This window comes from Actinophytocola sp. (assembly GCF_035762905.1).
In the GTDB taxonomy this organism is placed as follows: Bacteria; Actinomycetota; Actinomycetes; order Mycobacteriales; family Pseudonocardiaceae; genus DASYTH01.
The window spans coordinates 113,978-157,834 of record NZ_DASUCC010000146.1; the positions used below are offsets into that span (position 1 = coordinate 113,978).

The window sequence follows — 43,857 nt, forward strand, 5'->3', positions numbered from 1 at the left end:
CGGTCGTCCTGCTCACCCTGGGCACGGCGTTCTTCGTCGCCGCCGAGTTCTCCCTCACCACGCTGGAACGCAGCCAGGTCGACCGGCACGCCGAACAGGCCGGTGACCGGCCCGCCCGCAACATCCAGCGCGCGCACCGATCGCTGTCCTTCCAGCTGTCCGGCGCCCAGCTCGGCATCACGATCACCACGCTGATCACCGGCTACATCGCCGAGCCGGCGATCGCGAACCTGATCGAGCCCTTGCTGACCGCGATCGGCCTGCCGGCGGGCGCGGCCACCCCGGTGGCGCTGACCCTGGCCCTGCTGCTGGCCACCGCGCTGTCCATGGTGTTCGGCGAGCTGGTGCCGAAGAACCTGGCGATCGCCCGCCCGCTGCAGACCGCCCGCGCGGTGGCCACCGCACAGGTCTGGTTCTCGTCGATCCTCCGCTGGCTGATCAACGCTTTGAACGGGTCGGCGAACTGGATCGTGCGCCGGTTCGGGGTCGAGCCGGCCGAGGAGCTGCGCTCGGCCCGGTCCCCCGAGGAGCTCGGCTCGCTGGTGCGGTCCAGCGCCGAGCACGGCACGCTCGACGCCGGCACCGCGACCCTGCTCGGCCGTTCGCTGCGGTTCGGCGACCGCACCGCCGACGAGCTGATGACCCCGCGCGTGCAGGTCGAGGCGCTGCGTGCGGACGCCACCGTGCTCGACCTGGTCGAGCTGGCCGGCCGCACCGGGTTCTCCAGGTTCCCGGTGCACGGCGGCGATCTGGACGACGTGCGCGGCGTGGTGCACGTCAAGCAGGTGTTCGGCGTGCCGTTGGACCAGCGCGGGACGACCCGGGTGGCCGCGGTCGCCCGGCCGGTGCTCACCGTGCCGGAGAGCCTCAACGGCGACGCCCTGCTGGACCGGCTGCGCGGGTCCAGCCTGCAGATCGCGCTCGTGGTGGACGAGTACGGCGGCACCGCCGGCCTGGTCACGCTGGAGGACCTGGTCGAGGAGATCGTCGGCGACGTCCGGGACGAGCATGACCGGCGGGAGACCAGCCCGGTACGCGCGGTCGGCACGGACAGCTGGATCGTCTCCGGCCTGCTGCGCGACGACGAGGTGGCCGAGGCCACCGGCTTCCGGATGCCCGAGGGCGACTACGAGACGCTGGCCGGCCTGGTGCTGGCCCGGCTCGGCCGGATCCCGGAGGTCGACGACGAGGTCCAGGTGGACGGTTGGCGGATCACCGTGCTGCGCATGGACAAGCACCGCATCGCCGAGCTTCGGGTGGTCCGCACGGCCGAGGCGGGGGAGTTACATGAGTGACTTTCTCGCCTTGCTGGCCACGGTGTTTCTGTTGCTGGGCAACGGCTTCTTCGTCGGCGCCGAGTTCGCGATCATCACCGCGCGGCGGGACCGGCTCGAGGCGCTCGCCGACGAGGGGCACCGGCGGGCGCGGACCGCGATCGAGGCCGGCCGGCAGCTGCCGCTGCTGATCGCCGGCGCACAGCTGGGCATCACCGCGTGTTCGCTGGGCCTCGGCGCGCTGGCCGAGCCGGTGATCGCCGGGCTGCTGGAGCGGCCGTTCCACTCGCTCGGCATTCCCCCCGCGGTGCTGCACGCGGTGGCCTTCGCGCTGGCGCTGGCGATCGTGGTCGCCCTGCACACGGTGATTGGCGAGATGGTGCCGAAGAACCTGGCGATCGCGATGCCGGAGCGGGCGGCGATGCTGCTGGTTCCGGTGCACTACGCGTTCTGCCGGTTGGTCCGCCCGGTGCTCGGCCTGTTCAACGCGGTCGCGCGGGGCGTGCTGCGGCTGATCCATGTGGAGCCCAAGGACGAGCTGGAAAGCGCCTACACCCCGGACGAACTGGCCACGCTGATCGCCGAGTCCGGGCGGGAGGGTCTGCTGGACGTCGCCGAGCACCGCCGGCTGACCAAGACGCTGTCCACCGCGGACCGCACGGTGGCCGAGGTTCTGGTGCCGCTGGCCGAGGTGCGCAGCCTGCCGTGCAACCCGACGGTCGGCGACGTCGAGGTGGCGGTCGCGGAGACCGGGTTCTCCCGGTTCCCGGTGCGGATGACCGACGACCGGCTCGGCGGCTACCTACACGTGAAGGACGTGCTCGACCTGGCCGCCGCGCCGCCGGCCACACCGGTTCCGTGGGCCCGGGTCCGCGGGCTGCCGGAGCTGCCCGCGGCCGGCCGGCTGGACGATGCGCTGGCCGCGCTCCGCCGGGCGCAGAGCCACCTGGCCAAGGCGGTCGACCCGGACGGCGCCGTGCTCGGCGTTGTGGCGCTTGAGGATCTGGTCGAGGAGTACGTCGGAACGGTGCGGGACGGCACCCACACCGGCAACGGCGTCGGCTGAGGTGTCCACACCGGACTCAGCTGAATGAGTCCGGGTCCAGCCCGGTGCGCCGCCCGTTGTCCAGCTCGCCGATCGTCGCCATGTCGTCGTCGGCCAGCTCGAAGTCGAAAACCGCGATGTTCTCCCGGATCCGGACCGGTGTCTCGGATTTCGGGATCGCCACGATGTCCTGCTGAACGTGCCAGCGCAGCACGATCTGCGCCGGGGTCCGGCCGTACTTCTGCGCCAGGCCGAGGATCGTCCGGTCGCGCAGCAGCTTGCCTCTGGCCAGCGGGCTCCACGCCTCGGTCACGATGCCGTGCTCGGCGTGGAACGCGCGCAACTCCCGCTGCGGCAGGTTGGGATGCAGCTCGACCTGGTTGACCGCCGGCACCACGTCGGCATCGTCGAGCAGCCGGCGCAGGTGTGCGATGTGGAAGTTGGACACCCCGATGGAACGCACCCGGCCGTCCGCCCTGAGCTTCTCGAACGCCTTCCAGGTCTCGACGTACCGCGGCCGCGCCGGGGTCGGCCAGTGGATCAGGTACAGGTCCACGTAGTCCAACCGCAGCCGGCGCATGCTCTCGTCGAACGCGCGCAGGGCGCCGTCGTAGCCCTGGTCGTCGTTCCACAGCTTGGTGGTGACGAACAGCTCCGCACGCGGCACGGCGGCCTCGGCGACGGCGTCCCCGACCCCGGACTCGTTGCGGTACAGGGACGCCGTGTCGATGCCGCGGTATCCGGCGTCGATCGCGGTGTGCACCGCGGCCGCGACCGTCTCGTTCGGAATCTGCCACACGCCCAGCCCCAGCAGCGGCATCCGCGCGCCGTCGTTGAGGGTCACAGCCGCAGCGGTGCTCATCGGCCACCTCCGGTGCCCAACCTACCGTGATCTTGACCTACGGGAGGAGGAGAAACACCGCACCGCCGACCACCGGGCCGATCGCGGCGCCGACCAGCACCTGCGCCACCGTGTGGTCGGTCAGCCGGACCCGGGACCAGCACACCAGCGCCAGCGGCACGGCCAGCAGCACCAGCGCGAGCGGCCCGTACAGCAGCGTCACCAGGACGACGGCCCCGGCGGCGACGGTGGCGTGCAGGGATACCTTCCACCAGTTGGTGATCACCGTGCAGACCAGCAGGGTGGCGATCATCGAGGCGGCCACCGCGACCACGTCCCGAGGGGCCCCGCCGACCAGCAGGATGCCCAGCCCGGCCACGGCCGACGTCAGACCCAGGGTCAGCGGCAGCAGGCGGTGCTCGCGGTCGCGCACGTGGTGTCCGTCCCACCGGCCGCGCCGGGCACCGCGGATGATGAACGCCATCGGCAGCACGCTGAAGAACACCGCGGTGACCACGCCCCACAGCAGGGTCGGGCCGGTCGCGTAGCCGGTGGCCTGCCAGGCGACCGCGAGCGGCAGCAGGATCACCACGACGGCCGGGGACAGCACCTCGGTCACGATCCGGGCAACACGCAAACTCACGCGACAAAGCCTAATCGCGCAGCCCGATGAACTCGGCCATCGCCCGGACCTGGTAGGCGAACCAGTCATCGCGGGCATCGATGGTGTTGTCGATGCGCCCGAACAGCTCGAAGTTGATCGCGCCGAAGATCTGGGTCCAGGCGACCAGGCCCCGGGCCATGGTCGGCACGTCGACGCCGGCGCCGATCAGGTCGGCGATCCCGGCGATCTCGGCGCGCAGCGCGTCCGGAACCGGAGTGTCCGGGTCGGCTTCGACCAGCCGCCCGGCGGCCTTGGCGTCGGCCAGGATGGCGCCCAGCACCAGCACCGGACGGGTGGCCGGGGGCACGGTGTCCTCCGGTGCCGCGTAGCCGGGCACCGGGCTGCCGTAGATCAGCGCGTACTCGTGCGGCCGGTCCAGCGACCAGGCGCGCAGCGCGGTGGTGACGGCCCGCCAGCGGCCGAGCAGGTCGGAGCGGTCGGCCACGGCGGCGTCGGCCGATTCGGCCGCCTCGCCCAACGCGTTGTACGCGTCGATGATCAGCGCGGTGAGCAGGTCGTCGCGGTTGTCGAAGTACCGGTACAGCGCGGAGGAGACCATGCCCAGTTCCCGGCTCACCGCCCGCAGCGACAGTGCCGCGCCCTCGGTGGCGATCTGCCGGCGGGCAACGGCCTTGATCTCCTCGATCATCTCCGCCCGCACCCGGGCCCGGATCGAGCCGGCGGTCTTCTTCACGGCCATGGGGCAGATTGTCGCACACTTTTGAGAGCAGTGCTCTTGACAGAGACCGGTCATCCCCGAAAGACTGTGTAGGCGAAACGAGATCAGTGCTCTCAACCGAGATAAGGGGTCACCATGGCACTCCACACCATCGTCGGCGCCGGCGCGGTCGGCCGGACCACCGCGAACCTGCTGGCCGAGCGGGGCGAGCGCGTCCGCATCGTCACCCGCAGCGGCAGCGGCCCCCAGCACCCGGCCATCGAGCGGGTCGCGGCCGACGCCACCGACGCCGAACGCCTCACCCAGCTGACCACCGGCGCGGTGGCCCTGTACAACTGCGCCAGCCCGCAGTACCACCGCTGGCTCACCGACTGGCCGCCGCTCGCCACCGCCCTGCTCACCGCCGCCGAGCGCACCGGGGCGACCCTGTCCGTGGTGTCCAACCTGTACCTGTACGGCCCGGTCGACGGCCCGATCACCGAGTCGACCCCGCTGGCCGCCGCCCATCCCAAGCTCAAGCTGCGCGGCGACATGTGGCGCGAGGCCCTGGCGCTGCACGAGGCCGGCCGGATCCGGATGACCGAGGTGCGCGGCAGCGACTACCTGGAGGCCAACTCGATCTTCAGCTTCGCGCTGGCCAAGCCGCTGCTGGCCGGGAAGCGGGCCTACCTGCCGCTGCCGCTGGACGTGCCGCACAGCTGGACCGCCATCGCCGACGTGGCCCGGCTGCTGACCACCGTGTCCACCGACGAGCGCGCGTTCGGCAAGGCCTGGCACGTCCCGACCCAGCCGCCACTCACCGTCCGCGAGCTGGCCCAGCGTTTCACCAGCGCCCAGGGCCTGCCGGCGGCCACCCTGTCCGAGGTGCCCTACTCCGTGCTGTGGACGATGGGCCTGTTCAGCCCGATGATGCGCGAACTGCGCACCACCCGCTACCAGTTCACCGCGCCCTACGTGCTCGACTCCAGCGCCGCCCAGCGCACCTTCGACATCGCGCCGAGCGACCTGGACGTGATCCTCAAGGGCATCCGGAGCGTCTAGCTCTGGTAGGCGTCCAGGGGCGGACAGGAACACACCAGGTTCCGGTCGCCCTTGGCGCCGTCGATGCGGCGCACCGGCGGCCAGACCTTCTGGCCCGAGGAGCCGGCCGGGAACGCCGCCTCCTCCCGGGTGTACGGGTGGTCCCACTTGCCGGCGATCGCCGCGGCCGTGTGCGGGGCGTTGCGCAACGGGTTGTCCTCCGCCGGCCACTCCCCCGCCGCCACCCGGTCGATCTCCGCCCGGATGGCGATCATCGCGGCACAGAAGCGGTCCAACTCGGCCAGGTCCTCGCTCTCGGTCGGCTCGACCATCAGCGTTCCGGCCACCGGGAACGACATCGTCGGCGCGTGCAGGCCGTAGTCGGCCAGCCGCTTGGCCACATCGTCGACGGTGATCCCGGTGGCCCGGGTGATCGGCCGCAGATCGAGGATGCACTCGTGCGCAACGAACCCGCCGGCACCCGCGTAGAGCACCGGGAAGTGCTCGTCCAGCCGGCGCGCGACATAGTTCGCCGCGGCCACCGCGGTCAGCGTCGCCCGACGCAGCCCGTCCGCGCCCATCATCCGCACGTACGCCCAGGAGATCGGCAGGATGGACGCGCTGCCCCACGGCGCCGCGCTGATCGGGCCGACGCCGGTGGCCGGACCGGCCGCCGGCTGCAGCGGGTGGTTGGGCAGGAACGGGGCCAGGTGCGCGCGCACCCCGATCGGCCCGACGCCCGGCCCGCCGCCGCCGTGCGGGATGCAGAAAGTCTTGTGCAGGTTCAGGTGTGACACGTCCGCACCGAACTTCCCGAACCGGGCCAGGCCGATCAGCGCGTTGAGGTTGGCACCGTCCACATAGACCTGACCACCCGCGTCGTGCACCAGCGCGCACACCTCCCGCACGGTGTCCTCGTACACGCCGTGCGTCGACGGGTAGGTGATCATGATCGCGGCCAGGTCGGCCCGGTGCTCGTCCACAGTGGATCGCAGGTGGCTCATGTCGATGTTGCCCGCGTCGTCGCATTTGACCACGACCACGCGCATCCCGGCCATCACCGCACTGGCCGCGTTGGTGCCGTGCGCGCTGGCCGGGATCAGGCAGACGTCGCGCTCCCCGTGGCCCTGGCCGCGGTGGTACGCGCGAATGGCCAGCAGCCCGGCGAACTCGCCCTGGCTGCCGGCGTTGGGCTGCAGGCTCACCGCGTCGTACCCGGTCAGCCGGGCCAGCCAGTCCTCGAGATCGGCGACCACCCGCAGCAGCCCGGCGGCGTCCTCGGCCGGGGCGAACGGGTGCAGCTCACCGAACTCCGGCCAGGTGACCGGTTCCATCTCGGCCGTGGCGTTGAGCTTCATCGTGCACGAGCCGAGCGGGATCATGCTGCGATCCAGGGCGACGTCCTTGTCGGACAGCGCCCGCAGGTACCGCAGCAGCGCGGTCTCCGACCGGTGCGCCGAGAACACCGGATGGGTCAGGTAGTCCGAGGTGCGCACCAGGGCGGCCGGCAGGGCGTCCGGCGTGCCGGCGTCCAGTTCGTCCACATTCGACCCGGACACGCCGAACGCACGCCACACCAGGTCGAGATGCGCCCGGGTGGTGGTCTCGGCGCAGGACACGCCCACCTGGTCCGGGCCGGCCAGGCGCAGGTTCACGCCGAGCTCGCGGGCCGCGGCCACCACCTCGGCGGCCCGGCCGGGCACCGTGACCAGCACGGTGTCGAAGAAGTGCTCGTGCTCGACCGGCACGCCGCCGGCCCGCAACCCGGCGGCCAGCACCGCGGCCATCCGGTGCGCCCGGGTGGCGATCGCGGCCAGCCCCTCCGGGCCGTGGTACACCGCGTACATCGAGGCCATCACGGCCAGCAGCACCTGCGCGGTGCAGATGTTGCTGGTCGCCTTCTCCCGCCGGATGTGCTGCTCGCGGGTCTGCAGCGCCAGCCGGTAGGCCAGGTTGCCGTCGGCGTCGCTGCTCACCCCGACCAGCCGGCCGGGCAGCTGCCGCTCCAGCCCGGACCGCACCGCCAGGTAGCCGGCGTGCGGGCCGCCGAAGCCGATCGGCACGCCGAACCGCTGGGTGGAGCCGACCACCGCGTCCGCGCCGATCTCACCGGGCGGCCGGAGCAGGGTCAGCGCCAGGATGTCGGCGGCCACCACGACCTGCGCACCCCGCTCGTGCGCGGCCTCGACCAGGGCCGCGTGGTCCCGCACCGCGCCGCCCGCACCCGGGTAGGACAGCAGCACGCCGAAGAAGTCACCGTCCGGCAGGCCCGCCGTCAGGTCGGCGACCACGATCTCGATGCCGAGCGGCTCAGCCCGGGTCTCGATCACCGCGATGGTCTGCGGAAAGGTGTCCGCGTCGATCAGGAACCGGCGGGACTTCGACCGGCCGGCCCGGCGCAGCAGGGTCATGGCCTCGGCCGCCGCGGTCGACTCGTCCAGCATCGACGCGTTGGACACCGGCAGCCCGGTCAGGTCGGCGACCATGGTCTGGAAGTTCAGCAGCGCCTCCAGCCGGCCCTGGGAGATCTCCGGCTGGTAGGGCGTGTAGGCCGTGTACCAGGCCGGGCTCTCCAGCACGTTGCGCAGGATCACCGGCGGGGTCAGCGTGCCGTGGTAGCCGAGCCCGATCATCTGGACCATCGTCCGGTTCCCGGCGGCCAGCGCGCGCAGCTCGGCGAGCGCCTGCGCCTCGGTCGCCGGCGGGGGCAGCTCGATGCCCGCGTCGCGGTCCCGGATGGACTCCGGCACGGCCCGTTCGGCCAGCTCCTCGAGCGAGCCGACGCCGACCACGTCGAGCATCCGGGCGAGTTCGGCCGGTCGCGGCCCGACATGCCGGTCGGCGAACGGGATGCCCTGCTCGAGGGCGGCGAGGGGGATGCGGTCCCGCGTCGTCATCTGGTGCGCCTCCGGTGTCCGAGGTGGGGCCGCGGACGGCTGCCCGCGTGCCTCCCCCTCTGTCCGTGCCCACTCGGGGCGCCTGAGAGCTTCGCACAGTGACCTGGAAGAAGAGTCCGGGCCAACTGAACTTGCACCTTCGGCGGGGCCAACCTTCGACCCGCTTTCCAGAGGCGTCTCACCCGCACGGTCCAGGGTGCCTGAGAGGTTCCGGGGAGGGGTTGCTCCTTCGGCGCCGGACGGTGCCCGGTCTCTCCCGCGCGGGATTCACGACTACACCGTCAGGTTACCGCGCGATCGGCCGTCAGCCGACGTGACGCGCCTTGCGTCGGGCGGTCAGCTCGTCCTCGGCCACCGGCTCCACCACGCCGCCGTCGGCCCGCTCGGCCGGGAACTCGTGGATCGTGCCGTTGATCTCCCGCATGGCGCCGCTGACCGCGATCCCGAACACACCCTGACCGCCCTGCAGCAGGTCGACGACCTCCTCCGGCGAGGTGCACTCGTAGACGGTCGTCCCGTCACTGAACAGGGTGATGTTGGCCAGGTCCTTCACGCCGCGGCGGCGCAGGTGCTGCACGGCGACCCGGATGTTCTGCAGCGAGACCCCGGCGTCCAGCAGCCGCTTGACCACCTTGAGGACCAGCACGTCCTTGAACGAGTAGAGCCGCTGTGAGCCCGACCCCTGGGCGCTGCGGATGCTCGGCGCGACCAGCCCGGTACGGGCCCAATAGTCCAGCTGGCGATAGGTGATGCCGGTGATCTGGCAGGCCGCCGGGCCGCGGTAGCCGACCAGCTCGTCCGGAGCGGAGTCATCCGGGAACAGTTCGCCCTGCTCACCGCCGGCCGCCCCGACCGGACCTTCCTCCATCACGCGTGCCTCCCCACGGGTGGGCCCCCGGAAACGCGAATCACATGCTGGCGATTCGCACACCCATGACGGTAAGTCTGCCGGGCGGACCGGTCAACGCGACGCGCGGGGGCCTCGACCCTCAACCTCAGGTTCAGGTCGACGGTTGCGCCGGATGGCTGATCAGGTGTCCGCGCCGCGGAAGTCCTCGGGCGAGACCGAGTCGAGAAACTCGCGGAACTTCTCGACCTCGTCCTCCTGCTCGTCCGGAATGATCAGTCCGGCCTCCTGCAGCACGGAGTCCTCGGCGTGGATCGGGACCCCGATGCGCAGCGCGAGCGCCACCGAGTCGCTCGGTCGCGCCGACACCCGGACGTCGCCGTCGAACACCAGTTCGGCGAAGAACGTGCCCTCACGCAGGTCGGTGATGCGCACCTGCTCCAGCTCGCGGCCGAGCGCGCCGATGACGTCCTTGAGCAGATCGTGGGTCAACGGCCGGGCCGGACGGACGCCCTGCTGCTCCAATGCGATCGCCGTGGCCTCCACCGAGCCGATCCAGATCGGGAGGTACCGCTCGCCCTCGGTCTCGCGGAGTAACAAGATCGGCTGGTTGGCAGGCAGCTCCACCCGCACACCCACGACCCGCATCTCGCTCATCGGGCTCGCCTCCCTCCTCCGGCAGATCGAACGATAACCTCGTGGTATCGAGGATCGCTCATCGCTGGCTCCGACGCTACCCGCCATCCGGGCACGACGCTTGCACAATCTCTGTTGGAGTCCGATTACGATTGGGGCTACGGACCGAGTTGTGCCTTTCTGGCGTTCACCTTCCGCTGACGCCGCGCAGCCCTGCCTTTACCAGCAACGTATGCAGTGACACGCACAGCGCCGCGAGCTCGAGCGTGACCTCCTCGGCGCGCTCCCGCGCGGTCCGGTCGGTATGCCGGTACAGCGGCCGGACGATCTGCTCCAGCAGGCCCACCTCCCGGTCCGCGGAGGCCCGGAACGCCCGCAGGTGCCGCGGCTCGATGCCGTACTCGCCCAGCGCCAGCACGGTCCGCGCCACGGTCGCCGCCAGCGAGTCGTAGAAGCCCGCCGGGCCGGGCCGAATCAGGCCGTAGCGCTCCAGCTCGGCCAGCGTTGCGGCGTCCATACCGGCCTCGGCCAGCAGCTCTTCCTGGGTCATCCGGACCTCCGGCCGCTCGGCGAATGCCGCCGCGGTGGGCAGACCGGGCTGCGCCGGCACCGGCACCAGCGCGCGCGGCGGCCGGGCCGGGGCGGGCGCGTCCGGCTGGCCGCGGTCCACCGCGTCCAGCTGCTCCTTGATCACCTTGAGCGGAAGGTAATGGTCCCGTTGCGCGGACAGCACGAACCGCAGCCGCTGCACGTCGGCCGCGGTGAACTGACGGTAACCGGACGGGGTCCTTGCCGGCGTGACCAGACCCTCGGACTCCAGAAACCTGATCTTCGAGATGGTGACGTCGGGAAACTGGGGCCGGAGCCGTTCCAGCACGGCTCCGATGCTCAACCCGTCACGTTCCGGCTTCCCCGCCGCCGTCACGTCCGCTGCCCTAGGAGCCCGAGCTCGGACCGGTGAGGAACACCAGGCGGAACTTGCCGATCTGCACCTCGTCGCCGCCGGCCAGCACGGCCTGGTCGACCGGCTCGCGGTTGACGTAGGTGCCGTTCAGGCTGCCCACGTCGATCACCACGAACTCGCCGCCCTCCCGGCGGAACTCCGCGTGCCGGCGGGACACCGTGACGTCGTCGAGGAAGATGTCGCTGTCCGGGTGCCGGCCCGCGCTGGTCGTGTCGCGGTCGAGCAGGAATCGCGATCCGGCGTTGGGACCGCGCTTGACCACGAGCAGGGCGGAACCGGCCGGCAGTGCGTCGACTCCGGCGACCGAGGGCTCGGGAGCGGGAGCCTCGGTTCCCTCCGCTTCTGCCAGAAAGTCGGCCCGGAAGACGGATGTCCGCTCGGGCGACTGCTCCGGCGGGACCCCGGGCCCGTCGTTCGTGCTCACCTGGGTCTCCTCCTGCTGATGCTGTCCCGACAACTGTGCAACGTACCGTGCGCGATCGTCTGCCCGGATGGTGCCTCCCCCTAGTGAGGATCACGTTCGCCGGTCATTACTCCTTGTTGATTGCCTCGTAGGCCGCCGCGTCGAGCAGAGCGTCCACCGCGGCCGGATCCTCGACGGACAGTTCGAAGATCCAGCCCTCGCCGTAGGGGTCGCTGTTGATCAGCTCCGGCTGCTCGTCCAGCGCGTCGTTCACGGCGGTCACCTCGCCGGACACCGGCGCGTAGATCTCCGAGACGCTCTTGGTCGACTCCACCTCGCCGGCCGGCGAACCCGCGTCGACCTGCTGCCCCACCTCGGGAAGCTGGACGTAGACCACGTCACCGAGCTGCTCCTGGGCGTAGTCGGTGATGCCCACCCGCACCGTGTCCCCCTTGCGCGACACCCATTCGTGCTCTTCGGTGTACTTGAGATCCTCAGGTGTCACCTGCACATCCCTTCCCCGCTGGGCGATATCCGTGGCGAGAGCTTAGAGGGCCGGTCGGCGCAGCGCCGACCGCGTCTGCACTACGTAGAGCAGCCCGGACCAGAGGAACAGCGCCGCCCCCCAGATCGCGAACGCGTAGGCGAACGGCCGGGCGATCGTGGCCGCCGTCGAGCCGCCCTGGGCGAGCAGCAGCAGCGGGAAGGCGTACATCAGGACGAAGGTCGCGGCCTTGCCGATGTAGGTCACCTCGGGCGGGCCGTAGCCGGACCGGCGCAGCAGCCAGATGCACACCATCACCATCAGGTCCCGGCCGATCAGCACCGCGGCCACCCACCACGGGACGATGTCCCGGATCACGAACGCCAGGATCGTGGCCAGCGTGTAGAGCCGGTCGGCGGCCGGGTCGAGCAGCGAGCCCAGCCGGCTGGTCTGGTTGAGCCAACGGGCCAGCTTGCCGTCCAGCCAGTCGGTGATCCCGCTGGCCACGAGTACGACCAGGGCCCAGCCGTCGGCCTGCGGGCCGAGCAGCAGCCACAGGAACAGCGGGATGCCGGCCAGCCGGAGAACGCTGAGCAGGTTGGGCACGGTCAGCAGCCGGTCGGGCGCCTCCGCGCCGTCCCCGCGTACCTTCGCCGCCCGCACCATGCGGGTGAGCGTATTCGCCCGGCTCAGCAGGCCCTGCGGGTGTGGCTCCACCCGCGTCGCTGCAGGTCGGCGGAGGTCAGCGCCTGCGGCCGGCCGCGCTCGTCCATCCCCATCCAGCGGGCCCGGCCGGCGAAGCCCTCCAGCACGAAGGCGTGGTCCCCGCTCCAGACCACGCTGCACGGGATCGTGGGCAGCGACGGCTCGGTCCGGCCGGTGGAATCGTCCTCGGTGATCATGTTCTCCCCTACCCTCCATCAGGGGTGTCGGGTGTCGGTCGCTTTCTGTTATCCGGTGCGGGACGTCCGATGGGCGGGTCGAACTCCCGATCGGCGTCATCGGCAGGCAGACCGGCGACCTGACCGGTGCGGTGCGCCCAACCGGCAACTCGGGTGCCCCGAGATGGGGACTCGCAGGGCGACTGCGGCATCTACCGGTTTTCGAACGCCGGCCGGTACGGTCCTAACGAGAACTTCCGCGAGGCGCGAATGCCTGTGCGGCAACGGAAAAACCCGAATGGGGCCGCCGAGGCCCTGCTTTGTCGTGCCCGCCGACGATGGGAGGTGCCATGCCCGGGCCCGCGTTCCTGGTCCTGCTCGGACCCGACTATGCCGGCAAGTCCACGGTGATGCGCGAGTTGGCCGCCGGGGAGCCGACCTGGCGGCTGCTGTCGGTGGACGACGAGTTCCTCGCCCCGGAGCACGGCGTGCTGTCCCGGCTCAAGTCCGACCTGATGGCCGACACGCTGCCCGCGATGGGCAAGCACCACTCGCCCGACTTCGTGGCCAGCCTGCTGCAGACCGCCGTGGTGCACCTGCGGGACCAGGTCATGGACTGCGGGTCGCACCAGCCGGTCGTCGTCGACTCCTACTACTACAAGATCCTCGCCAAGTGCCGGCTGGTCGGCGCCACCGCGCACCCGGTGTTCGACTGGTGGCGCGGGTTCCCGCAGCCGCGCCGGGTGCTGTTCCTCGACGTCGGCCCGGCGGCGGCGTGGCGGCGGTGCGGCCGGGGCGCCCGGGCGAATCCCCTCGAGCACCACGGCGACCGGCTCGACCGGGAGTCGTTCACCGAGTTCCAGGACGACCTGCGCGCGACCATGCTGGCCGAGGTCGCGCACCTGCCGGTGGACGTGCTGCCGCCGGCCGATCCGCCGGCCACCGTCCGCCGGGTGCGGGAGGCGGTGGCCCGTGAGTTCGCCTGACCTCGGCGCCGAACACGTCCGCCGGTACCGCGACCGGGTCTTCGGCGAGCGCGCCCGGCTCCAGCACGCGCTCGGCGAAACCGCCGAATGGCAACGGAAAACACTGACCGACCTGCTGGAGTTCAACGCCGGCACCGAGTTCGGCCGCAAGTTCGGCTTCGCGGCGATCCGCACGCTCGACGACTACCGCCGCGCGGTACCGGTGCACGACTACGCCGGCCTGGAACCATGGATCGAGCGGATGGCCGCGGGCGAACGCAATGTGCTCACCGCGGACGATCCGGTCGTCTACTTCACCACCAGCGGCAGCACCGGCGCGCACAAGAAGGTCCCGGTGACCCCGCGGTTCATGCACACCACCTTCTTCCCCTTCTTCTACGCCGCTTGGGCGCCGATGGTCGAGCACCACCCGGACGTGCTGGCCCACCCGGACGCCGTGCTCAACCTCAAGCACGACCCGCTGCCGGTCCCGGCCCGGACCGCGGACGGCCGTCCACACCTCGGCGCCAGCCAGGTCGACTTCGGCGCCGCGTTCGGCGAGCCGCTGTCGGCCGAGCCCGGCAGCGCCGCCGGTTGGGCGACGCTGCCGGTGGACGTGGCCGCCGACGACCACCTGGAGAAGGCCTACCTGCGGCTGCGCCTGGCGGTCGAGGCGGACATCCGGTGCGTCATCGGGATCAACCCGGCCGCCGTCGCCGCGCTGCCCCACCAGCTCACCCTGTGGTGGCCGCGGATCCTGCGCGAGGTGCACGACGGCACGGTGGGCGGGCAGCCGGTGCTCCCGCCGAACCCGGAGCGCGCCGCCGAGCTGGCAGCGTTGGCCCGCACGTTCGACCCGATCCGGCCGGCGCACGTGTGGCCGCGCCTGCGGGTGCTGTTCTGCTGGACCGGGGGTGTTGCCGCGCTGTACCTGCCGCGGCTGCGGGAGGAGTTCGGCGTCGGGGTCGAGGTGCTCCCCGCACCGGTCGCGGCGTCCGAGGGGCCGGTCGGGGTGACCCTCGACCGGCACCCGGCCGCCGCCAGCCTGGTGGCCACCGCCGCGCTCTACGAGTTCGCCCCCGCCGACGAGCCCATCGAACCGGACGTGCCGACGCTGCGCCCGGATGAGCTGGAACCCGACGGCGAGTACCAGGTGATCTTCAGCCACGTCGGCGGGCTCTACCGCTACACGACCGGCGACGTGGTGCACGTGATCGACACGCTTGGCGGCGCGCCGCGCATCGCCTATGCCGGGCGGGCCACGGCCAGCGACGCGGCCGGGGAACGGCTGCGCGAGTCGCACGTGGTGCGTGCGCTGGGCACCGCCCTGGACCAGACCGGCCTGGCGGTGCGCAACGTGTCCTGCCGGGTGGCCGGAACCACCCCCGGCTACGAGTTCGCCGTCGCGCCGACCGCCCGGTGGAGCCCAGCCGAGGTGGACCGGGTCACGCAACGGCTCGACACCGCCTTACGCACCGACGCACCCGGATATCACCGGGCCCGAGCCCGTGGCGCGCTCGCCACCCCGCGGCTGCGGCTGGTACCGGCCACGGCCTTCCAGCGCGACTGGCACGCCCGCGTGGCCGCCGGCACCCGCCCCGCCCAGGTGAAGGACCGCCTGTTCCGTCAGAACGACACGGACTGGAACCGCCTCGTCGATCCGTCCACACCCAAAGAGGGAACGCCATGACCCCCCAACCGCACCCAAGGGGACCGGAACGCCACCCAGCCACCGACACGCACCCAACTCGCCGGTACCCACCCCACGCAACCACAGCAGTTAATTCCGGAGAGGCGGAACCGCCGCTCGACTCGGTTGAGCGCACCGCGTTGCTCACCGCGGCGCTGCGGGCCGCCGAGTCCCGCCGGCCCGACCGGCTCTACAGCGATCCCTGGGCCGAGGCGTTCGCCGGGGACATCGGGCCCGACCTGCTGGCCCAGATCCGGACGGTCACCTTCCCCAGCGATGCCCCGCGGACGCTGCCGAGCACGCCCGACTACAACGCGATCCGCACCCGGTTCTTCGACGATCTCCTGATGCACACCCCGCACCGGCAGGTCGTGCTCGCCCCGAGCGGGATGGACTCCCGGCCGTTCCGGCTGTCCTGGCCGGACGGCGTGCGGGTGTTCGAAGTGGACCGGCCACCTGTGATCGCGCTCAAGGAATCCGTACTTGGCACCGAGACGTCCACTGTGGACCGGACCGTGGTCGCGGTCGACCTGCGCATCGACGACTGGGCCGGCGACCTGATCGCCGCCGGGTACGACCCCGGCACACCGTCGACCTGGCTGCTGGAGGGGTTGCTCTACTACATCCCCGAGCCGGACGTGCACCGGATCCTGGCCGGGGTGCGGGCGATCACCGCACCCGGCAGCACCATCGCCGCCGACGTGGTCAACGCCGCCGCGTTGTCCCTGCCGAACATGCGCGGGCTGCTCGACGTGTTCGCCGGCTGGGGCTGTCCCTGGTTGTTCGGCACCGACCACCCCGAGGCGCTGTTCGCCCGGTACGGCATCGACGCGGTCGCCGTGCAGCCCGGTGAGCCCGACGCCGACTACGGCCGCTGGCCCGACCCGGTGCCGCCGCGCTCGGTCACCGACGTGCGCCGGGTGTTCTTCGTCCACGGCACGCGGGAATAGGACCAGGCCATGGTGGAGGTGGTGATCGCGGGCGGTGGCGTGGCCGGGCTGGCCACGGCGCTGGCCCTTGCCGGCGACGGCCACCGGGTGGTGGTGCTGGAACGCGGCGACCCGCCGCCGGCGGGCCCGCCGGGTCCGGCCGGTGAGCGTTGGGACCGGCCGGCGGTGCCGCAGGCCCGGCACGCGCACACGCTGACCTCGCTGGGCGTCGGCGTGCTGCGCGAGCACGCCCCCGGACTGCTGGCGGAACTGCACCGGGCGGGCGCGCACCCGTTGGACCTGACCCGGGCGATGCCACCCGACCCGCGCGGCCGGGCGCCCGGCGACGCCGACCTGGTGGCGCTGGCCTGCCGGCGCAGCACCTTCGACGTGGTGCTGCACCGGCACGTACGGGCCCACCCCGGGGTCGAGATCCGGCAGCACACCCGGGTTCTCGGCCTGGCGACCGACGACGGCGGGGTCACCGGGGTGTGCACCGACTCCGGCGGGGTGGTGCCGGCCGACCTGGTGATCGACGCGACCGGGCGGCGCGCCCTCGGCCGGCGCTGGCTGCGCGACCTCGGAATCGACCTGCCCGCCGACCGGTCCGGCCCGACCTCGACCCGCGCCCATACCCGGTTCTACCGGCGCACCGGCGGCGCGGCGCCGCTCAACCGGGGCAACGCCGCCGGGGTGCTGGCCGATCACTACGCGGGCGTGCTGCATCCCGGCGACGGGGACACGTTCTCCGTGTCGCTCGGTGTGCTGCCCGGCGACCGGGCGCTGCGGCTGGCCGAGCCCGGGGCGTTCGACGCGACCGCCCGGATCACGCCGTTCGTGGCGGACTGGATGCACCGGGCCGAGCCGGTCTCCGGCGTCCGGGTGATCAGCACCCCGCCGAACACACTGTCCGCGCTGGCCACCACGCCCCCGCCGGTTCCCGGTCTGCTCCCGGTGGGCGACGCGGCCTGCGTCACCGACCCGTTGTTCGGCCGGGGCCTGTCGCTGGCCCTCGCACACGCGTTCCGGCTGGCCGAGCTGCTCCGCGCGCATCCCGGGTGCGGGGCCGGACTGGGCCGGGCGGCGGCCCGGGCCGCGGCCGCGCTGTTCGACCCCTGGTACCGGCAGGCGCAGGCGGAGTCGCTGGACCGGATCGGTCGCTGGCGCGCGGCAGTGGCCGGCGAACCGGTGCGCACCGGCCGGATCAGCCCGCTGCGGGCGGCCAGTGCGGTCGCCGGCCGGGACCCGGTCGTCTGGCGCGCGGTCACCCGGGTGCTGATGGGACTGCGTACCCCGGAGGAGACCTTCGCCGATCGGGATCTCGCCGACCGGGTCGCGGCCGCGGGACCACCCCCGCCGGTTCCGGGTCTGCCGAGCCGGGCCGGGCTGCTGGCCGCCACCGCGCGGGAGGGAGGTGCCCGTGTCCTCGCCGCAGGCGACCGGTGCTGACGCGCAGGCGACCGGCGCTGACGCGCAGGCGACCGGCGCTGACGCGCGGGCGACCGGCGCTGAGGCGTCGGTCCGCGACCCGGCCGTCCCGGCCACCGGGCGGCCTCGGGTGCTGCTCGCCCCGGTGACGATCACCCCGACCAAGCCGCTCACTCCCAGCCATCTCAAGGGCCTGTTCTGGACCGACGTGGCGCTGCGGGCCAGCCGACCGCTCGCCGAGGTGACCCACCGCAGCAGCCATACCGCCTTCGACGCCTGCGAGCAGACGCTGGGGTTCTGGGAGTACCTCGATCGCACGGTCGGCGACGTGGACTACTCCGGGCTGTCCGGCGACGTGATCGGCGAGCTGTACATGCGGTTCCGGGCCGCGGGCGAACGCGCGCCGTTCCACGCCTGTCTGCCTTACCTGGAGGCGATCGAGCGGCACGGCTGGGTGCACCCGGCCAGCGCCCGGCTGCTCGAGCTGTGGGCCGGGCAGTACCACCGGCTCGGCCTGCACGACCCGGGCCTGACCGCGCACCAGCCGCCCCGCATCGGGCTGGCCGAGATGATCGACCGGCTGCGGCGCCTCGGCATGTGCCTGGACCTGCGCGCCGACGGCGGACCGGTGTTCCTCGACGCCACCCGCGACGGCATCCCGCTGCGGCAGATCATCGCCGCGGACGGGCGGCCGAACTACCTCGCCTGCGCGCTGCGCGACCTGTTACCCCTTGCGCCCGAGCACGACGAGGTGGTGCTGCTGCACGACCGGGACCTGGAGCCGGACTACCTGCTGCTGCACCGGGTGCTGGCCGGGCTCGGCCCGCGGGTGCACCGGATCACGCTCGGCCGGGTGCCCATCGACGGCCGGGTCACCTCGGCCCGGCACGGCGGCTGGCAGCAGCACGGCGCCGAGGCGCTGCTGGACGAGTTCGGCGACCGGCACGACCCGGCGGCGCTGCGGCTGGGCCTGCGGCTGTACTTCATCGCCGTGCTCGGTCCCGGGGACCACGACTCGTTTCGGCCCGAGCTGCTCGACCGGTACCTGGCCAAGGCCCGGCGGCTGCTGGACGCCGCGCCCGACGCCGGGTGGTCCGCGGTGCGCGACGGGCTGGACGCGCACCGCGGCGCCGGAGCGGCGCACGTCGACCCGTACCGGCTCACCGCCGGCCTGCTCAACCGGCGCCGGGCCGCGCCGGCCCGGGAACTGCTCACGGAGGTCTACACATGACGCTCACCCAGCGCCTGTTACACGACCACGCCGCCCGGCGGATCATCCGGGCTCGACCGGAGCTGGCCCAGGTCCGCGATCTGTCCACAGTGGACGGCCTGACCGCGGTCCAGCAGGACGCCGGCGACGAGGACACCGCGGTGGTCGCCGTGGTGCGTCGGTTCGACCTGGTGTCCTGGGTCCGCGGCACGGTCGCGTTCGCCGCCGGGCTGAACCGGCGCCGCGCGCAGGAGTGGCGCCGCGCGTTCACCCGGACCGTGTTCCTGGCCGGCAACCCGGCCAACCTGACCACCCGGTTCGACTTCGCGCACGTCGCGGAGACCGGCGCGATGGCCTGGACCGCACCCGCATCGGCCGCCGCGCACCGCCCGCTGCGCCGGCTGCTGCGCACCTTCCCCGGCACCCGCGATCTCACCCTGGGCGGCGACGTGGTGATCGACCTGCCGGGTGAGCCGCCCGCCGAGCCGATGCGGCGGGTGCTGCACCTGGCCGGCTCCGGCCTGACCGTGGCGGGCGCCCTTGTGCACCTCGGCCACCTGCTCGTGGAGGCCGTGCTGGACGGCGCCATCTCCCCCGGCGACCGGCTGACCGTGCGCCAACTTCCCCGGCTGGTCGGCGTTCCCGGCCCGTTCGACGCGCTGCGGGTCGGCGTCGACCCGGCCGATCCGGATCGGCTGCACGCCCTGATGAGCGTGTCAAGGGAGGCCGGCGATGACTGAGCTGCGGTTGGGCTTTCACGGCTCGGACCGGCTGCCGAAGGCCATCGTGCGAACCGCGGGGCTGGCCCCGAACGAGGTCGAGCTGGTCCAGTACGACGTGCGCGACCCGTTCACGCCGCTGCGCACGGGCCGGCTGGACGTGATGATCACCAAGTTCGACCACCGCGAACCCGGGTTGTGCTACGGCGCCCCGCTGGCCGTCGACCCGCGGGCGGTGCTCGTCGGCGCCGGCCACCCGCTGGCCGGCCGGGCCGCGGTGTCGGTGGAGGACGTCGCCGAGTACGCGTGTTTCGACCGGCCGGGCGACCTGCCGGCCGAGGTCTGGGACGAGGTCGTCCCGCCGGTCACCCCGCGGGGCCGGCCGATCCGCCGGGACTTCGAGCTGACCACGGTCGCCGAGCTGATGCGGGTGGTCGCGGCCGGCGCCGCGGTGCACCTCACGGTGGCCTCGATCGCCGACGTCGCCCCGCCGGCCGTGCGGGTGCTGCCGGTGCCGGACCTGCCGCCGGCCCGGGTACAGCTGACCCACCTGCCCGACCCACCCGACCGGGTCCGCGCCTTCCTCGCCGCCAGCAGCCCGGTGGTGCCGGCATGACACCCCTTGTGCCCACCTCACGTCGCCGCCGCGCGCGGAGCGTGTTTGAGCCACGTGGCCCGCAACCGCAGCCAAGGGGAACGGGACGCGACCCAGCCACCGGAAACAACCGAATTCGACGCTACCGACCAAACGTGACCACAGGAGTTAATTCCGGAGAGGCGGAAGGGCCGACATGACGACGCCTGTGGTGTTGCTGCACGCGCTGGCCGCCGACCCGGGCATGTGGGCGGCGCAGCACGGCGAGCTGACCGCGGCCGGGCATCCCGTGGTGGCCCCGGATCTGTACCGGCTCGCCGAACGGAGCCCGGGCCCGCCGCAGCTCGATGCCCTGGCCGCCGAACTGGTCGCCGCCCTCGACCGCGCCGGCCTGGACCGGGTGCTGCTGGCCGGCTGCTCGCTCGGCGGCTACCTGGCCATGGCGGTGCTGCGCAAGGCGCCCGAGCGGGTGGCCGGGCTGGCCCTGCTCGGCACCCGGGCGGCCGGCGACGACCCGGCGGCCCGGCTGGCCCGGCTCGCCTTCGCCGAGCGGATCACCAACCCGGCCGAGGCCCGGCTGCTCACCGATCGCATGGTTCCCCGGCTGCTCGGCGCCACCACCCGGGCGGACAAGCCGGAGGTCCTGGCCCGGGTCGCGGCGGTCGCCCGGCTGGTGCCCGGCCCGGACATCGCCTGGGCGCAGCGGGCCATCGCCGGCCGCGCCCCTGGCTACGACGTGCTCACCCGGTTCACCGGGCCGGCCATGGTGCTGGCCGGCACCGAGGACGAGCTGGTGCCGCTCGCCGAGGCCCGGCGGACGGCCCGGGTGCTGCAACAGGGCACGCTGCGGCTGGTGCCCGGGGCCGGTCATCTGCTGCCGCTGGAGGCCCCCCGGGTGATCACCTCCGCGCTGCGCTCGCTGCTCGACCGCATCCGGACTCCCCAAAGGCAGCCCGGATGACAGCCCTCGGGTCAACCTCAACTCGCCGCCGCGCCCGGACCATGTTCGAGCCGCGTTGCTGCCAACCGCACCTAAGGGGAACGGGACGCGACCCAGCCACAGGCACGCGCCGAACTCGACGGCCCCGACCCAACGTGACCACAGGAGTTAATTCCGGGGAGGCGGACGAGCATGATGACCGACCACGCGACTTGGGGGTTCACCGCGTCGACCGGACTGGCGTTCTCCCGCGCCGACATCGTCGACGCCCACTTCGACGCCTGCCGGGACACCTATCTGGACCTGCTCTGCCGGGTCGGCATCCGGACCGGCTGGCACATCCTGGACGCCGGCTGCGGCCCCGGCGGGTACCTGCCCCACCTCGCCGCGCTGGTCGGGCCCCGGGGCGCGGTGTCCGCCGTTGACCTCGCCCCGGAGAACGTCGTGGCCGCCGACGCCCGCGACACCGGCGCCCGGGTGCGGCAGGGCGACCTGACCGAGCTGCCCTATGCCGACGACAGCTTCGACGTCGCCTGGTGCGCCAACGCCGTGCAGTACCTGGACGACGAGCGGCTCCGTCGGGCGCTGGCCGAGCTGCGCCGGGTGGTGCGGCCCGGCGGGCTGGTGGCGGTGAAGGACCTCGACGCGAGCACGGTCACCGCCCGGCCCGGCCCGCCGTTCCTGTTCGTCGACTTCTTCCGGGCCGCGGCCGGCACCTCCGGCTACGCCCGCCAACTGCTCCGCACCCGCGGCCTGTACCAGTTCCTGCGCGCCGCCGGCCTCAGCGACGTCCGCCAGCACTGCGTCCTGTCCGAGCACTACGCCCCGTTCACCCCGGCCGAACGCGCCTACTACGGCCAGGCCTGCGCCCGGGTGGCCGCCAAGGCCGGCGCCGACCCGCGCTGGCGCCCGTTCCTGGACCCGGATCACCCGGACCATCCACTCAACGCCCCGGACGGCTACCTCTGCGAGGGCAACGTGCTCGCCGTCGGCACCGTGCCCTGACCGGTCAGCCGCGCAGCTCCGGGAAGTCGTCGTCCCGGTACTCACCGTCCACTGTGGACGACGGGTCGGCGTGCAGCTCGTGCTCCCGGCCGCGCAGCTCCACCCGGCGGATCTTGCCGGAGATCGTCTTGGGCAGGTCGGCGAACTCCAGGCGGCGGATCCGCTTGTAGGGAGCCAGGTTCTCCCGGGCGAAGGCGAGGATCGACCGGGCGGTGCCGGCGTCGGCCGGGTGTCCGGCGGCCAGCACCACGTAGGCCTTGGGCACCGCGAGACGCACCGGGTCCGGTGACGGCACCACGGCCGCCTCGGCCACCGCCTCGTGCTCGATCAGCACGCTTTCCAGCTCGAACGGGGAGATCCGGTAGTCGGAGGCCTTGAACACGTCATCGGACCGGCCCACATAGGTGATGTAGCCGTCGGCGTCCCGGGAGCCCACGTCGCCGGTGTGGTAGTACCCGTCCCGCATCGCCTCGGCGGTGCGCGCCTCGTCGTCGGCGTAGCCCACCATCAGGCCGACCGGCGGTGCGCTCAGGTCGATGCAGATCTCGCCCTCGTCGCCCGGCGCGCCGGTGGCCGGGTCGACCAGCGCGATGGTGAACCCGGGCAGCGCCCGGCCCATCGAGCCCGGCTTCACCGGCTGCCCTGGGGTGTTCGCCACCTGCAGCGTGGTCTCGGTCTGCCCGAAGCCGTCCCGGATCGTCACGCCCCAGGCCGCGCCGATCCGCTCGATCACCTCGGGGTTGAGCGGCTCGCCGGCACCGACCGCCTTGGCCGGCGGGGTCCGCAGCCGGCTCAGGTCGGACTGGATCAGCATCCGCCACACCGTTGGCGGAGCACAGAAACTGGTCACCCCGCACCGGTCCATCACGGACATCAGCGCGGTGGCGTCGAACCGGGTGTAGTTGTGGATGAACACCGTCGCCTCGGCGTTCCACGGCGCGAACACGTTGCTCCACGCGTGTTTCGCCCAACCCGGCGAGGAGATGTTCAGGTGCACGTCGCCCGGCGCCAGCCCGATCCAGTACATCGTGGACAGATGGCCGATCGGATACGACACGTGCGTGTGCAGAACCAGTTTCGGTCGCGCCGTGGTGCCCGAGGTGAAGTACAGCAGCAGCGGATCGGTCGCCGCGGTCGGGCCGTCCGGTTCGAACCCGTCCGGCGCACCGTCGGCGTCGGCGTAGTCCAGCCAGCCGGCGACCGGCCCGCCGACCGCGATCCTGGTGTAGTCACCGGGAACGTCGCCGAACTTCGGCGCGCACGTCGCGGTCACCACCACGTGCCGGGCCCGGCCCCGGTCCACCCGGTCCCGCAGGTCCGTGGCGCCGAGCAGGGTGGACGCCGGGATGATCACCGCACCGAGCTTCATCGCGGCCAGGATCGTCTCCCACAGCTCGCCCTGGTTGCCCAGCATCAGAATCAGCCGGTCGCCGCGGGCCACGCCGTGCCCGCGCAGCCAGTTCGCCACCCGGTCGGACCGGGCGGACAGCTCGGCGAAGGTCCACCTCCGCTCGGTGCCGTCCTCCTCGACGATCCACAGCGCCGGCCGGCTCGCGGTCGGCTCCGCGGCGGCCACCACGTCGAACCAGTCGAGCGCCCAGTTGAAGCGCTCCGGCCGCGGCCAGGAGAACCCGGAGTAGGCGGCCTGGTAGTCCTCCTGATGCGCGACCAGGAAGTCCCGGGCCGCCCGGAACGGCGCTGTCACGGCGGTCAGCCTAACCCCCGGCAACCGCTCAGGGTCATCCCCGAGCGGATCCAGGGAAAGATCCGGATCCCGGTTCGGCGCCCATGGTCCAGCCTTCAGGTGACCTACCAGACGAGAGATCGACAGCTGGGGCAGCCAGACCGGAGGGGACGATGGAAAAGCCGATGTTGACCGTGCGGATCGCCAGATGGAGCGCGGAACATCCATGGCGCGCGATCGGCGCCTGGGTCCTGTTCATGATGCTCAGCCTGACGCTGGGGAACGTGCTCGGCACCAAGACGGCCGACTTCGACGACAACCCCAAGGGGGAGATGGCCACCTACCAGAGCATCGTCGACGAGTCCGGATTCTCCCGCCCGGCGACCGAGAACGTGCTGATCACCGCGCGGGACGGCGACCTGGACGCGGGGCGGGCGACGGCCGCGGCGGGCGACGTGCGGACGGCCATGTCCGGACTGTCCGGCGTCGGCGCGGTCAGCGAGCCGGTGCCGTCACCGAAGGGCACCGCGGTGCTGGTCAACGTGGAGTTGGCCGGGGACCGGGAGACCGCGGAGGAACGGGTGCGGCCGCTGCTGGACACCACCGCGTCGGTGCAACAGCGCTACCCGGACCTGCGGATCGAACAGGTCGGCGGGGCGTCGCTGAACAGCGCGCTGTCCGAGACGATGGGCCAGGACTTCCAGAAGGCCGAGCTGATCAGCGTCCCGGTCGCGCTGGTGATCATGCTGGTGGTGTTCGGCGCGCTGATCGCCGCCGGGGTTCCGGTGCTGCTCGCGGTCTCCGCGGTGGGCACCGCGCTCGGTCTGTCGGCGCTGGCCTCCCACCTGGTTCCGGCCACCGACAACACCTCGAGCATGATCCTGCTGATCGGCATGGCGGTCGGCGTGGACTACTCGCTGTTCTACATCCGGCGGGAGCGGGAGGAGCGGGCCAAGGGCGCCGGGCACCTGGATGCCGTCGAGATCGCCGCGGCCACCTCGGGCCACGCCATCGTGGTCTCCGGGATCGCCGTTGCGGTGGCCATGGCCGGCATGTTCGTGCTGAACGACGTCGTGTTCTCGTCGATCGCCATCGGCACGATCCTGGTGGTGCTGGCCGCGATGATCGGCTCGATCACCGTGCTGCCCGCGCTGCTGGCCAAGCTCGGCCGGTGGATCGACAAGCCGCGGATCCCGTTGCTGTGGCGGCTGTCCGCGCGCACCGACGGCGAGTCGAAGTTCTGGCGGACGGTGCTGCGGCCGAGCCTGCGCCGCCCCGGCATCACCCTGGCCGTGTCCGCGGTGGCCATCGGCGCGCTGGCCGTCCCGGCGTTCAACATGAACCTCAACGCTCCGTCCGAGGTGGACCTGCCCCGGTCGATCCCGATCATGCAGGGGTACGACCGGATGATCGAGGCGTTCCCGAGCACCGGCGCCACACACGCGATCGCCGTGCGGGTGCCGGCCGGGTCTACCGCCGCCGGGCGGGCCGCCGTGGACGACCTGCTGGCCCGGTTGGCCGCCGACGACGACTTCGCCCACGACCGGGCGCCCCGGGTCGACGAGGCGGCCGGTGGCCGGATCTTCCTGGTGTCGGCCGGCATCCCGGACAGCGCCGCCAGCCCGGAGGCCGACCAGTCGCTGGCCAAGCTGCGCACCGAGTTGCTGCCGCGGACGGTCGGCACGGTGGCCGGCGCGGAGTGGGCGGTCAGCGGGGAGACCGCCGGGTCCAACGACTTCATCGACCAGATGAACGCCGGGCTGCCCTGGGTGATCGGGTTCGTGCTGCTGCTGACCTTCCTGGTGATGCTGTGGGCGTTCCGGGCGCCGGTGATCGCGCTGTCCGCCATCCTGTTGAACCTGCTCTCCGCCGCGGCCGCCTACGGCGTGCTGGTGCTGGTCTTCCAGAACAGCTGGGCGGAGGGACTGCTCGGGTTCACCTCCAACGGCGGCATCACGGCGTGGCTGCCGGTGATCCTGTTCGTCACGCTGTTCGGGCTGTCCATGGACTACCACGTGTTCGTGCTCAGCCGGATCCGGGAGGCCGCGGCCGGCGGGGTGGACATCCGCACCGCGGTGGCAAACGGGATCACCCGGTCGGCCGGCGTGGTGACCAGCGCCGCCGTGGTCATGGTCGCCGTCTTCTCGATCTTCGCCACGCTCAGCGCGATCGACATGAAGCAGATGGGCGTCGGTCTGGCCACCGCCATCCTGATCGACGCGACGCTGATCAGGGCCATCATCCTGCCGGCCCTGATGGCCGTGCTCGGCCGGGCCAACTGGTGGACCCCGCGCTTCCTGCGCCGGCGCGGCGAAGCCGGTTCCGAGCCCGGGCGCGCCACCGAGCCGAGGCAGCTCGAACCGGTCGGCTGATCGGCGCAACGAGGACGGTGCCGCACACCCGAGGGGGGTGTGCGGCACCGGTTTCGGTTGCGGCTATTGACCGGTGAACGTCGGGGGCCGGCGCTCCAGGAAGGACTGGACGGCCTCGCCGAGATCCTTGCTCGGCAGGAAGGCGGCGTTCCAGGCGGCGACGTAGCGCAGACCGACGGCGACGGTGGGTTCGCGGGTGACGTTGAGCACGTCCTTGACGCCCTGCACCACGAGGGGGGCGTTGGCGGCGATGTCGGCGGCCAGCGCGCGGGCCGCGGCGAGGGTGGCCGGCTGGTCGTCGTAGACGTCGTTGACCAGGGCGATGCGCGCGGCACGCGCGGCGTCGATGTCCTTGCCGGTGAACGCGAGCTCGCGCAGGTGGCCCTCGCCGATGATCCCGGCCAGCCGCTGCAGGCTGCCGAGGTCGGCGACGATGGCCACCTTCACCTCGCGGACGCTGAACTTGGCGTCGGCGCTGGCCAGCCGGATGTCCGCGGCGGCGATCAGGTCCACGCCGCCGCCGACGCACCAGCCGCAGATCGCCGCCACCACCGGCTTTCGACAGGCCGCCACCGCGGTCACCGCGTCCTGCAGGGCGCGCAGCGAGTCCAGGAACCGGGTGCGCGGCGCGGCCAGCGCGGCGGGCGCCTCGGGGCCGCCGAGCAGCTCGCCCCAGGACGGCGCCATCGCCGGCAGGTCCAGGCCGTAGGAGAAGTTCGCGCCGCTGCCGGTGAGCACGACCGCACGGACCTCGGGGTCGGCGTCCAGCGCGCGGAACACCACCGGCAGCTCCCGCCAGAAGTCCGGTCCCATCGCGTTGCCCTTGCCGGGGCCGAGCAGGGTCACCTCGGCGACGTGATCAGACACGTCGACCTTGAGCGCCACCAGTTGGTTTAGAGCTGCGGTCATGCGGACATCCTGGCCCAGGCGCGGCCGCCGGACCAACGCGGCCACCACCGGACTCCGGCGAGTCCGGGGTGGCGCGCTACGGTCTCACGGTTCCTGTGGGCTAGGAGGGCACGGCATGGCACAGCAGAGCAGCACCACGCCGATCTTCGACCAGTTGCTTCGGGAGATGACCGAGGGACAGCGTCCGCCCGCCCAGCCCACGGCGGCCAGCGAGCCGGACCAGGCCGGCGAGGACCGCCCGGCCCCGCGCCGCCGGCACCGGGCGGAGTGATCACAGACCGGCGAACCGGCCGACGGCCACGGCGACCGCGACGGCCATGATCACCACGTTTTTCGCGATGTTGCGCGGTTCCCGCAGCCGGTAGTGCACGCCGATCGCCAGCAGCATGATCACCGCGAAGCCGACCGCCGCCAACGGCGTGAGCACCCGGGCGATCCCGGTCAGCCAGGGCAGGATGATTCCGGCCACCCCGAACAGCTCGCTGATCCCGGCCGTCCGCAGGTACGGCAGCGGCACGATCTTCGCGGCGGTCTGTCCGGTGCGCAGCATCTCCTCGATGCTCCACGTGGACTTGAAGAACCCGGAGACCAGGAAGATGGCGGCGAGCACGCCCTGACCGATCCACAATGCGACGTTCATTCGGATCTCCTCAGCTGTTGAAAACGGCTTCGGAGAAGGGACGGGCCGGCGGGGTGGAACGTGACTCAGGCCGGCCGCTTGGACTTGGGCAGCTTCGCCAGAATGGCGTCGTAGGAGCGGTCCACCAGCTCGCGCACCTCGTCGTCGGACACGGCGCCGCCGTGGTAGCGCACGCTGTTCCAGCCGTAGCGGCCGATGTAGTCGCTGATTCGCACGTCGTCCGGGTAGCGCTGGCGGTACTCGTCGGCTTCCGCCGCGGTGCGGCCGCACTTCACCCCGACCGAGTCGCCGTCCATCCCGATGAACGCGAACGCCTTGCCGCCGACCTTGGCCACCAGCTCCACGTCACCCCACGGGTAGCTCTCCTCGGCGCCCGGCTTGGCCAGGCAGTAGTCGATCAGATCGTCACGCCGCACGGCGCACACCCTAAGGCCCTCCGCGGCCCGGGACGACCAGACCCGACTCGTAGGCGGCGACCACGGCCTGGGTCCGGTCGCGCAGCCCGAGCTTGGCCAGCACCCGGCTGACGTGCGTCTTGACCGTCTCCTCGCTGACCACCAGCCGGCCGGCGATCTCCGGGTTGGACAGCCCCTCGGCGAGCAGCCGCAGCACGTCGGTCTCCCGCGGGGTCAGCGCGTCCAGCGCGACGGCGGCCCGCCCTGGTCGGGGCCGCTGCCGGGCGAACTCGGCGATCAGCCGCTTCGTGATCACCGGCGCCAGCAGGGCCTCCCCGGCCGCCACCACCCGGACCGCGTCGAACAGCCGCTCCGCGGTCACGTCCTTGAGCAGGAACCCGCTGGCCCCGGCGCTGAGCGCGTCGTAGACGTACTCGTCGAGATCGAACGTGGTCAGCATGAGGATCCGCGGCGCGCCGGCCCCCGCCGCGATCCGCCCGGTGGCCTCGATGCCGTCCATGACCGGCATCCGCACGTCCATCAGCACCACGTCCGGCCGGCGCTCGGTACAGATCCGCACCGCCGCAAGGCCGTCGGCCGCCGTGCCGACCACGGCGAAGTCCGCCTGGGTGGCCAGCAGCGCGCCGAACCCGGCCCGCACCACGTCCTGGTCGTCGGCGACCACGATCCGGATCCGGTTCATGGCTGGTCCGCCGTGACCGGGAGCACGACGTCGACCAGGAAGCCGCCGTGCGGACCCGGGCCGGTGGTCAGCGTGCCGCCGGCCGTCGCGGCCCGCTCGCGCATGCCGAGCAGGCCGTGCCCGCCGTCCGGTGCCGCGCCGGGCGGGGGGCCGGGACCGTTGTCCCGGACCCGCAGACGCAGCGCGTCCCGGGTGTAGTCCAGCTCGACGTCCACCGCGGCGCCGGGCGCGTGCCGCCGGGCGTTGGTCAGCGCCTCCTGCACGATCCGGAACGCGGCCAGCTCCACGCCGGGGTCGAGCGGTCCGACCCGGCCGCGCACGATCAGCCGGGTGCTGGTGCCTGCGGCCGCGCGCGCCTCGTCGATCAACCCGTTGAGCTCCTCCAACCCGGGCTGCGGGGACCGGTCCGGCTCGGCGCCCGCGTCCTCGCGGAGCACGCCGAGCAGCCGGCGCATCTCGGTGAGCGCGGCCCGGGCGGTGTCCCCGATGCCGGCCAGCCGCCGCTGCCCCTCGGCCGGCATGCCGGGTGTGGTCAGCCGGGCGGTCTCGGCCTGCACGGCGATCAGCGAGATGTGGTGGGCGACCACGTCGTGCAGCTCGCGGGCGATCCGGGCACGCTCACCCCGGGCCGCGTGCTCGAGCAACGTGTCCGCGATGGCCCGGCTCGAGCCGTGCCGGGCCCTGGCCTCGTCGGACCCGCGCAGGAAACCGCCGAGCAGGACGGCCCCGGTCAGCAGCGCGAGCAGCCCGATGCCGAGGAACCCGGGCAGGTTGATGGCCAGGATCACGAACGGCACCAGCAGCAGCGCGGCCGCGAGCCGGGATCCGTGCCGGGCGACGGAGTAGCCGACGATCAGTTCGGCCAGCACCCCGGCAACGGTCAGCCGCAGCCCGCCGGCCATGGTCAGCGCGTTGGCCAGGGTGATCGCCAGCGCGGCGACCCGCGGCTGGGTCCGGATCAGGGCGAGCGGCAGGGTGGCGCACAGGCCGAGCAGGAAACCGGTGGCCGGGTCGTCGACCTCGTCGGTCCCGGCGACCACCTCGGACATGGCGACCAGGCCGAGCCCGGCGGCGAGGCCGAGCGGCGCGTCGCGCGCGGCGGTGATCCGCTGCCAAACCCGCCGCGCGTGCGCCATCACGTAGCTCATTCTCTGTGCTGGAAACCGAAATGCATCCCTCGCGGGAGGGATCACAAGACCACACCGCGGCGGGACGACCGCCAACCCGCCGCCTCGTAGCGTCACCGCCATGGACGCGAGCATCGAGGTTCGCCAGCTGCGCAAGACCTACGGGCCGACGGTCGCCGTCGAGGGGCTGTCGTTCACCGTCGCCGCGGGTCAGGTCACCGGGTTCGTGGGACCCAACGGGGCCGGCAAGTCGACCACCATGCGGGTGATCCTCGGGCTGGACGCACCGGACGCGGGCAGCGCGCTGGTCGGTGGCCGCCCGTACCGGACGCTGCCCACCCCGCTGTGCGCGGTCGGCGCGCTGCTGGACGCCGGCGCGGTGCACCCCGGCCGGCGCGCCCGGGACCACCTGCTCTGGCTCGCGCACTACGCCGGCCTGCCGACCCGCCGGGTGGACGAGGTGCTCGAGCTGGTCGGCCTGGCCGGGGCGGCCCGGCGCCGGGCCGGCGGCTTCTCGCTCGGCATGCGGCAGCGGCTGGGGATCGCCGCCGCGCTGCTCGGCGACCCGCCGGTGCTGATGTTCGACGAGCCGGTCAACGGGCTGGACCCGGAGGGGATCGTGTGGATCCGGGGACTGCTGCGCGGGTTTGCCGAGCAGGGCCGGGCGGTGCTGGTCTCCAGTCATCTGATGGGGGAGCTGGAGGGCACGGCCGATCATCTCGTGGTGATCGGCCGGGGCCGCCTGATCGCCGACACCACCGTGCGCGACCTGGTTGCCGCCGCGTCCGGGGACCGGGTGGTGCTGCGCACGGCGGACCGGTCGGGCGCGATGTCGGTGCTGGCCAACGCCGGCGCGACGGTGGCGGCCACGGACCGGGACAGCCTTACGGTGAGCGGCCTGCCCGCCGAGCGGGTGGTCGCGGTGCTCACCGAACGGGGGTTGCCGTTCTCCGAGGTGAGCGCCCATCGGGCGACCCTCGAGGAGGCCTACATGGAGCTGACCAGGGACGCGGTCGAGTTCGGGGCGCCGGAGGTGCACTCATGAGGGAGTTCGGCCAGGTCTTGCGGGGCGAGTGGACCAAGTTCCGGTCGGTGCGCAGCACGGTGTGGTGCGTGCTGGCGGCGGTCGTGCTGACCGTGCTGCTGTCCAGCCTCGCCGCCTCGGCGACCAGCACCGACGCCAACACCGCGCCGCGGTTCGTCGACGAGTTCTCCTTCGTGCACCAGCCGCTGACCGGCGATGGCACGGTGACCGCCCGGGTGGCGAGCCTGGCCGGCGGGCACGAGTGGGCCAAGGCCGGCCTCATGATCAAGGACGGCGCCGCGCAGGGATCGCCGTACGCCGCGGTCATGGTCACCGCGCGGCACGGCGTTCGGCTGCAGTCCACATTCGACACCGACGTCGCCGGAAACGCCGGCACCGCACCGCGTTGGCTCCGGCTGACCAGGACCGGCTCGTCGGTCACCGGGTTCGAGTCGACGGACGGCCGGACCTGGCACGAGGTGGGCCGGCGCGACGTCGACCGGCTGCCCCGGGTCGCCGAGGTCGGGCTGTTCGTCGCCTCGCCGCTGGACGTGCAGACCCGCAAGACCGGCGCCGGCAGCAACGAGACCGCCATGATCCCCACCCGGAGCACCGCGGTCTTCGACCAGATCGCCGGCGACCAGCTCGACCCGGATGCCTGGCAGCGGACCGATGTCGCCCCGACCGTCGGACCGCGGCTCGGCGAGCCCGGCGATGCGGACGGGACCGGGCAGCGGTTCACCGTGACCGGCTCCGGTGACGTCGCCGGCTACGGGATCGAGAGCTGGATCCCGCCCGGCGACGACGACATGGTGCGCAACAGCCTTGGCGGGGTGCAGGTGGGGCTGATGGCCGTGATCGCCCTCGGCGTGCTGTTCGCGACCTCGGAGTACAAGACCGGCACCATCCGGGCCACGCTGACGGCGAGCCCGCGGCGCGGCCGGGTGCTGGCGGCCAAGGCGGTCGTGCTCGGCGGCGTGGTGTTCCTCGCCGGTCTGGTGGCGAGCGCCGCCGCATTCGTGATCGCACAGCCGGCCATGCGCGCCAACGGGTACACGCCACCCGCCTACCCTCATCTGTCCCTTGTGGACGGTCCGGTGCTGCGCGCGGTGGTCGGCACGGCGCTGTTCCTGGCCCTGCTGGCCGTGTTCAGCCTCGGCATCGGCGCGATCCGGCGGCGCACCGTGGGCGCGCTCATCCTGGTCGTGGTGCTGGTGGTGGTGCCGCAGATCGTCGGGCCGGTGGTGTCGCTGAACGCCGAGCTGTGGCTGGGCCGGCTCACCCCGGTGGCCGGGCTGGCGATCCAGCAGACCCGGGAGCGGTTCGACAGCGCGATCGCACCCTGGGCCGGGCTCGGCGTGCTGTCCGCCTACGCGGTGGGCGCCATGGTGTTCGCGATCGTCCGGCTGCGCGGGCGGGACGCATGAGGGGTGCCCTGCACGCCGAGTGGACCAAGCTCCGCACGGTGCCTAGCACGGGATGGCTGGTGCTCGCGGTCGCGGCCGGCACCGTGGCGGTCGGCGCGTTCTCCGTGTTCGGCCTCGGCACGGCGGCAGGCGCCGACCAGACCCGGCTCAGCCTGTCCGGCGCCTACCTCGGGCAGGTCGCGGTGGTGGCCCTGGCCGCGCTCGCCGTGACCACCGAGTACGACACCGGCATGATCCGCGGCACGCTGGCCGCGGCGCCGCGCCGGGGTCGGGTACTGGCCGGCAAGGCGTTCGCGGTGACCGCCGTGACGCTGTGCGCCGGGGCGCTGGGCGTTGCCGGGTCCTATCTCTGCGCCCGGCTCGCGTTCTCGCCCGGGCCGGCACTGATGTGGCGGCCGCATGCCGGAACGGTGCTCTACCTCGGGCTGATCGGACTGCTCACCCTGGGCCTGGCTTTGATCATCCGGCACACCGGCGGCACGATCACCGTGGTGCTGAGCCTGCTGTTCACGGTGCCCGCCACCGCCGCGCTGATCACCGACCCGGTCTGGCGCGAGCGGATCCTGCGGGTCGCCCCGATGACGGCGGGCCTGGCCATCCAGGCCACCACCGACCTCGACGCGCTGCCGATCGCGCCGTGGGCCGGGCTGGGCGTGCTGGCCGGGTACGCCGGTGGCGCGCTGGTGGTGGGCACGATGCTGTTCCTCCGCCGCGACGCCTAATCGATACCGGTGGATCGCGCGATTGACAACGCGGTGCGCCGGAGAGTCGGATGCGTTCATGCGCCTCGGACCGACCGTGTTGAGCTCCGTCCTGACCATGACCGCCGCGCTGCTGGTGGCCACGCCGGCCGCCACCGGGCAGCCGACCTGCGCCGCGCCGGTGCCCAGCCCGACCCAGCCGGGTTACACGATCGCCGACCCGAACTGCGATTTCGGGACCAGCACGCCGTTCGTGCCGCTCACCGACCCGGCCGGGCAGGCGATCTCCGAGGTGCACACCGGGATCGCGAACGGTGCGGCGTACCGGATCGAGGTGCCGAAGCGGAACTGGAACCGCGATCTCGTGCTGTGGGCGCACGGATTCCGCGGCAACGGTACGACCGTGTTCGTGGACAGCCCGTCGACCCGGCGGTTCTACATCGAGCGCGGCTTCGCCTGGGCGGCGTCGAGCTACCAGACCAACGGCTACGACGTCGGGCACGGAGTCACCGACTCGCACGCCCTGATCGACCTGTTCCGCACCGTGCGCGGCACCCGGGCGCGCGGCGTGTACATGACCGGCGCGTCCATGGGCGGCCACATCACGGCCGCCACGATCGAGCACTTCCGCGGCGACTTCGTCGGGGCGATGCCGTTCTGCGGCGTGCTCGGCGACAAGGAGCTGTTCGACTTCTTCCTGGACGCCAACGTGACCGCGGCGGCGCTGACCGCAACCACGATCCGGTTCCCGGCGACGGTCGAGGAGGGTCAGGCGTACGGGCCGGAGTACGCCCAGACGGTGCTCGGTGCGCTGCCGCAGCTGGGCACCGACTTCAACACGCCGGAGGTGCAACTGTCCGAGTTGGGCCGGACCTGGGCGGCCGCGGTGCAGCAGCGCAGCGGCGGGGTTCGGCCGGGCTTCGACTCGGCGATGACGTTCTGGAACTCGTTCGGTTTCGGCCAGCTGTCGAACATTCCGTTCCTGTTCGGGCTCTACCCCGGGCTGTCCGCCGGCACGGTCGGCATCGCCGGCGGCAACGTCACCGACAACCGGCACACCTTCTACCAGCTCGACGCGAACCCGCTGCCGTCCCGCGCGGAGTTGCGGCTCAACGCGTCCGCGCTGCGGGTGGCGGCGACCGCGGCGGCGAGCCGGGATCTGTCCGGAATCCCGCGCGTGGCCGGCGATCCGCGCATTCCGGTGCTGTCCCTGCACGGCATCGGCGACCTGTTCGTGCCGTTCTCGATGGAGCAGATCTACGCCGGGGAAACGTTGCTGCGCGGCCAGTCCCGGCTGTTCGTCTCCCGCGCCATCCGCGGCAACGCGCACTGCGGCTTCACCGCAGCCGAGCTCGAACGCGCCTTCACCGACCTGGTCGGCTGGGTCCGCACCGGACACCGACCGGGCGGCGACGACATCCTCAACCCGCGCGCGGTGGCCCGGCCCGACTTCGGCTGCCGGTTCACCGACGGCCCGCACCCGGAGTTCGTCGGCACCCCGTGTCCGTGACGGGCTGATTCTTGACGCCTCCCCCCGGAGGCGTCAGGATTCCGGCCCAAGCACGACGATGGGGGTCGCCACATGCCGTCCGACGATGCCGCCGGGCCCGACGACGACCGGCCGACGACGGGCGCGGTCATTCCGGACCCGCTGTACCCACCGGCACCGGAGGAGCCCCGGCCCACTCGGGCCGCAACGCGGAAGGTGTGGCTGAGGGTGGCAGCCGCGACCGGGGTCGTCGTGCTGCTCGCGACGGGGTATTCGGTGGTGCGCCAACTGAAGGACGATGCCGCGTACCGGGATGGCCACGAAGCCTACCAGCGGGCGGACTGTGTGGCCGCGATCGACGAGTTCGACTCGGTGATCAACGCCTACCGGATCGTGACCGTCGGCGACACGGTGGAACGGGCCGAGCGGGAACGCGCGGAATGCAAGGCCTTCGAGGTGGCGGCGGTCTGGCAGCGGGCCGGCAACAAGCCTCGCGCGCTGGCGTCCTACGTCCAGTTCGTGCACGGCCGGCCGGCCGGCCCGCTGACCGACGCCGCCCGGGCCCGGGTCACCGATCTGCTCGAGGAGCCCGACCTTGCCGAGGTGGCCACCGAACCAAGCTGTCGCGTGCTCGACCTGTTGCGGAAGAACGCGATGGTCGGGCCGGAGACCGGGCCCGGGATCCACTCCGCGTGCGGCACCGCCTTGACCGAGGCGCACGATCTGGATCAGGCGCTGGACGCCTATGCCGGTCTGTTCGCCGACTACCCCACCCACCGGATCGCCGCCGAGGCCGAGGGACTGATCGTCCGGGATGCCCGGTGGTGCGGGCACTTGGCGATGACCACGATCCGCCAGGACCCGGTGCTGGCCGCGCGGGGTGAGCTGTACCCGACCCTGCTCGCCAACTGCGCCACGGCCCCGGCTGTGTGGGCCGAGGACGCCGAGAACGCCGCGGAGGAGTTCCTGCAGAAGTACCCCGGCCACCCGCGCACCGGCGAGGTCACCGTGGCGCTCGCCCGTTCAATGACCAAGCTCGCGCTGGAGAACGGCGACAAGGTGGACTGGCAGCCCTACCCCGACGGTTCGGCCGGCCCGAACGAAGCCGTCATCTTCGCGCACAACGAAGGCGTGGTTCCGTATCGGATCGCACTCAGCGGTCCGGACGGCCGGGTGGTGACCGTCGACGCCTGTGCGACCTGCCGCCCTCTCCCGCGGGCCGAGGGCGAATCCTGCGGCGACCACGCCAACCTGAAGCGGATCGTCGTCACGCCCGGGGAGTACGACGTCGTGCTGGCCCACGGTGTGCCTCGGTATGCCATCACTCGCTGGATACTGCGGCCCGGCCGGAGCTACTTCTTCTGCCTCACCCCGTTCCGGTAGTCAGGAATGTAGCGCCAGTCCCTTGCAGACCTTGTCGACGGCGTTGCGCGGGCCGTAGAGGGCGACGCCGACCAGATTCAGGGCGTCCGCACCGACGGCCCGGACGGCGGCGCGGTTGTCGTCGTCGTTGTCGGTGCCCAGGATCTCCTCGGTGAAGACGGCGGTCGGCAGGTCGCGGGCGACCGCGCGCTGACGGACGCGGCGGAGGTCGACACCATCGGCGACGTAGACCACGACCGGTTGGCGGAACATCGCCAGGTACCGGTTTGCGGAGCCGTCCTCGTACGGCTTGCCGAGCACCTCCGGGACGCCGCCGGCCACCGCGCCGGCCAGGAACGCGGTGATGTTCAGCTTGCGCCACGTCTCGAGATCACCCCGGATCGCAACCACGATCTTCGTCGGAAACCGCATGGGCTGATCGTGCTGATCCGGTGGCACGCAGTCTTGAACGCAGGTGCGCAGGACCCTGTTGACGCGCTCCCCCCGGACCCGTCACGATGCCGCTCCGAGCACAACGATGGGGGGTCTCCACCACATGGCATCCGACGACGCCACCCTGCCCGACGACGCCCAGGACCGGCCGGGCGCGGAGGCCACCGCACCGGCCGACCGGGCCGCCACCGAGCCGGGCACCAGGACACCGCCCGTGGCCGCGGAACCACCCAGCGACACCGAATCCGCCGCCGAGCCGGCCCGCACCCCGGCTCCGGCCGGGCAGGCGAGCGACATCACACCGCCCGCCCCACCGACCGCGGTGCCGACCGACGACCCCCTGGCCGAACCACCCGCCGAACCGACAGCCGCGGTCACCCCGCCCGCCGAACCGGCCGAGCCAGCCACCGGCAACCCACCGGCCGAGCCGCCGGCCGCCGTCACCCCGCCCGCCGGACCGACCGCGGCGTCGACCGACGACCCCCTGGCCGAACCACCCGCCGAACACGCGGCCGTGGTCACCCCACCGGCCGACCCAGCCACCGGCAACCCACCGGCCGAGCCGCCGGCCGCCGTCACCCCGCCCGCCCAACCGAGTGCGGTGCCGACCGACGACCCCCTGGCCGAACCGCCCGCCCAACCGACAGCCGCCGTCACCCCAGCCGCCGCACCGGCCGACCCACCCACCGGCAACCCGCCGGCCGAACCGGCCACCGAATCCGCGACCATCCCGCCCGCCGATCAGGCGGCCTGGTCCCAGGACTGGTCGGTGGCGGTCCCTCCGGCCACCGACCCGGCCCAACCGCCCGGGGCTCCGCAGGCGACCTGGCCGGAAAGCGGATTCCCGCCGCCTCCCGAGGTGCCGCGCCGCCGGCGGTCATGGCGAAAGGTGTGGCTCTCGCTCGGCGCGGCGGCCGTCGTCGTGCTGCTGCTCGTGGTCGGGTACACCGGCGTGCGACTGCTGATGGACAACGGGGCCTACGCGGACGGGCGCGAGGCGTACGAGCGCGCGGACTGTGCGACCGCGGTGGCCGAGTACGACTCGGTGATCAACGGCTACCGGATCGTGACCATCGGCGACACGGTGCGGCTCGCCGAGTCGGAAAAGGCCGAGTGCCAGGCGTTCCGGGTGGCCGCGGACAAGCAGCAGGCCGGTGACCGGCCGGGGGCACTGGTCTCCTATGTCAAGTTCGTGCCGGACCGGCCGACGAGCCCGCTGACCGAGGCCGCCCGGACCCGGGTCACCGAGCTGCTCGAGGCGCCCGGCATCGCCACCCTGGAAAGCTGCGACGTGCTCGACCTGTTGCGGAGGAACAAGATGCTCGGGCCGGACAACGGGCCCGGGATCCACTCCGCGTGCGGCACGGCGTTCGCCGAGGCGCACGACCTCAGCCGGGCGGTGGTCGCCTATGCCCGGCTGTTCACCGACTACCCGGACAACCGGATCGCGGCGGAGACCGAGGAGCTGATCGCCAAGGACCTCCGGTGGTGCACCTCGCTCCCCCGGGTCCGCGACGACCGGGTGCTCTCCGCGCGCGGCGAGTTGCTGCCCAACCTGCTCGCCAACTGCGCCACCGCCGCCGCGAACGTCAACGACCTGGACTCGAAGGAAGCCGCCGAGGAGTTCCTGAAGAAGTACCCCGGTCACGCCCGCACCGCCGAGGTCACCGCGGCGTTCGCCCGGCTGCTGAACAAGATCGCCCGGGAGGACGGCCGGGAGCTGGGTGGATCGCCCCAGGCCATCGGCCGGGCCGGCCCCAACGAGGCCGTCATCCTGCTACACAACGACTCCGCCGAGCTGCTCCGGATCGCACTCGCCGGCGCGCAGGCCCGGGTGGAGACCGTCGACGCCTGCCCGACCTGCCCGCCGTCGCCCAAGGCGGAGAACAACATCTGCCGCGATCAGGCCGTGCTGAAGCGCATCGTCGTCACCGCGGGGGAGTACGACGTCGCGTTCACCCATGGCGACAACGAGTCACGGGTGCGGGATTCCTTCGCCCACTGGAACCTGCGCGGTGGCACGGAGTACTTCGTGTGCATCGGCACGATTACCGAACAGGGGTGAGTCAGCTCACCTCGACGTAGTCGAGCTCGGCGAACCCGGTACCGCCGGCGAAGAACGGCGAGCCCTTGGCCAGCCTGATCGTGTTGGCCCCGGCGCGCAGGTTCAGCGTCGTGGTCACGGTGCCGAACTGGGCCCAGCCGGCGGTCGGCGGGTAGCTGACCGTGGACCAGCCACCGCCGTTGAACGCGATGCCGTGCGTGGCGGTGGCGCCGGTTCCGTTGGCGTACCTGATGGTCATCGGGTAGGCGCGGGCGGTGGGCACGGTGACGACGAAGTCGACGTAGCTGTCGGTGCGGAAGTCGCCCATGTTGTTGATCCCGCCGACGTACCACCCGTTCGACGCGGATCCGCCGGACCGTCGCTGGGCCCGGGACACCGAGGCGTTCTCGGCCTCGTAGCGCTGCTGGAACGCCGGCACGCCGGTGGCCGGCTCGATCACCAGGTGGTACCCGCGGCCCGCGTCCATGTTGTTGACCGGAACGGTGATCGCGCCGCCGGTCACGGTGTGCGTGGTGGTGGAGATCGCGGTCGGCGCGGTCACCGCGGTGAACCGGCCGGAGTTCGGGGTCGACTCCAGCCGGGCCCGAACCGTGCCGCCCAGCGCGCCGATCCCGGTGACCCGCACGAAGTTGGTGCCGGACTCGTTGCCGAGCACCACGTTGACGATCCGGCGGGTGCCGTCGTAGGAGGCGAACCCGTCCAGCCCGGTCTGGGTCTGCGGGGTGGCCGCCACCATGTTTCCGGCCATGTCGCCGTACCACTTGTACAGCCACCAGCTCGCGGTCGGCTGGTTGTTGTTCACCACGAGGCCGTTGACCGTGCCGTACTCGTTCCAGAACGCGCGGTTGGCCATCTCCACGCCGGCCCGCTCCAGCTTGGCCAGGTACGAGACCTCGATGCCGGGCACGTAGACCTCGTCGGTCCAGGCGTACTCGTTGATCGAGATCGGCCGCGGGCTGATCCCCAACTCCCGTTCCAGTGCGCGGTACTCGTTGACATGTGCGGCGATCTGCGGCGCGGTGTGGTTGAGCTCATGCCAGCAGATGATGTCCGGCAACGTGTTGGTGTTCCTTGCGGTGGTGAGGAACGACCGCATGAAGCCGACGTTCCAGCCGGCGATGCTCGGCCCGACGATCGGGGTGACCGTGTCCCGGGAGCGGACCCGCTGGAAGGTGCGCACCCAGCCGTCGTTGAACGGTCCGGCGGCCGCGGTGTTCCAGGTGAAGTCCGGCTCGTTCCACAGCTCCCAGCCCTCGACGTTGGTCACCGTCGTCGCGTTCAGCCGGGCGGTCACCTGAGCGTCCACTTTGGTCAGCCAGTCGGCCCAGCTCACCCACTGGTAGGGGAACGTGGGATAGATGTCGGGCATCCGGATGACCATGCCGGCGCCGACCCGGGTGGCCTGCGGGGCCACCAGCAGCGAGTCGCCGCCGGGCGGCTGGCCGTTCGGCCGGTGCTGGGTGCCGGGCGCCGGCTGGACCACGTTGCGCATCCGGATCGGGTAGAGCGTGCTGTCGGCCGGCCGGTTGTTCTCGGCCAGCGCGTACAGCCCGCCGGACGCGGCGTGGGTGACCGGACGCAGCGGCGCGGCCACGTTGACGGTCAGCGTCGCGCCGGCGGCGGCCGCCGGAGTCTGCGCCGCGGCGAGCAGGGCCGCGACGGTGGCCAGGGTGGCCGCGGCCGCGACGGATCGGGAGAACCTTCGGTACACGGTGCTACCTCGCAAACATCAGCAGGGTTTGATGTGGACGATCAGACCGTGGGCAGCCACACCCGCATTCCGCCGGCTTCCCGGTTGCCCCACAGGAAGTACGGCACGGCGGTCAGATCGACGGACCGCGGGGTCGGGTCCGCCGGGGGTGGATAGCCGGTATACAGCGCGCCGGGGTCCGCGACCACGGCTCCCGCCGCGGCGAGGATGACCATGACGTAGGGGTGGCCGGGCTGCTCGACGGCGCGCACCGGGGCCGACGGATCCAGCCGAACGTCCTCAAGGGTGACCCCGTCCGGCAGGTCGGCCTGCTCGACGCAGTACACCAGCGGTCCGCGGGCAAGCGCGACACAGCCGCGTACGGCGTCCACATGGGAATGCGCGGCGACCAGTCGGGGCGGCATGCGCAGGTCCAGCAGGATCCTGGTGCCGGCTCTCCAGGTGCGGGTCACCGACACGTAACCGTTCTCGGGCACGGCGTCGACCGGCTGACGGTCGATCGTGACGGTGAACTCCTCGCACCAGGAGGGAATCCGCAGGGCGAGGGTCCACGGCCGGTCCGCGTCCCTGGTCGGCACGATCTCGACCCGGCCGGCCCACGGGTAACCGGTTCGCACCCGCAGCCCGCCGGCCGGCGCCTCGATGTCCGCCGAGCCGTACAGGTGCAGCTGTACCCCGTCGCCGTCCGCGGTGGCCAGGTAGCAGTGCAGGGTTGCCATCAGGCGGGCCAGGTTGGGCGGGCAGCACGGGCAGGAGTACCAGGGCAGCCGCCGGGACGGGGCGTCCTCGTGCTCGCCGTCGTGCCCGGTGCGCAGCTGCAACGGGTTGGAGTAGAAGAAATGCCGGCCGTCGGCGGCCACCGCGCCGGCGATCGCGTTGTGCAGCACGCGTTCCATCTCGTCGGCGTACCGGACCCGGCCGGTGGCAAGCAGCAGCCGCCAGTTCCAGTGGAAGCTGGCGATCGCGGCGCAGGACTCGGCGTAGGCGCGGTCCGGCGGCAGCTCGTACGGGTCACCGAACGCCTCGTCCCGGTGCCGGGAGCCGTGCGCGCCGGTGAGGTAGGTCTTGGTGCGAAACGCCGAGTCCCACAGCCGTTCGGCCGCGTCCAGCAGCGACTGGTCACCGGTCTCCACCGCCACGTCGACCACACCGGCCAGCAGGTACAGCTGACGCACCGCGTGCCCGGTGACCTCGGTGGACTCCCGCACCGGTTGGTGGTCCTGGTAGTACTGCGGGCCGAACCGGTCCCGGTCGAGCAGCCCGTGGCCGCGCAGGTTGACGAACCGCTCGGCGACCCGCAGATAGGGCTCGTGCCCGGTCACCCGGTACAGCTCGACCAGTGCCGTCTCGATCTCCGGGTGCCCGTCCACGTCGTCGGTTCCGGACGGACCGAACCGCTCGACGATCAGGTCGGCGAACCGGCGCGCGACCACCAGCAGATCCGGGCAGACGCCGGACCGGGCGGCGGCGACGGCGGCCTGGATGAGATGGCCGGCGCAGTAGAGCTCGTGGCTGGACACCAGTTCCCGCCACCGCCGGTCCGGATGATCGGTCTGGTAGTAGGAGTTGAGGTAGCCGTCCGCCTCCTGCGCCTTGGCCAGCAGGGTGGCGGTGAGGTCAAGGAACCCGGCCAGGTCCGGCGTCCCGGAGCGGCCCAGCTCCCAGGCCGCGGCCTCGGCGGTCTTGTAGATGTCCGAGTCGCTGAACCAGAAACCCTGATGTTCACCGTCGCCGGCACCGGTGGCGCGCCGCATGTTGGCCATCGGCCCGCTGTCCTCGATCCGGGCGATGCAGTGCGGCAGCGTGTTCAGTGCGTTGCGGCCCTGCCAGCCACCGAACAGCCCGACCGGGTCGAGCCGGACGGCGCCGCCCGCAAGCGGGCGCAGCGCCGCGACGGCGCCCGCGGTGGGGGCGGCCGGGCCGCCGGGGGCCGTTGTCCCGGGTTCTGGTGTCATCGTGTTCCCCTCGCTCTAACCCTTCAGTGCGCCGGACGTGAAGCCGCGGACGTAGTAGCGCTGCAGCAACAGGAACACCGCCACACACGGCAGCGCCGCGGCGACCACGCCGGACTGCAGCGCGCCGAAGTCGACCGAGCCGAGGTTGCCGCTCTGCAGGTTGAACAGCGCCACCGGCAGCGTGAACTTGGTGCCGTCGGTCAGGAAGATCAGCGGCGCGACGAACTCGTTCCACGCGGACAGGAACGAGAACAGCGCCACCGTCACCATCCCGGGCGCCACCCCGCGCAGCAGCACCCGCCACAGCGCACCGGTGTGCGTGCACCCGTCGATCAGCGCCGCCTCCTCCAGTTCCACCGGCAGCGCCTCGAACGAGTTACGCATCATGAACAGCCCGAACGGAAGTTGGAACATGGCCAGCACCAGACCGAGGCCGATGATCGAGTTCTGCAGGCCGATCCAGCCGAGGAAGACGTAGAGCGGGATCAGGATCGTGGTGTACGGGACCATCAGGATCGCCAGCGTCACCAGGAACAGGATGTTCTTGCCGGGAAAGGAGAACCGGGCGATGGCGTAGCCGCCGAGCGTGGTGGTCACCACGGTCACCAGGACCGTGACCGTGGCGGTGAGCGCGGTGTTGGTGACGTAGGTGAGCAACCCGTCGCCGTAGCCGGCCAGCCGCTGGTAGTTGTCCAGGCCCCAGCCGTTCGCCGTCCCGCTGGCCTCCCGGCCGTGCACCGAGGAGTACGCCGTCCACACGATCGGAAAGGCGAACAGGATGGCCAGCGCGGTCGAGGTGGTGAAGTAGCCGACGGACCGGGCCGCCGCGCCGGGTGTACGTGCCATGGTCTCCCTCCGCGGCTTACCGGTTGCGCCGGATCAGGAGCAGTTGGATGCCGTTGACCGCGATCAGCACCGCGAGGGTGGCCACCGAGATCGCCGCGGCCCGGCCGAGATCCTGGGACAGGAACGCCTCCCGGTAGATGTCGATCACCACGGTCGCCGTGTCGTGCCGGCCGCCGGTGAGGATGAAGAACTGGTCGAAGGCGAGCAGCGAGCCGGTCACCGACAGCACCATCATCAGCGCGATGGTGGGCCGCAGCAGCGGCAGGGTGACCATCCGCATGATCTGCCACCGGCTCGCGCCGTCCGCTCTGGCCGCCTCGTACAGCACCGGGTCGATGCTCTGCAGACCGGTCAGCAGGATCAGCATGTAGAAGCCGGCGAACCGCCAGGTGATCATGCCGACGGTCGCGGCGAGCGCGTTGCCGTTGGAGCCCAGCCAGTCGATGTCGGTGCTGAACACCCAGCGCACCGCGCCGTTCAGCGGCGAGGACTGGTTGTTGAACAGCCCGTAGAACAGCAGGCTGGCCGAGGCCAGCCCGACCGCCGCCGGGATGAAGTAGGCCGTGCGGAAGAACCCGGTGCCCCGCCTGCGCTGCTGCGCCAGCAGGGCCAGGCCGAACGACACCAGCCCGAGCACGACCGTGGTGACCACGGTGTACTTGAGCGTGAACCACAGCGCCCGCAGGAAGAACGGGTCGGCGAGCGCGGCGTAGTTCGCCACCCCGTTGGGCGCCGACGCGCCGAGCAGCGGCCAGTGGTTGAACGACATCCACACCATCAGGCCGAGCGGGATGACGAACAGCGTGGCGACGATCAGCGCCATCGGTGCGGCGTAGAGGATCGCCAGCCGGCTGCGGCCGCTGGCCAGCGTCCGGTGG

The 43,857-nt window shown here is 72.3% G+C and carries 42 protein-coding genes and 1 riboswitch (1 of these 43 running past the window's edge); of the genes, 20 read left to right on the plus strand and 22 right to left on the minus strand.

Features of this window, described 5'->3' with window-relative positions; genetic code table 11:
* Nucleotides 1-1,295, plus strand: the 3' portion of a protein-coding gene (locus tag VFV67_RS31755; protein ID WP_326474383.1) for a hemolysin family protein. 37 nt of this gene lie to the left of the window's left edge; 1,295 of the gene's 1,332 nt are visible here — the last part of the coding sequence; its start codon lies off the left edge, out of view; it ends in the stop codon at nt 1,293-1,295.
* Nucleotides 1,288-2,340 (plus strand): hemolysin family protein, encoded by a 1,053-nt coding sequence (locus tag VFV67_RS31760; protein WP_326474384.1) that lies wholly within the window; start codon nt 1,288-1,290, stop codon nt 2,338-2,340. The genes VFV67_RS31755 and VFV67_RS31760 overlap by 8 nt, the downstream gene beginning before the upstream one ends.
* A gap of 16 nt (nt 2,341-2,356) precedes the next feature.
* Here the strand turns inward: VFV67_RS31760 and VFV67_RS31765 are convergent, their stop codons facing one another.
* The 3 genes from VFV67_RS31765 to VFV67_RS31775 are packed head-to-tail and all read right to left on the minus strand — an operon-like array spanning nt 2,357 to nt 4,524.
* Nucleotides 2,357-3,181, minus strand: coding sequence for an aldo/keto reductase (locus VFV67_RS31765; RefSeq protein WP_326474385.1), 825 nt, complete (start codon nt 3,179-3,181; stop codon nt 2,357-2,359).
* 37 nt (nt 3,182-3,218) lie between these two features.
* A complete protein-coding gene (locus tag VFV67_RS31770) occupies nt 3,219-3,803 on the minus strand; it encodes a hypothetical protein (protein ID WP_326474386.1) in 585 nt (194 codons plus the stop codon).
* Between the two features lie 10 nt (nt 3,804-3,813).
* Nucleotides 3,814-4,524, minus strand: coding sequence for a TetR/AcrR family transcriptional regulator (locus VFV67_RS31775; protein ID WP_326474387.1), 711 nt, complete (start codon nt 4,522-4,524; stop codon nt 3,814-3,816).
* A 114-nt stretch (nt 4,525-4,638) separates the two neighbouring features.
* Here VFV67_RS31775 and VFV67_RS31780 point away from each other — a divergent pair, with 114 nt between their 5' ends.
* A complete protein-coding gene (locus VFV67_RS31780) occupies nt 4,639-5,544 on the plus strand; it encodes an NAD-dependent epimerase/dehydratase family protein (protein WP_326474388.1) in 906 nt (301 codons plus the stop codon).
* Here VFV67_RS31780 and gcvP read toward each other — a convergent pair.
* The 8 genes from gcvP to VFV67_RS31820 form a co-directional block, all read right to left on the minus strand.
* Nucleotides 5,541-8,420, minus strand: a complete 2,880-nt coding sequence (gene gcvP / locus VFV67_RS31785) for an aminomethyl-transferring glycine dehydrogenase (protein ID WP_326474389.1) — start codon at nt 8,418-8,420, stop codon at nt 5,541-5,543. The two genes, VFV67_RS31780 and gcvP, sit on opposite strands and share 4 nt — an antisense overlap.
* 177 nt (nt 8,421-8,597) lie before the next feature.
* Nucleotides 8,598-8,689: riboswitch (glycine riboswitch) on the minus strand.
* Between the two features lie 35 nt (nt 8,690-8,724).
* Nucleotides 8,725-9,288: a MerR family transcriptional regulator gene (locus tag VFV67_RS31790; RefSeq protein ID WP_326474428.1), complete on the minus strand. Its 564-nt coding sequence runs from the start codon at nt 9,286-9,288 to the stop codon at nt 8,725-8,727.
* A 162-nt stretch (nt 9,289-9,450) separates the two neighbouring features.
* Nucleotides 9,451-9,924: a bifunctional nuclease family protein gene (locus VFV67_RS31795; protein ID WP_091447592.1), complete on the minus strand. Its 474-nt coding sequence runs from the start codon at nt 9,922-9,924 to the stop codon at nt 9,451-9,453.
* Between the two features lie 166 nt (nt 9,925-10,090).
* A complete protein-coding gene (locus VFV67_RS31800; RefSeq protein WP_326474390.1) occupies nt 10,091-10,828 on the minus strand; it encodes a MerR family transcriptional regulator in 738 nt (245 codons plus the stop codon).
* Between the two features lie 10 nt (nt 10,829-10,838).
* Nucleotides 10,839-11,291 carry a glycogen accumulation regulator GarA gene (gene garA, locus VFV67_RS31805; RefSeq protein WP_326474391.1) on the minus strand — a complete coding sequence of 151 codons (453 nt, stop codon included), beginning with the start codon at nt 11,289-11,291 and terminating at the stop codon, nt 10,839-10,841.
* A gap of 106 nt (nt 11,292-11,397) precedes the next feature.
* Nucleotides 11,398-11,775, minus strand: coding sequence for a glycine cleavage system protein GcvH (gcvH, locus tag VFV67_RS31810; RefSeq protein WP_326474392.1), 378 nt, complete (start codon nt 11,773-11,775; stop codon nt 11,398-11,400).
* A 42-nt stretch (nt 11,776-11,817) separates the two neighbouring features.
* Entirely contained in the window at nt 11,818-12,420 is a 603-nt protein-coding gene (locus VFV67_RS31815) for a CDP-alcohol phosphatidyltransferase family protein (RefSeq protein WP_326474393.1), read from the minus strand.
* Nucleotides 12,421-12,443: 23 nt separating this feature from the next.
* On the minus strand, nt 12,444-12,656 hold the full coding sequence (locus VFV67_RS31820; protein WP_326474394.1) for a hypothetical protein: 213 nt from the start codon (nt 12,654-12,656) through the stop codon (nt 12,444-12,446).
* 329 nt (nt 12,657-12,985) lie between these two features.
* Between VFV67_RS31820 and VFV67_RS31825 the strand changes: the two genes are divergently transcribed.
* The 9 genes from VFV67_RS31825 to VFV67_RS31865 all read left to right on the plus strand — a co-directional run bounded on the left by VFV67_RS31825 (nt 12,986) and on the right by VFV67_RS31865 (nt 22,116).
* Nucleotides 12,986-13,621 carry a hypothetical protein gene (locus VFV67_RS31825; RefSeq protein WP_326474395.1) on the plus strand — a complete coding sequence of 212 codons (636 nt, stop codon included), beginning with the start codon at nt 12,986-12,988 and terminating at the stop codon, nt 13,619-13,621.
* Nucleotides 13,608-15,290 (plus strand): GH3 family domain-containing protein, encoded by a 1,683-nt coding sequence (locus VFV67_RS31830; RefSeq protein ID WP_326474396.1) that lies wholly within the window; start codon nt 13,608-13,610, stop codon nt 15,288-15,290. Before VFV67_RS31825 ends, VFV67_RS31830 begins: the two co-directional genes overlap by 14 nt.
* A 140-nt stretch (nt 15,291-15,430) precedes the next feature.
* A complete protein-coding gene (locus VFV67_RS31835; RefSeq protein ID WP_326474397.1) occupies nt 15,431-16,240 on the plus strand; it encodes an SAM-dependent methyltransferase in 810 nt (269 codons plus the stop codon).
* A 9-nt stretch (nt 16,241-16,249) separates the two neighbouring features.
* Entirely contained in the window at nt 16,250-17,668 is a 1,419-nt protein-coding gene (locus VFV67_RS31840; RefSeq protein WP_326474398.1) for an NAD(P)/FAD-dependent oxidoreductase, read from the plus strand.
* On the plus strand, nt 17,640-18,878 hold the full coding sequence (locus tag VFV67_RS31845; protein WP_326474399.1) for a hypothetical protein: 1,239 nt from the start codon (nt 17,640-17,642) through the stop codon (nt 18,876-18,878). Before VFV67_RS31840 ends, VFV67_RS31845 begins: the two co-directional genes overlap by 29 nt.
* On the plus strand, nt 18,875-19,597 hold the full coding sequence (locus VFV67_RS31850) for a DUF6182 family protein (RefSeq protein ID WP_326474400.1): 723 nt from the start codon (nt 18,875-18,877) through the stop codon (nt 19,595-19,597). The genes VFV67_RS31845 and VFV67_RS31850 overlap by 4 nt, the downstream gene beginning before the upstream one ends.
* On the plus strand, nt 19,590-20,192 hold the full coding sequence (locus VFV67_RS31855) for a substrate-binding domain-containing protein (protein ID WP_326474401.1): 603 nt from the start codon (nt 19,590-19,592) through the stop codon (nt 20,190-20,192). The genes VFV67_RS31850 and VFV67_RS31855 overlap by 8 nt, the downstream gene beginning before the upstream one ends.
* A 175-nt stretch (nt 20,193-20,367) precedes the next feature.
* Entirely contained in the window at nt 20,368-21,132 is a 765-nt protein-coding gene (locus tag VFV67_RS31860; RefSeq protein ID WP_326474402.1) for an alpha/beta hydrolase, read from the plus strand.
* A 171-nt stretch (nt 21,133-21,303) separates the two neighbouring features.
* Nucleotides 21,304-22,116: a class I SAM-dependent methyltransferase gene (locus VFV67_RS31865; protein WP_326474403.1), complete on the plus strand. Its 813-nt coding sequence runs from the start codon at nt 21,304-21,306 to the stop codon at nt 22,114-22,116.
* 4 nt (nt 22,117-22,120) lie between these two features.
* On the opposite strand, the gene VFV67_RS31870 is transcribed toward VFV67_RS31865, so the two are convergent.
* Nucleotides 22,121-23,821, minus strand: a complete 1,701-nt coding sequence (locus VFV67_RS31870; RefSeq protein ID WP_414636388.1) for an AMP-binding protein — start codon at nt 23,819-23,821, stop codon at nt 22,121-22,123.
* Nucleotides 23,822-23,973: 152 nt separating this feature from the next.
* Between VFV67_RS31870 and VFV67_RS31875 the strand changes: the two genes are divergently transcribed.
* Nucleotides 23,974-26,172: an MMPL family transporter gene (locus VFV67_RS31875; RefSeq protein WP_326474404.1), complete on the plus strand. Its 2,199-nt coding sequence runs from the start codon at nt 23,974-23,976 to the stop codon at nt 26,170-26,172.
* A 63-nt stretch (nt 26,173-26,235) separates the two neighbouring features.
* Here VFV67_RS31875 and VFV67_RS31880 read toward each other — a convergent pair whose 3' ends face one another.
* Entirely contained in the window at nt 26,236-27,081 is an 846-nt protein-coding gene (locus VFV67_RS31880) for a crotonase/enoyl-CoA hydratase family protein (RefSeq protein WP_326474405.1), read from the minus strand.
* Nucleotides 27,082-27,196: 115 nt separating this feature from the next.
* Here VFV67_RS31880 and VFV67_RS31885 point away from each other — a divergent pair, with 115 nt between their 5' ends.
* A complete protein-coding gene (locus tag VFV67_RS31885; protein WP_326474406.1) occupies nt 27,197-27,352 on the plus strand; it encodes a hypothetical protein in 156 nt (51 codons plus the stop codon).
* Here VFV67_RS31885 and VFV67_RS31890 read toward each other — a convergent pair whose 3' ends face one another.
* The 4 genes from VFV67_RS31890 to VFV67_RS31905 form a co-directional block, all read right to left on the minus strand.
* A complete protein-coding gene (locus VFV67_RS31890) occupies nt 27,353-27,721 on the minus strand; it encodes a DoxX family protein (protein WP_326474407.1) in 369 nt (122 codons plus the stop codon).
* Nucleotides 27,722-27,786: 65 nt separating this feature from the next.
* Nucleotides 27,787-28,137 carry an MmcQ/YjbR family DNA-binding protein gene (locus tag VFV67_RS31895; protein ID WP_326474408.1) on the minus strand — a complete coding sequence of 117 codons (351 nt, stop codon included), beginning with the start codon at nt 28,135-28,137 and terminating at the stop codon, nt 27,787-27,789.
* Between the two features lie 10 nt (nt 28,138-28,147).
* Entirely contained in the window at nt 28,148-28,819 is a 672-nt protein-coding gene (locus VFV67_RS31900) for a response regulator transcription factor (protein WP_326474409.1), read from the minus strand.
* Nucleotides 28,816-29,967, minus strand: a complete 1,152-nt coding sequence (locus tag VFV67_RS31905; RefSeq protein WP_326474410.1) for a sensor histidine kinase — start codon at nt 29,965-29,967, stop codon at nt 28,816-28,818. Before VFV67_RS31905 ends, VFV67_RS31900 begins: the two co-directional genes overlap by 4 nt.
* Nucleotides 29,968-30,067: 100 nt before the next feature.
* Here VFV67_RS31905 and VFV67_RS31910 point away from each other — a divergent pair, with 100 nt between their 5' ends.
* From VFV67_RS31910 to VFV67_RS31930, 5 genes are all read left to right on the plus strand, one after another.
* A complete protein-coding gene (locus tag VFV67_RS31910) occupies nt 30,068-30,991 on the plus strand; it encodes an ABC transporter ATP-binding protein (protein WP_326474411.1) in 924 nt (307 codons plus the stop codon).
* Nucleotides 30,988-32,397 (plus strand): ABC transporter permease subunit, encoded by a 1,410-nt coding sequence (locus tag VFV67_RS31915; protein WP_326474412.1) that lies wholly within the window; start codon nt 30,988-30,990, stop codon nt 32,395-32,397. The genes VFV67_RS31910 and VFV67_RS31915 overlap by 4 nt, the downstream gene beginning before the upstream one ends.
* A gap of 38 nt (nt 32,398-32,435) precedes the next feature.
* The gene (locus tag VFV67_RS31920; protein ID WP_326474413.1) at nt 32,436-33,119 is read left to right on the plus strand and encodes an ABC transporter permease; all 684 of its coding nucleotides are present in this window, start codon (nt 32,436-32,438) and stop codon (nt 33,117-33,119) included.
* Nucleotides 33,120-33,177: 58 nt separating this feature from the next.
* A complete protein-coding gene (locus VFV67_RS31925) occupies nt 33,178-34,608 on the plus strand; it encodes a hypothetical protein (protein WP_326474414.1) in 1,431 nt (476 codons plus the stop codon).
* A gap of 207 nt (nt 34,609-34,815) precedes the next feature.
* Nucleotides 34,816-35,970, plus strand: coding sequence for a hypothetical protein (locus VFV67_RS31930; RefSeq protein WP_326474415.1), 1,155 nt, complete (start codon nt 34,816-34,818; stop codon nt 35,968-35,970).
* On the opposite strand, the gene VFV67_RS31935 is transcribed toward VFV67_RS31930, so the two are convergent.
* Entirely contained in the window at nt 35,971-36,381 is a 411-nt protein-coding gene (locus VFV67_RS31935) for a DUF2000 domain-containing protein (protein WP_326474416.1), read from the minus strand.
* Between the two features lie 124 nt (nt 36,382-36,505).
* Here VFV67_RS31935 and VFV67_RS31940 point away from each other — a divergent pair, with 124 nt between their 5' ends.
* Complete coding sequence (locus tag VFV67_RS31940) at nt 36,506-38,467, plus strand: hypothetical protein (RefSeq protein WP_326474417.1); 1,962 nt, start codon at nt 36,506-36,508, stop codon at nt 38,465-38,467.
* Nucleotide 38,468: 1 nt separating this feature from the next.
* On the opposite strand, the gene VFV67_RS31945 is transcribed toward VFV67_RS31940, so the two are convergent.
* The 4 genes from VFV67_RS31945 to VFV67_RS31960 form a co-directional block, all read right to left on the minus strand.
* Nucleotides 38,469-40,178: a hypothetical protein gene (locus VFV67_RS31945; protein ID WP_326474418.1), complete on the minus strand. Its 1,710-nt coding sequence runs from the start codon at nt 40,176-40,178 to the stop codon at nt 38,469-38,471.
* Between the two features lie 41 nt (nt 40,179-40,219).
* Nucleotides 40,220-42,133 (minus strand): glycoside hydrolase family 127 protein, encoded by a 1,914-nt coding sequence (locus VFV67_RS31950; RefSeq protein WP_326474419.1) that lies wholly within the window; start codon nt 42,131-42,133, stop codon nt 40,220-40,222.
* 15 nt (nt 42,134-42,148) lie between these two features.
* Complete coding sequence (locus tag VFV67_RS31955) at nt 42,149-42,979, minus strand: carbohydrate ABC transporter permease (RefSeq protein WP_326474420.1); 831 nt, start codon at nt 42,977-42,979, stop codon at nt 42,149-42,151.
* Between the two features lie 16 nt (nt 42,980-42,995).
* The coding region (locus VFV67_RS31960) for a sugar ABC transporter permease (RefSeq protein ID WP_326474421.1) at nt 42,996-43,857 on the minus strand (862 nt) is incomplete at its 5' end.

Excerpts from the sequence above, each read along its gene's own strand:
- VFV67_RS31760 (WP_326474384.1), top strand. The coding sequence starts at position 1,288 with ATGAGTGACTTTCTCGCCTTGCTGGCCACGGTGTTTCTGTTGCTGGGC.
- VFV67_RS31765 (WP_326474385.1), bottom strand. The coding sequence starts at position 3,181 with ATGAGCACCGCTGCGGCTGTGACCCTCAACGACGGCGCGCGGATGCCG.
- VFV67_RS31775 (WP_326474387.1), bottom strand. The coding sequence starts at position 4,524 with ATGGCCGTGAAGAAGACCGCCGGCTCGATCCGGGCCCGGGTGCGGGCG.
- VFV67_RS31780 (WP_326474388.1), top strand. The coding sequence starts at position 4,639 with ATGGCACTCCACACCATCGTCGGCGCCGGCGCGGTCGGCCGGACCACC.
- gcvP (WP_326474389.1), bottom strand. The coding sequence starts at position 8,420 with ATGACGACGCGGGACCGCATCCCCCTCGCCGCCCTCGAGCAGGGCATC.
- VFV67_RS31790 (WP_326474428.1), bottom strand. The coding sequence starts at position 9,288 with ATGGAGGAAGGTCCGGTCGGGGCGGCCGGCGGTGAGCAGGGCGAACTG.
- VFV67_RS31795 (WP_091447592.1), bottom strand. The coding sequence starts at position 9,924 with ATGAGCGAGATGCGGGTCGTGGGTGTGCGGGTGGAGCTGCCTGCCAAC.
- VFV67_RS31815 (WP_326474393.1), bottom strand. The coding sequence starts at position 12,420 with ATGGTGCGGGCGGCGAAGGTACGCGGGGACGGCGCGGAGGCGCCCGAC.
- VFV67_RS31820 (WP_326474394.1), bottom strand. The coding sequence starts at position 12,656 with ATGATCACCGAGGACGATTCCACCGGCCGGACCGAGCCGTCGCTGCCC.
- VFV67_RS31825 (WP_326474395.1), top strand. The coding sequence starts at position 12,986 with ATGCCCGGGCCCGCGTTCCTGGTCCTGCTCGGACCCGACTATGCCGGC.
- VFV67_RS31840 (WP_326474398.1), top strand. The coding sequence starts at position 16,250 with ATGGTGGAGGTGGTGATCGCGGGCGGTGGCGTGGCCGGGCTGGCCACG.
- VFV67_RS31850 (WP_326474400.1), top strand. The coding sequence starts at position 18,875 with ATGACGCTCACCCAGCGCCTGTTACACGACCACGCCGCCCGGCGGATC.
- VFV67_RS31855 (WP_326474401.1), top strand. The coding sequence starts at position 19,590 with ATGACTGAGCTGCGGTTGGGCTTTCACGGCTCGGACCGGCTGCCGAAG.
- VFV67_RS31860 (WP_326474402.1), top strand. The coding sequence starts at position 20,368 with ATGACGACGCCTGTGGTGTTGCTGCACGCGCTGGCCGCCGACCCGGGC.
- VFV67_RS31865 (WP_326474403.1), top strand. The coding sequence starts at position 21,304 with ATGATGACCGACCACGCGACTTGGGGGTTCACCGCGTCGACCGGACTG.
- VFV67_RS31875 (WP_326474404.1), top strand. The coding sequence starts at position 23,974 with ATGGAAAAGCCGATGTTGACCGTGCGGATCGCCAGATGGAGCGCGGAA.
- VFV67_RS31880 (WP_326474405.1), bottom strand. The coding sequence starts at position 27,081 with ATGACCGCAGCTCTAAACCAACTGGTGGCGCTCAAGGTCGACGTGTCT.
- VFV67_RS31885 (WP_326474406.1), top strand. The coding sequence starts at position 27,197 with ATGGCACAGCAGAGCAGCACCACGCCGATCTTCGACCAGTTGCTTCGG.
- VFV67_RS31890 (WP_326474407.1), bottom strand. The coding sequence starts at position 27,721 with ATGAACGTCGCATTGTGGATCGGTCAGGGCGTGCTCGCCGCCATCTTC.
- VFV67_RS31900 (WP_326474409.1), bottom strand. The coding sequence starts at position 28,819 with ATGAACCGGATCCGGATCGTGGTCGCCGACGACCAGGACGTGGTGCGG.
- VFV67_RS31905 (WP_326474410.1), bottom strand. The coding sequence starts at position 29,967 with ATGAGCTACGTGATGGCGCACGCGCGGCGGGTTTGGCAGCGGATCACC.
- VFV67_RS31910 (WP_326474411.1), top strand. The coding sequence starts at position 30,068 with ATGGACGCGAGCATCGAGGTTCGCCAGCTGCGCAAGACCTACGGGCCG.
- VFV67_RS31915 (WP_326474412.1), top strand. The coding sequence starts at position 30,988 with ATGAGGGAGTTCGGCCAGGTCTTGCGGGGCGAGTGGACCAAGTTCCGG.
- VFV67_RS31925 (WP_326474414.1), top strand. The coding sequence starts at position 33,178 with ATGCGCCTCGGACCGACCGTGTTGAGCTCCGTCCTGACCATGACCGCC.
- VFV67_RS31935 (WP_326474416.1), bottom strand. The coding sequence starts at position 36,381 with ATGCGGTTTCCGACGAAGATCGTGGTTGCGATCCGGGGTGATCTCGAG.
- VFV67_RS31940 (WP_326474417.1), top strand. The coding sequence starts at position 36,506 with ATGGCATCCGACGACGCCACCCTGCCCGACGACGCCCAGGACCGGCCG.
- VFV67_RS31950 (WP_326474419.1), bottom strand. The coding sequence starts at position 42,133 with ATGACACCAGAACCCGGGACAACGGCCCCCGGCGGCCCGGCCGCCCCC.
- VFV67_RS31955 (WP_326474420.1), bottom strand. The coding sequence starts at position 42,979 with ATGGCACGTACACCCGGCGCGGCGGCCCGGTCCGTCGGCTACTTCACC.